52 protein-coding genes and 1 riboswitch (1 of these 53 only partly in view) are annotated in these 57,671 nt (G+C 58.9%); of the genes, 24 read left to right on the top strand and 28 right to left on the bottom strand.

All coding sequences use genetic code 11. The features are described from left to right. Positions 1–549: the 5' portion of a mycothiol synthase gene (mshD, locus tag QP981_RS03220; protein WP_284857372.1), read on the bottom strand. Its footprint begins 360 nt before the window's first position; only the first 549 of its 909 coding nucleotides appear in the window; the start codon lies at positions 547–549; the stop codon falls past the left edge of the window. A gap of 81 nt (positions 550–630) precedes the next feature. Between mshD and QP981_RS03215 the strand changes: the two genes are divergently transcribed. Beyond that, positions 631–1,488, top strand: coding sequence for an LmeA family phospholipid-binding protein (locus QP981_RS03215; protein ID WP_284857373.1), 858 nt, complete (start codon positions 631–633; stop codon positions 1,486–1,488). Between the two features lie 101 nt (positions 1,489–1,589). Further along, positions 1,590–2,270: a heme-binding beta-barrel domain-containing protein gene (locus tag QP981_RS03210; RefSeq protein WP_016421386.1), complete on the top strand. Its 681-nt coding sequence runs from the start codon at positions 1,590–1,592 to the stop codon at positions 2,268–2,270. Positions 2,271–2,347: 77 nt separating this feature from the next. On the opposite strand, the gene QP981_RS03205 is transcribed toward QP981_RS03210, so the two are convergent. After that, on the bottom strand, positions 2,348–3,235 hold the full coding sequence (locus QP981_RS03205; protein ID WP_069359331.1) for an aminodeoxychorismate lyase: 888 nt from the start codon (positions 3,233–3,235) through the stop codon (positions 2,348–2,350). Positions 3,236–3,315: 80 nt separating this feature from the next. On the opposite strand from QP981_RS03205, the gene ygfZ reads away from it, so the two are divergent. Together ygfZ and QP981_RS03195 are read left to right on the top strand one after the other, a co-directional pair. Further along, positions 3,316–4,470 (top strand): CAF17-like 4Fe-4S cluster assembly/insertion protein YgfZ, encoded by a 1,155-nt coding sequence (gene ygfZ / locus QP981_RS03200; RefSeq protein ID WP_016421388.1) that lies wholly within the window; start codon positions 3,316–3,318, stop codon positions 4,468–4,470. A gap of 260 nt (positions 4,471–4,730) precedes the next feature. Then, the gene (locus QP981_RS03195; RefSeq protein WP_005511943.1) at positions 4,731–4,913 is read left to right on the top strand and encodes a DUF3073 domain-containing protein; all 183 of its coding nucleotides are present in this window, start codon (positions 4,731–4,733) and stop codon (positions 4,911–4,913) included. A gap of 377 nt (positions 4,914–5,290) precedes the next feature. Here QP981_RS03195 and purM read toward each other — a convergent pair whose 3' ends face one another. From purM to QP981_RS03180, 3 genes are all read right to left on the bottom strand, one after another. Continuing rightward, positions 5,291–6,355 (bottom strand): phosphoribosylformylglycinamidine cyclo-ligase, encoded by a 1,065-nt coding sequence (gene purM, locus QP981_RS03190; protein WP_016421389.1) that lies wholly within the window; start codon positions 6,353–6,355, stop codon positions 5,291–5,293. 158 nt (positions 6,356–6,513) lie between these two features. Beyond that, positions 6,514–8,082, bottom strand: coding sequence for an amidophosphoribosyltransferase (gene purF, locus QP981_RS03185; protein WP_049193817.1), 1,569 nt, complete (start codon positions 8,080–8,082; stop codon positions 6,514–6,516). A 51-nt stretch (positions 8,083–8,133) separates the two neighbouring features. Next, on the bottom strand, positions 8,134–8,574 hold the full coding sequence (locus QP981_RS03180) for a sterol carrier family protein (protein WP_284857375.1): 441 nt from the start codon (positions 8,572–8,574) through the stop codon (positions 8,134–8,136). Between the two features lie 29 nt (positions 8,575–8,603). On the opposite strand from QP981_RS03180, the gene QP981_RS03175 reads away from it, so the two are divergent. After that, a complete protein-coding gene (locus QP981_RS03175; RefSeq protein WP_016421392.1) occupies positions 8,604–9,611 on the top strand; it encodes an acyl-CoA thioesterase in 1,008 nt (335 codons plus the stop codon). Here the strand turns inward: QP981_RS03175 and QP981_RS03170 are convergent. Next, the gene (locus QP981_RS03170) at positions 9,608–10,315 is read right to left on the bottom strand and encodes a hypothetical protein (RefSeq protein ID WP_049193818.1); all 708 of its coding nucleotides are present in this window, start codon (positions 10,313–10,315) and stop codon (positions 9,608–9,610) included. The genes QP981_RS03175 and QP981_RS03170 overlap by 4 nt on opposite strands. Before the next feature lie 119 nt (positions 10,316–10,434). Between QP981_RS03170 and QP981_RS03165 the strand changes: the two genes are divergently transcribed. Further along, entirely contained in the window at positions 10,435–11,373 is a 939-nt protein-coding gene (locus tag QP981_RS03165) for a hypothetical protein (RefSeq protein ID WP_224783816.1), read from the top strand. 6 nt (positions 11,374–11,379) lie between these two features. Here QP981_RS03165 and QP981_RS03160 read toward each other — a convergent pair whose 3' ends face one another. From QP981_RS03160 to QP981_RS03140, 5 genes are all read right to left on the bottom strand, one after another. Next, complete coding sequence (locus QP981_RS03160) at positions 11,380–11,871, bottom strand: glutathione peroxidase (RefSeq protein WP_284857377.1); 492 nt, start codon at positions 11,869–11,871, stop codon at positions 11,380–11,382. A gap of 46 nt (positions 11,872–11,917) precedes the next feature. Beyond that, positions 11,918–12,727 carry a polysaccharide deacetylase family protein gene (locus QP981_RS03155; protein WP_222865562.1) on the bottom strand — a complete coding sequence of 270 codons (810 nt, stop codon included), beginning with the start codon at positions 12,725–12,727 and terminating at the stop codon, positions 11,918–11,920. Between the two features lie 134 nt (positions 12,728–12,861). Continuing rightward, positions 12,862–13,533 (bottom strand): 5,6-dimethylbenzimidazole synthase, encoded by a 672-nt coding sequence (gene bluB / locus QP981_RS03150; protein WP_284857379.1) that lies wholly within the window; start codon positions 13,531–13,533, stop codon positions 12,862–12,864. Positions 13,534–13,537: 4 nt separating this feature from the next. Beyond that, a complete protein-coding gene (locus QP981_RS03145; protein ID WP_502869549.1) occupies positions 13,538–15,769 on the bottom strand; it encodes a S9 family peptidase in 2,232 nt (743 codons plus the stop codon). Positions 15,770–15,774: 5 nt separating this feature from the next. Then, positions 15,775–16,668, bottom strand: a complete 894-nt coding sequence (locus tag QP981_RS03140; RefSeq protein WP_016421399.1) for a phosphoribosylaminoimidazolesuccinocarboxamide synthase — start codon at positions 16,666–16,668, stop codon at positions 15,775–15,777. Positions 16,669–16,964: 296 nt separating this feature from the next. On the opposite strand from QP981_RS03140, the gene QP981_RS03135 reads away from it, so the two are divergent. The 7 genes from QP981_RS03135 (at position 16,965) to QP981_RS03105 (ending at position 23,954) form a co-directional block, all read left to right on the top strand. Beyond that, positions 16,965–18,287: an acetyl-CoA C-acetyltransferase gene (locus QP981_RS03135; protein WP_016421400.1), complete on the top strand. Its 1,323-nt coding sequence runs from the start codon at positions 16,965–16,967 to the stop codon at positions 18,285–18,287. A 47-nt stretch (positions 18,288–18,334) separates the two neighbouring features. Continuing rightward, on the top strand, positions 18,335–19,693 hold the full coding sequence (locus QP981_RS03130; RefSeq protein ID WP_049181156.1) for a 3-oxoacyl-ACP reductase: 1,359 nt from the start codon (positions 18,335–18,337) through the stop codon (positions 19,691–19,693). A 53-nt stretch (positions 19,694–19,746) separates the two neighbouring features. Further along, positions 19,747–20,709: a MaoC/PaaZ C-terminal domain-containing protein gene (locus QP981_RS03125; protein WP_284857381.1), complete on the top strand. Its 963-nt coding sequence runs from the start codon at positions 19,747–19,749 to the stop codon at positions 20,707–20,709. A gap of 345 nt (positions 20,710–21,054) precedes the next feature. Then, positions 21,055–21,519: a class Ib ribonucleoside-diphosphate reductase assembly flavoprotein NrdI gene (gene nrdI / locus QP981_RS03120; protein ID WP_284857382.1), complete on the top strand. Its 465-nt coding sequence runs from the start codon at positions 21,055–21,057 to the stop codon at positions 21,517–21,519. Further along, positions 21,516–22,520 (top strand): class 1b ribonucleoside-diphosphate reductase subunit beta, encoded by a 1,005-nt coding sequence (gene nrdF / locus QP981_RS03115; protein ID WP_080969595.1) that lies wholly within the window; start codon positions 21,516–21,518, stop codon positions 22,518–22,520. The genes nrdI and nrdF overlap by 4 nt, the downstream gene beginning before the upstream one ends. A gap of 42 nt (positions 22,521–22,562) precedes the next feature. Then, positions 22,563–23,138 carry an NADPH-dependent FMN reductase gene (locus QP981_RS03110; RefSeq protein WP_016421405.1) on the top strand — a complete coding sequence of 192 codons (576 nt, stop codon included), beginning with the start codon at positions 22,563–22,565 and terminating at the stop codon, positions 23,136–23,138. 120 nt (positions 23,139–23,258) lie between these two features. Continuing rightward, complete coding sequence (locus tag QP981_RS03105; RefSeq protein ID WP_187404827.1) at positions 23,259–23,954, top strand: VOC family protein; 696 nt, start codon at positions 23,259–23,261, stop codon at positions 23,952–23,954. 2 nt (positions 23,955–23,956) lie between these two features. Here the strand turns inward: QP981_RS03105 and QP981_RS03100 are convergent, their stop codons facing one another. Further along, entirely contained in the window at positions 23,957–24,691 is a 735-nt protein-coding gene (locus QP981_RS03100; RefSeq protein ID WP_187271209.1) for a hypothetical protein, read from the bottom strand. A 49-nt stretch (positions 24,692–24,740) separates the two neighbouring features. On the opposite strand from QP981_RS03100, the gene QP981_RS03095 reads away from it, so the two are divergent. Further along, positions 24,741–25,121, top strand: a complete 381-nt coding sequence (locus QP981_RS03095) for a primase C-terminal domain-containing protein (protein WP_284857384.1) — start codon at positions 24,741–24,743, stop codon at positions 25,119–25,121. A gap of 261 nt (positions 25,122–25,382) precedes the next feature. On the opposite strand, the gene QP981_RS03085 is transcribed toward QP981_RS03095, so the two are convergent. The 3 genes from QP981_RS03085 to QP981_RS03075 form a co-directional block, all read right to left on the bottom strand. Further along, positions 25,383–25,784: a hypothetical protein gene (locus QP981_RS03085; RefSeq protein ID WP_048733056.1), complete on the bottom strand. Its 402-nt coding sequence runs from the start codon at positions 25,782–25,784 to the stop codon at positions 25,383–25,385. Positions 25,785–25,902: 118 nt separating this feature from the next. Further along, positions 25,903–26,082: a hypothetical protein gene (locus tag QP981_RS03080; protein ID WP_141763291.1), complete on the bottom strand. Its 180-nt coding sequence runs from the start codon at positions 26,080–26,082 to the stop codon at positions 25,903–25,905. Positions 26,083–26,185: 103 nt separating this feature from the next. After that, on the bottom strand, positions 26,186–26,461 hold the full coding sequence (locus QP981_RS03075; RefSeq protein WP_048733057.1) for a hypothetical protein: 276 nt from the start codon (positions 26,459–26,461) through the stop codon (positions 26,186–26,188). Between the two features lie 126 nt (positions 26,462–26,587). On the opposite strand from QP981_RS03075, the gene QP981_RS03070 reads away from it, so the two are divergent. Continuing rightward, positions 26,588–27,382: a replication initiation protein gene (locus tag QP981_RS03070; RefSeq protein WP_306297278.1), complete on the top strand. Its 795-nt coding sequence runs from the start codon at positions 26,588–26,590 to the stop codon at positions 27,380–27,382. A 1,135-nt stretch (positions 27,383–28,517) separates the two neighbouring features. Here the strand turns inward: QP981_RS03070 and QP981_RS03065 are convergent. From QP981_RS03065 to QP981_RS03055, 3 genes are all read right to left on the bottom strand, one after another. Continuing rightward, positions 28,518–29,447: an alpha/beta fold hydrolase gene (locus QP981_RS03065; protein ID WP_284857385.1), complete on the bottom strand. Its 930-nt coding sequence runs from the start codon at positions 29,445–29,447 to the stop codon at positions 28,518–28,520. 190 nt (positions 29,448–29,637) lie between these two features. After that, complete coding sequence (purB, locus tag QP981_RS03060; protein WP_070767412.1) at positions 29,638–31,068, bottom strand: adenylosuccinate lyase; 1,431 nt, start codon at positions 31,066–31,068, stop codon at positions 29,638–29,640. A gap of 34 nt (positions 31,069–31,102) precedes the next feature. Further along, complete coding sequence (locus tag QP981_RS03055; protein ID WP_038626519.1) at positions 31,103–31,552, bottom strand: MarR family winged helix-turn-helix transcriptional regulator; 450 nt, start codon at positions 31,550–31,552, stop codon at positions 31,103–31,105. Positions 31,553–31,811: 259 nt separating this feature from the next. On the opposite strand from QP981_RS03055, the gene QP981_RS03050 reads away from it, so the two are divergent. The 5 genes from QP981_RS03050 to QP981_RS03030 all read left to right on the top strand — a co-directional run bounded on the left by QP981_RS03050 (position 31,812) and on the right by QP981_RS03030 (position 36,563). Further along, complete coding sequence (locus QP981_RS03050; protein WP_284857386.1) at positions 31,812–33,098, top strand: MFS transporter; 1,287 nt, start codon at positions 31,812–31,814, stop codon at positions 33,096–33,098. Between the two features lie 135 nt (positions 33,099–33,233). Continuing rightward, positions 33,234–33,962 (top strand): amino acid ABC transporter ATP-binding protein, encoded by a 729-nt coding sequence (locus tag QP981_RS03045; RefSeq protein ID WP_115598517.1) that lies wholly within the window; start codon positions 33,234–33,236, stop codon positions 33,960–33,962. 15 nt (positions 33,963–33,977) lie between these two features. After that, positions 33,978–34,919, top strand: a complete 942-nt coding sequence (locus QP981_RS03040; protein ID WP_070643340.1) for a glutamate ABC transporter substrate-binding protein — start codon at positions 33,978–33,980, stop codon at positions 34,917–34,919. A 19-nt stretch (positions 34,920–34,938) separates the two neighbouring features. Further along, positions 34,939–35,625 (top strand): amino acid ABC transporter permease, encoded by a 687-nt coding sequence (locus QP981_RS03035; protein WP_048733083.1) that lies wholly within the window; start codon positions 34,939–34,941, stop codon positions 35,623–35,625. Further along, on the top strand, positions 35,625–36,563 hold the full coding sequence (locus tag QP981_RS03030) for an amino acid ABC transporter permease (RefSeq protein WP_070858687.1): 939 nt from the start codon (positions 35,625–35,627) through the stop codon (positions 36,561–36,563). Before QP981_RS03035 ends, QP981_RS03030 begins: the two co-directional genes overlap by 1 nt. A 652-nt stretch (positions 36,564–37,215) precedes the next feature. On the opposite strand, the gene QP981_RS03025 is transcribed toward QP981_RS03030, so the two are convergent. After that, complete coding sequence (locus QP981_RS03025) at positions 37,216–42,531, bottom strand: G5 domain-containing protein (protein ID WP_284857387.1); 5,316 nt, start codon at positions 42,529–42,531, stop codon at positions 37,216–37,218. 441 nt (positions 42,532–42,972) lie between these two features. Beyond that, positions 42,973–44,775: a BCCT family transporter gene (locus QP981_RS03020; protein ID WP_284857388.1), complete on the bottom strand. Its 1,803-nt coding sequence runs from the start codon at positions 44,773–44,775 to the stop codon at positions 42,973–42,975. A 209-nt stretch (positions 44,776–44,984) separates the two neighbouring features. On the opposite strand from QP981_RS03020, the gene QP981_RS03015 reads away from it, so the two are divergent. Then, the gene (locus tag QP981_RS03015; protein WP_016421418.1) at positions 44,985–46,571 is read left to right on the top strand and encodes an alkaline phosphatase D family protein; all 1,587 of its coding nucleotides are present in this window, start codon (positions 44,985–44,987) and stop codon (positions 46,569–46,571) included. Between the two features lie 36 nt (positions 46,572–46,607). On the opposite strand, the gene QP981_RS03010 is transcribed toward QP981_RS03015, so the two are convergent. The 4 genes from QP981_RS03010 to thiO all read right to left on the bottom strand — a co-directional run bounded on the left by QP981_RS03010 (position 46,608) and on the right by thiO (position 50,125). Then, entirely contained in the window at positions 46,608–47,807 is a 1,200-nt protein-coding gene (locus QP981_RS03010; RefSeq protein ID WP_070862579.1) for a ThiF family adenylyltransferase, read from the bottom strand. Next, a complete protein-coding gene (locus QP981_RS03005) occupies positions 47,807–48,652 on the bottom strand; it encodes a thiazole synthase (RefSeq protein ID WP_049172170.1) in 846 nt (281 codons plus the stop codon). The genes QP981_RS03010 and QP981_RS03005 overlap by 1 nt, the downstream gene beginning before the upstream one ends. Positions 48,653–48,681: 29 nt before the next feature. Then, positions 48,682–48,915: a sulfur carrier protein ThiS gene (gene thiS / locus QP981_RS03000; protein ID WP_049172154.1), complete on the bottom strand. Its 234-nt coding sequence runs from the start codon at positions 48,913–48,915 to the stop codon at positions 48,682–48,684. Positions 48,916–48,928: 13 nt separating this feature from the next. After that, entirely contained in the window at positions 48,929–50,125 is a 1,197-nt protein-coding gene (gene thiO, locus QP981_RS02995; protein ID WP_425394741.1) for a glycine oxidase ThiO, read from the bottom strand. After that, a riboswitch (TPP riboswitch) is annotated at positions 50,112–50,234 on the bottom strand. Its footprint overlaps the gene before it by 14 nt. A gap of 70 nt (positions 50,235–50,304) precedes the next feature. Here thiO and QP981_RS02990 point away from each other — a divergent pair. Both QP981_RS02990 and QP981_RS02985 read left to right on the top strand, forming a co-directional pair. Next, a complete protein-coding gene (locus QP981_RS02990; protein WP_284857389.1) occupies positions 50,305–51,063 on the top strand; it encodes a thiamine phosphate synthase in 759 nt (252 codons plus the stop codon). Positions 51,064–51,067: 4 nt separating this feature from the next. After that, positions 51,068–51,409, top strand: a complete 342-nt coding sequence (locus QP981_RS02985) for a cupin domain-containing protein (protein ID WP_016421424.1) — start codon at positions 51,068–51,070, stop codon at positions 51,407–51,409. 10 nt (positions 51,410–51,419) lie between these two features. On the opposite strand, the gene QP981_RS02980 is transcribed toward QP981_RS02985, so the two are convergent. Continuing rightward, positions 51,420–52,121, bottom strand: a complete 702-nt coding sequence (locus tag QP981_RS02980; RefSeq protein WP_016421425.1) for a potassium channel family protein — start codon at positions 52,119–52,121, stop codon at positions 51,420–51,422. Further along, positions 52,114–53,544, bottom strand: coding sequence for a TrkH family potassium uptake protein (locus tag QP981_RS02975; protein ID WP_284857390.1), 1,431 nt, complete (start codon positions 53,542–53,544; stop codon positions 52,114–52,116). The genes QP981_RS02980 and QP981_RS02975 overlap by 8 nt, the downstream gene beginning before the upstream one ends. Before the next feature lie 418 nt (positions 53,545–53,962). Between QP981_RS02975 and trpB the strand changes: the two genes are divergently transcribed. Next, on the top strand, positions 53,963–55,288 hold the full coding sequence (gene trpB / locus QP981_RS02970; RefSeq protein ID WP_284857392.1) for a tryptophan synthase subunit beta: 1,326 nt from the start codon (positions 53,963–53,965) through the stop codon (positions 55,286–55,288). 66 nt (positions 55,289–55,354) lie between these two features. Here trpB and QP981_RS02965 read toward each other — a convergent pair whose 3' ends face one another. Together QP981_RS02965 and QP981_RS02960 are read right to left on the bottom strand one after the other, a co-directional pair. Then, positions 55,355–55,510, bottom strand: coding sequence for a hypothetical protein (locus tag QP981_RS02965; RefSeq protein ID WP_016421428.1), 156 nt, complete (start codon positions 55,508–55,510; stop codon positions 55,355–55,357). 815 nt (positions 55,511–56,325) lie between these two features. Next, positions 56,326–57,453: a pyridoxal phosphate-dependent aminotransferase gene (locus QP981_RS02960; protein WP_284857419.1), complete on the bottom strand. Its 1,128-nt coding sequence runs from the start codon at positions 57,451–57,453 to the stop codon at positions 56,326–56,328. Positions 57,454–57,671: the final 218 nt, after the last annotated feature.

The raw sequence follows: 57,671 nt of genomic DNA, 5'->3' as shown, positions 1-57,671 counted from the left end.
CCAACCTCCCTGCTCCGGATGCCAGTCAAACGCCTCATTATTCACAGCCAACCACGCCCGATCCACGGCCGCCTCACCCCACTTCGCGCGTGCCGCAGTCAGGGTTAGCGCTTCAACATCATCGCGCTTATCGACGGCCCCCGCAGCCTTCTCCAACGCTGAGCTCGAAATGGACATCTGCAACAGCTCGCGGATGACCTTGCGTCCCGTCAACTCTGCCAAACGACTGGCACCGGCGACATCACCGTGAGCCCAGACAGGCAGGCGCTCGCCGACCTCAGCATCGATGTGCGCAAGCAGCTTCGCCCCCACTCCTTGCTTACGAAACTCCGGGTCAACAACCATCTCCACAGCATCCGGCGCAACGGCGGCCAGGCCCAAGTAACGGTCGTTCTCAATAATCGCAAAGTGTCGATGCCCGAAAGATTCGTCGTCAAGCCCTCGGACGAAAGCCTCGCCGAACGCCTCCACGCCGTCGGCGGAGTGGGCGTGCTGCAGTAGCGTATCGGCGGCGGTGGTGTCTACGTCAAGCAGTTCGGTTACGTTCATACGCCCCACCCTATACACAGCAGCGAATTTAACACTTCCCCGATGTCGTCTGAGCCAAAAGCGATGGGGTACTAATAGAGTGTGTCCATTTCCCGACGACAGAAGAAGATCGGTGGCTCTATCCTCGCCGTTGCCGCGCTGGTGATTGCCACCGACATGGGCTTCGCCAGCCATGCGGAGTACAAGCTCTCCGAGCATATTCAGGAGACTGCTCAGCTGGAGATGACCCCATACGTCGCCATTGGTGGCAAGGCCTACTTGTCTTCCTTTGTTACGGGTAAGTGGAGCTCCGTAGCCTCGCGCATCCGCGATGTCGAGGTGCCCGACTTCGGCTTGGTATCTCTGGAGTACGGAGCTTCCAACGTAAAGATCCCGGCATCGGCAGTGCTCAGCGGTAATTTCCCAGAATCGCCGACGAAGCAGTACTTCACTAAGCTCTCGCTCGACGGAGTCTCTCTGGGAAACAAGCTGGGACTGACCGATTTGAGCATCCAGAGCCTGAAGGACTCCTCCCCCACCGGCGGCTGGGAGACCGAGGCTATCTTCGAGGCCACGCCAGCCGGATGGCAGGGAAAAACCCAGGTTACGGCGAAGTTGCGCATTGTCAGCCGCGACGTGGTCATTACGCCGATGGAGATTATTTCTGCGCCCTCGTCCCCAACGGATTCTAAGAACCACGTCAAACCTGAGCTGTCTGAGGCTGATACGCAGCACATTATGGACACCTTCGCTCTGACACTGCGGGATTCAGATATACCGATGGGCATGCCGGCGACTCGCGTGTACGTGTCGGGCGGTTCTATCACCATCGAAGGCGAACAGATTCTGTGCACCGTGTCGCCAACAAACTTCATGCCGCCGACATCCCAGCAGGATGCCGAGGCGTCAGCTCAATCCACGGAGAAGCTGCCGGAGAAGAACTGTCGGGTGCGTCGCTAAGGCCGTCGTCAAGCATCGCCGTTAAGCGTCGGTGCAGCGTTAGCACCATGCGACAACAGCCCATACATGGCCACAAGAGCTTCAGCGGTAGAGTGTGAAGCATGACCGAGAAGAATGGCAGCAACCAGACAGACGCCGCTGCACAGGAGCCTGCAGCTGCGGAAGCCCCTCGCCTCGACGGCAACGAGGCCATCAACCGCGCGGCCGAACAGGCCAAGAGCACCGCTACGCGCAACATCACTGAGCTTGAGGGGCTCCCGATCCCCGACGAGACCGCGAATCTGCGCTTCGGCCCGAATATTCACGACGGCTTGCTGGCACTACTGCCGCTGGTCGGCGTGTGGCGCGGTGAGGGACAAGCGAACACTGTCGTCGACGGTGAGTACAACTTCGGCCAGCAGCTCATTTTCAGCCACGATGGCGAGAACTACCTGAAGTATGAGTCGCGTATCTGGAAGCTGGATGAAGAAGGCAAGCCGACCGGCCCTGACCAGCGCGAAACAGGATTTTGGCGCATTAACAACGAGGACGAGATTGAGTTCATCTGCGTCCACTCCACCGGCGTCACTGAGATCTACTACGGCAAGCCGGTTTCCGAGCGTGCATGGGAACTGCAGGCAGCCTCCACAATGGTCACTGCTACCGGTCCTGCATCCCTTGGCCCGGGCAAGCGCCTCTACGGTCTGATGCCGAACAATGATCTCGGGTGGGTAGACGAGCGCCTGCGGGATGAGGAATTCGCTCCCCGCATGTCCGCGCAGCTCAAGCGCTACGCGGGCTAGGTTCTCCCCGCTTTACGACGGGCGTTGTGGGGCCCTACTGCGTCGCCCAACTGCATCAAGCCCTACTATTTGGGGCCCTACTGCGTCGCCAGCGCCTTGTCACACAGGTCGCGGAATTCCTTTTCCGCGATTGCATCCGGCTGCCGGATGGGCTCACCATCGATGGACTTAACCACGACCGCGATACGCACCGAAGACACCAGCCATACCGCATCGGCGGTGAATAGGTCCCCGGGCACCAGGACCGTCGGGGTGACTTTCCAGCCGCAGTTGGCGGCTGTTTCAAACAGCGCTGCCTGAGTTGTGCCCGGCAGCACTCCTTCACCGGGGTTGGGAGTCAGCAGTTCATTGCCGCGCTGAACGATGATGGTCGATGTTGGGCCTTCCAAGAGCTTGCCCTCTGCGGACGTGAAGATGACATCGTCAAAACCCTTGGACTTGGCATAGCGCAAAGCGGCCATATTAGCTGCGTATGACAACGTTTTCGCGCCGATGAGCGCCCACGGTGCACGGGAGCCAAGGTCGAGCGAGAAACCGCGCTCTGCAAGCATGACCGATACCGGCTTCAGACGGTTTTCCGCCACCTTTTCCGCGGAGCTAGCCAAAACGTAGCCAGTCGGCTCTCCGGTGGACTCACGACCACGCGAGTACACCCACCGCAACGTCGCATCCCCCTCAATTGACCTATCGCGCAACTCCTGTAGTGCGACCTCGGTAGCCGCCCGCCACTGCTGCAGATCTGGGGTTGGCAAATCCAGCATTAGCGCTGACGATGCGAATCGCTTCTCGTGCCGGTCGGTATTACAGGTATGACCACCCCTGACCAGGAGTGTTTCAAAAACTCCGTCGCCGCGAATAGCTCCGAGATCATCCGCGTAGAGGAACGGCTGTCCTGCCTCGACAGCAACCGGGCCGCCGTCTGCGAAGACGTCGATAAGCACTAGAGAAGAAAGCGAATCCGTCATACACACAAGCTTAATCCATGCTTAATTTGAGGATTTCTGGTTAACATGAGGGAGTGAGTGTTGAGTATGTAAGTCCTTTGATGTCTCACGTGGCTGGCGCCGCTGCCCTCGAACTGGGCGGACAGATGGAAGGTTTGGAGAAGGCCTCAGAGAACGCCCCAGACGGAAACTCAGCGAAAAACGTTGAGCAAACCGCAGGGCAAGCTAGCGTGGCATGGCACTACGGCCGTCCGCTGGTAGAGCAACGTCATCTGCAGGAGGACTGCGGCGTAGTAGATCGCTCGTACTACCGCGTTATTGAAGTCACTGGCGAGGATCGCCTGACTTACCTCAACACACTTTTTTCGCAGAAGGTCGACGAAGCCGCTCCCGGCACTGTCACTGAAGCACTGAACCTGGATGCAAACGGTCACGTTCTCCATCACATGACGTTGACTGTTTTGGACGATTCCGTGCTTATCGACGTGCCCCCTGCCGGCTTCGACTCCCTGTTGAAGTACCTGAACATGATGGTGTTCTGGTCCAAGGTGGAAATTGCTGAGGTAGAACGGGCGATTATTTCCGTCATGGGGCCGAATGCCCCTGAGGTACTGGTAGCCGCTGGCCTCGCATTCCCGCAGGTGGGCAAGGCTACGACTGTGGGACATTCCTACGTCCGGCACCTGCCGTGGCCACGCGGCGGGCGTGTGGATGTGCTCGTACGCCGACAGGATTTAGTCGGTGCTTGGGACGCGCTGGTGGCTGCTGGCGCCTCCCCAGTTGGCCTGATGGGCTGGGAGGCCGAACGTGTAGTCTCCTTGCGGCCAGAGCTGGGAATCGACGTAGACGAAAAGATGATTCCGCATGAGGCTCCGCGCTGGATTGCCTCTGAATTCGACACGGCTGCCGTGCACTTGGACAAGGGCTGCTATCGCGGCCAAGAGACGGTATCACGTGTCCACAATGTTGGTCGCTCCCCACGAGTATTGGTGATGCTGCAGCTCGACGGCTCGGCCACCCTGCCGGAAACCGGCGATCCCGTGATGATGGGCAAGCGCGCCGTGGGCCGCGTGGGCACCGTCGTGCAACATGCCGATTACGGCCCGATTGCTTTGGCTCTGCTTAAACGCTCAGCTCAGGAGCGCGAGGGCCTTGTGGTGGGTGACTGCGCCGTGGCCGTCGACCCTTCCTCCATCGACCGCGTTGAGCAGCTGCCGCCGGGCCGTGTGGCCATCAACCGCCTGCGTGGGAAATAGGTAACAGGAAATAGGTAAAGCCACCAGACAGAGTGGTGAAAAAATAACTTTTTCCATTCTTTTTCAGAAAGGACATTTCCCCAGGCCACAGCACATATTGAGTTGCCTGAGCGCGAGGACACGACCCACTATGGGCCTCCCCGCGTAACCCCTTCGTCTAAAAATCGGCTATGGTGTCTTACAGGAATTAACGCAATAAGACATAAGTGGGTCGGCCGTATCCCCGTGCCGCCCCACGGATTACACAAGGGGGTCAGGCCATGGGTCGCGGCCGTGCGAAAGCAAAGCAGGCGAAGGTTGCCCGTCAGCTCAAGTACGATTCACCAGAGATGGATTTGGAACGTCTGCAGCGGGAACTCGTCGGCAAGTCGAACGAGTCCGATCGAGACGACTATTACTCTGACTGGGAGGAATGGGCCTCAGGCGCTGGTCGCGACAGCTAGCGCAAGCTAACCGCTGTCGTATTTTCCGCAAAGCGTTTCTATTTCAATAAACCAAGCACCCACCAACGATTCCGTTGGTGGGTGCTTGCTTTTGCTTCGTCGACTGCGTTTATGTTCCGCCGATTATGTTCGGCCGCGGCGAATCAATCCGAGTTACTGACTGCGTTTATGACAAAAATCGCCCGAAAAACGGCTCGAAAGTGTCATAAACTCATACAGTTTCACATTTGCAGCCCGTGGCTTTTTTTTGGGGGGGATCCTCGTTGTGCAACCCAGAATCTAGACCGCCCCGTCGCATCAGTAGGCCGCCCTCCACGGCAGACCAGCCGGCCCAGTCCCCGGCCGCCCGTCGCAGTAAACCGACGGCCGGCCGACGCTTAGAAGCGCGGGTGGCTGCCGCGCAAAACAGCCCCGTCCTCGCCCGCCTCGCTCTTGCGGACAGTACCCAGCTCCCAAGCGTTGATGTGGCGGGCAGTCAGCAGAGCCAGGGCACGATCGCGGTCCTCTGCGGAAACAATCGCAACCATGCCAACACCCATGTTGAAGGTCTTCTCCATCTCCTCGCGGGAGACGTTGCCGAGCTCAGCAATGGTCTTGAAAATCGGACCCGGGGTCCATGTTGCGCGGCTCATGTCGGCGGTCAGGCCTTCCGGCATGATGCGAACCATGTTGCCAGCCAATCCACCACCGGTGACGTGGCAGAAAGTGCGGACCTCGGCCTCGTTCATCAGAGCCAGGCAGTCCTTCGCATAAATCTTGGTTGGCTCCAGCAGCTCCTCCCCGAGGGTGCGGCCGAAGTCCTCGACGTAACCGTCGAGCTCCAGACCGGCCTTCTCCAGGAGAACGTAGCGAGCCAGCGAGTAGCCATTGGAGTGAAGTCCAGAGGACTCCATGGCGATAATGACATCGCCCTCACGCACGCGGTCCGGGCCGAGAAGCTTGTCCTCTTCCACGACACCGACGCCGGTAGCGGAGACATCGTACTCGCCCGGTTCCATCACACCCGGGTGCTCTGCAGTCTCGCCACCCAGGAGTGCGCAACCCGCCTGGACGCAACCCTCGGCGATGCCGGAAACAATCTCGGCGACGTGCTCCGGCACGACCTTGCCAATTGCAATGTAGTCCTGCAGGAACAGCGGCTCGGCACCGCACACGACCAGGTCATCGACAACCATGGCGACCAGGTCCAGGCCAATGGTGTCGTGCTTGCCGACGGCCTGCGCCACGGCCAACTTGGTCCCCACACCATCGGAGGATGCGGCCAGCAGCGGCTTTTCGTAGTTGCCCAGTGCAAACAGGCCGGCAAAACCGCCGAGCCCACCACGGACCTCTGGGCGAGTGGCCTTCTTGGCAATCGGGGCGAATAGTTCAACGGCGCGGTCGCCGGCTTCGATGTCGACACCGGCTGCAGCGTAGGAAGCACCAGAAACGTTCTCGGTCATTAGAGGCTCTCGCTTTAAACTTTCTCCCCCGGGCGGTGTTACTGCCGTATCCGGGAGTATTGGCGGACCGGGAACAAAGCAACGGCTGCAATCCACAGCACCGCTTGCGCTTCGTTCTCGGTTCAGTTCTCGTAGTTCATTCTAAGGAGGTTTCGAGGCTAATTGCTCGTTGCGGCTTTGGCAGCCTGGGCTGCCTGCATCCTCTCCACAGCTGCCGCATTCGGATTGCCCTCCGGCAGACCCAGCGGGTACTTGCCATCGAAGCACGCACAACAGACTTCGGTCTTTGCCTGCTCGGAAGCGGCGACCATGCCATCGATGGAGACAAATCCCAGGCTGTCGGCACCAATCGCGGTTGCGATACCGGCGACAATGTCATTTTCATCGACACCGTTGGCCAACAGCTCCCCCGGGGAGGCGAAGTCAATGCCGTAGAAGCACGGCCATTTCACCGGCGGTGCGGCGATGCGCACGTGCACTTCCTTTGCACCGGCCTCACGCAGCATGCGAATCAGGGCGCGCTGGGTGTTGCCGCGGACAATGGAGTCATCGACCACGACCAAGCGCTTACCGGCGATAACTTCCTTCAGCGGGTTCAGCTTCAGTCGGATGCCCAGCTGACGAATCGTCTGCGAAGGCTGAATGAAGGTACGCCCCACGTAGCCGTTTTTGGTCAGCCCCTGTCCAAACGGGATGCCCGATTCCTGGGCGTAGCCAACAGCGGCCGGGGTACCGGATTCCGGCACTGGCATCACCAGGTCACCGTCAGCCGGGAACTCGCGGGCCAACTGGCGACCCAGCTCAAGACGCACCGCGTTGACGGAGCGGCCACGGATGTTGGAGTCCGGGCGGGCCAGGTAGACGTACTCAAAAATGCATCCAGCGTGGGTGGTCTCGGCAAAACGCTGCGAACGCACACCGGAAGCATCAATGGTCACCATCTCGCCTGGCTCGATCTCGCGGACGAACGATGCACCGACGATATCCAGCGCGCAAGTCTCGGATGCGACTACCCAGCCACCGGACAGGCGACCCAGGCACAGCGGGCGCACACCGTATGGGTCACGCGCGGCGTACAGCGTCTCGCCATCGGTGAAAGTAAGACAGAAAGCACCCTTCAAACGCGGCAGCAGTGCCATCGCGGCCGCTTCTACATTGGTGCTGCAGCCGTAATCTTCGGGGTGGTCAATCTTGCCGGTTTCGTCGGCAAGCAAAGTGGTCATGATTGCGGAGTCACTGGGCAGCTCGCCCTCTTCACGCAGCAGGCCCTTGTCGACCGCCTCATGGAACAGCGTGAGGTGATTGGTCAGGTTGCCGTTGTGCCCCAGCGCGATGTCCGTGCCGTCAGAGGCCATCTGGAACATCGGCTGTGCATTCTCCCACGCAGGAGCGCCAGCCGTGGTGTAGCGCGTGTGCCCCACCGCTACATGCCCCTTCAGAGCGTCGAGCGTCTGCTCATCAAAAACCTGGGAAACAAGGCCCAGGTCCTTGAATACGAGAATTTGGTCGCCGTCGCCGACTGCGATACCGGCGGCTTCCTGGCCGCGATGCTGCAGGGCAAACAGGCCATAGTAGGTGAGTTTGGACACGTCTTCGCCAGGTGCCCAAACGCCAAAAACGCCACATTCTTCGCGCGGGGATGTCTCTCCCAGATCGTCGTAAGGCGAAATTGGCAAAAGTTTGGTCTTTGGTGCACCTGAAATGTTGGTATCGGCCACGACATTCACACTAATAGCCCCACCCGCCTAGGCACCAATTCAGCATCCCCCCCACGGGCTTTAAGAAATGCGCGCCACCGGCAGATGATTCCCGATTTCTGCCGCGCGCGTTCCCGACATATCGATGTGCGCCTGCACCTGCTCTAACGTGATCATTCCGCACGCGAGTCCCAGCCAAATCTCCGGCGACATCTCCACGACATTGGGCGGCGTACCGCGCGTGTGCCTGGGCCCCTCAATGCACTGGACCGCGACGAAGGGCGGCACGCGCACCTCGACGCTATGCCCCGGAGCCTCTTGGGCGAGCATCCGCACGGACAGACGTACCGCTTTGGCAAGGCTCGCACGGCTTAACGACGACCCCTGCGCCCCATCCGGCCCGATGAAGGAGGCAGCCTCTTGGTCAGATAGCAATTCGCGACCGAGAAACCGTTGCGCCGCCCAGGGTGCGGCGGTGGAAAGAGCGCTGCGAACGTCGAAAGGCGAGATTTTGGATACCATAACCTCATCCTAGAGTTATGCTTTCATATATGGATACGCAGTCAACTGAAAAAGCTGAACAGGTGCATGCTCCGGCATCACCATCTCTTGTACTCCGTTTTATGGCATCGCCGACCGATGTCATTATGGCCGGAACCAATTCTGTCCACGGCGGCCGTGTGTTGCAGTGGATTGACAAGGCCGCTTACGCCTGCGCGACCGGCTGGTCGGGACGCTACTGCGTGACTGCGTACTTCGGTCACATTCACTTCACTCGCCCGATTCCCAGCGGCCACATTGTTGAGGTGCGCTCCAAGATTGCGCATACCGGCCGCAGTTCCATGCACATCGTCAACGAAGTGCTCTCGGCTGATCCGCGCGAGGGCAAGTTCACCCGCGCAGCTGACTGCCTGGTGATCTTCGTGGCCATGGATGAAAACGGTAAGTCGACTCCGGTGCCGAAGTGGGTGCCGCAAACGGAGGAAGAAGAGCGCGTTGAGAAGGCCGCTCTTTCCCGTTTTGAGCTTCGCCGCGACATCGAGGCCAGCATGCGCGCGCAGACCTACTCCGCGGACTCTTCTGCACCCGAGCTGACCACTCGTTTCCTGGCAAAGCCGACCGATGTTAACTGGGGCGGAAACGTCCACGGTGGCACCGCTATGGAGTGGATCGACGAGGCTGCGACGGCAGTTACCACCAACTGGGCAGGGCGCCAGACCATTTCTGTCTACGCAGGTGGTATTCGCTTCTACAGCCCGATCCACATTGGCGACCTGGTTGAGGTGCGCGCACGCATCCTGCGTACAGGCACGACCTCGATGCACCTGTCGGTGCAGGTCTACTGCTGTGAGCCCCGCAAGGGTGTCGGCGGCCTGCGCAAGGCACTGCATTCAACCATGACGTATGTCGCAATTGATGACGATTTCAACCCGCAGCCGGTACCGCACTTCCAGCCGACGACGGATGAGGACAAGCGCCTGCACGCTCACGATCTGTCACTGAAGGCGTTGCGTGACAAGTACAGCCCACTGCCGCTGATTGAGCGCGAACAGGATTAAGCCGCCTGGCTACCCGGCTTCCTGTTTTTCCACCAGATGGATAGGAACATCCAGCCAATCAGCGCGAAGGTGATGTAGGTGACGTACCGGTCAATCGTCTGCAGGGAGCCCTGGATGCTTGGGCCAAACTTCAGGCCCAAGTACAGGTAGAAGCACTTGAGCATTGCGGCACAGAAGAAGAGGTACACGCCTACTACCCAGCCGCGCACCTTCGCAATACCACCGATGGCCACGACAATCGTGGCCGGAATCGGCGAGAATGGCACAAACGATGCCAGCACACTCAGCCCGATGCGTTCATAGATGAAGTTCTCCATCTTCTTAAACCATCGCGGTGGGTGTCCGCCGAAACTCATCGTTATGAATTCCGTGCCCCACTTCTTGCCCATCCAGTAGAAGAACGGCATGAACTTGATTGTCGAAAGCGCCGCAATCACTACAACAGCGAAGAGGAAGAGCGGCCGGTCCTCGTTTTCCGACGCGAGAATCAGCACCGACAGATTCGATCCTGTCAGCCATGTGTGCAAGAACGTGTACTTGAGCAGCAAAACCGCACGGAACGGGATGATTGCAAAGCCGTACACGGCAACCAGCATCAGCGATGCATAGAGAAGCTTGTCTATTTTGTCCGGCTCACGCAGGAAGCTCGGCAGATCCTCACGAGGGTCGTGCTCGGCCTCGTTACGCATGTCGGGTGAAGTCATGAACCACAGTTTAACTGCACGCCCTCTTCTGCAGCAGGAGCCGCAGACTAGGCCATTACGTACGGCTCAGACGCACTCGCCAAGGACGAGCGCAGCGCCGCCTACTATCCTGAGAAGATATGACCACCGATTCACCCGCGCCTGTGCCCGCACAGCAGCCTCACGCAGCACGGTCTGAGTCTTCCTCACCATCGCTTGACGACGGCCAGGAGAACGCATCCTCACCGAGCATGCTGCAACGTGTTCGCGCCGCTATCCCGCCTGTTTCCATCCTGGTACTGACGGCGGTATTCCTCTTCGCCGGGTGGTTCACGCTCTTCGGTCCTATCAATGTTCTGGCGTGGCGTGGTGGCACGTTCCCCCGCACCGAGGCAGACCGCCCTTACTATCAGCAGGCTCTGAAGGATGTTGCGCGCTATCAGTACGAGGAGCAGCCCTCCCCTGAGGTTTACTTCGGCCTGGCGTGTGGCGCTACTGATGACGACATCCGCAGCGTTATCCCCAAGGTCGGCGAGCACCCGAATTCAGACGCAGACCCAACTGCTGATGCAGATGCCGTCGCCGCCGCTGCTGCCACCAGGCCGGGTTCTGCACCCACAGCTGCGAACCAGACCGCGAAGCTGAATCCAAACCTTGACGCATTCGGCAACACGGTCGACTGCTCCGGTTCCTGGACTGCGCCATTCTTGTCATTCCTGCTCGCGTCCGCGGGTGTTCCGGTCTTTGATACGCCCGAGGATTCGGCTGCCGCAGCCGAGAACCCATGGCTGGTTACGGATGTCGAACAGCTCATGGATGCCTACAAGGCACATGATGCTTTCGTCACCGACAAGGACTTCTCTCCTCAGGTGGGTGACATCATTTTCTACCGCTACCCCGCAGGCCTTGGGGTGCACGCCAACATGGTTGTCGCGGTTCAGGGTGACTGGGTCACCATCGGTGGCGATGAGCTTGGCAAGGTCGGTCTAGCTAGCATGACCCTGCGCAACCGAGGTGGCATCGTGGGCTACGGTGCCACGGGCTACTTCGAGCAGGCACCGCTGGACGCCACCAAATAGCCAAGTTTAAATAGGCAAGTTTTCCTCGATGAGGTCGCGCAGAGCATCGTCGTCAGGCGAGACCTTGGAGCGGAAACGGCCGATGACCTCACCCTCGGGCGAGACAACGAACTTTTCGAAGTTCCACTTCACATCCCCAGCCTCGCCGTCGGCGTCCGGGGTTTCCTTCAACAGCTTGTACAGTGGGTGCGCGCCATCGCCGTTGACCTTCGTCTTTTGGAAGAGCGGGAAGGTAACGCCGAATTCGCGCTGGCAGAACTGCTTGATTTCCTCGGCGTTGCCGGGCTCTTGCCCACCGAACTGATTGCAGGGGAAGCCGAGGACGAAGAAGCCACGGGGTGCGAATTCGTCAAAAAGTCCTTGCAGATCGTCGTACTGATCCGTGAAACCGCACTCCGAGGCGGTGTTGACGATAAGCAGAACGTGGCCTGCCCAGTCATTCATCGTTGCTTCGTTGCCGTCGATGGTGGCCACTGGGATGTCGAAGAGATTGCTCATAAACCCCACACTAGGGCAGTCCCCCGATAGCCGTCAGAGGTAGCGACTAGCCGACCTGCTCCATGCCTTCAAAGAGCTCGCGGCCCAGCGGCACCGAAGAGTGGTTGACCGGCTGCGCACCCCCATCGACCGCCTGGTCAATGATGCCGACAACATCCTGGCGCAGCTTGTGCTCCCGCAGTTTCGAAGCGTTGACGGAGATGCGCACTGCGCGGCCCTTCTCCAGCGAGCGCTGCACCGAGGAGCGCACCGCACGGCGCCACCAACCGGCGCCGCCGAAGCCCTCGCCGATAGCCAGCACGCGAGTTGGATCAACAGCACCAGTGGTCAGGTCGCGGACACCATTTCGGTCCGCTGCCACACGGAAGCCCAGCTCCGGCAGCACGTTCATGGTCTCTGGCGACATGGTCCACTTCGGCGGTGCAAAGACGTCCGTCTCAAAACCCATCGCACGCATCTGGCGCGTTGCGGCGGTCAGGCGCAAACGCGCTTCATGTTCGCTTAACGACGCAAATTCCGCGCCCCGGCCTCGAACTGACTGATCGAACCCCGCGAGAACAATCTCGATGCCGTCATCGCTACGACGGCGGAGCCAATCCAGCACCGCCGGAGCTTCCCGCAACGACCAGTTTTTACCCGCATGCGGAGCTACCAGCAGAGACGGTGTAATACCGCGCTGTTCCATCGCTGCCACGAAACGAGCGACATCGAGCAATGTGCCATCACGCAAACCCGACACCGACACCAAAAGCGGCGAACCGACCACACCACCGTCAACAGTTACGAGCTCTTTGCCCGCTGGACGAATGACCTGGTCGGTCGTCCGAATCTGTTCTTGCACCCCACTGCCTGCCATGGATTCAACAAAAACAGGTGTATGTAAATTTTTGGTAACAGAGAGGACAAGGCTTGGAGAATACTCAGAGGCCTTTCAAATAAGAGTTCAGATAAGCGCCATCGCAGCACATCAATGCGCGTCTGTGGCACGGCTTATCCCCAATGCACAACCTCATCGAGTGCCAGTCCCCTGCGCCAACCGAACTTCTCCAAGTCACGCTCCGCTGCCAGATGCGTTACCGGACCAATGCACAGCCAGGCCACCGGGCGCACGGGCGCCTCGACACCGACAAAGTCGGCCAGGAAATCCTCATGGTAGAAACTGACCCAGCCGACGCCGAGCCCCTCTGCTGTAGCGGCCAGCCACAGATTCTGAATAGCCAGCGCGACTGACATGAGGCCGGTGTCATCGACGGTGTCGCGGCCGAGAATGTTCTTGCCGCCACGGGTCGGGTCATAGGTGACGACGATGCCCGTTCCCGAGTCCACAATTCCTTCAATCTGAATCGGATTGAAGGTCTCACGCCGCTCGCCTTCGAGCTTGGCCGCGAATTCAGCGCGACGTCCGGCTACGTGGTCGGCAAACTGCTGCAGGCGGTCCGGGCTCTGAATGATATGAAAGTCCCACGGTTGGGACAGCCCCACCGACGGGGCGGCGTGGGCCGCCGCCAACACGCGCATCAATCGCTCCCTGTCCACCACTTCTCCGGCGAATTCGCGGCGCACATCCCGCCGCCGAAAAAGGGTGTGGTAGACGGCCAACTGATCGTCGGAAAGCGAATCGGTGTCAAAACCCTGCGCTGCCAGCAGCGTGCGCATATCCATGCCGTTACTCCACCGCACCAGCAGTGTGGACAATCCAGGCGTACTCGAAGGCAGTCTGACGCCAGCGTTCGTAACGACCGGAAACACCACCATGACCTGCGGACATCTCGGTCTTGAGCAGGAACTGCCCCGGCTGACCTCCGACAACCTCGCGCAGCTTGGCGATCCACTTTGCCGGCTCCACGTAGAGCACGCGGGTGTCGTTCAAACTAGTAATCGCGAGAATCTTCGGGTACTTCGCATCGGCCGAGATGTTCTCGTACGGCGCGTAGGAGGCCATGTAGTCGTAGACCTCCGGGTCGTGGTAGGGATCGCCCCACTCATCCCACTCCACCACGGTCAGCGGCAGCTCTGGCATCAGCATGGATGTCAGGCAGTCGACAAACGGGACCACGGCCTGAATGCCCGCGAACCTATCGCCAGCAATGTTCGCGACCACGCCCATCAGCATGCCGCCCGCCGAACCGCCGAGTGCTACCAGCTGCTCGCGTGTGGTCCACCCAGAATCCAGCAGGTAGTCAGCGACGGCGACGAAGTCAGTGAATGTGTTCTTCTTCGTGGTTGCGCGACCGTTCTCCCACCAGCCGCGGCCCATTTCGCCACCACCGCGGACGTGTGCAATGACAAAAATCATCCCACGATCCAGCAGCGACAGTCGCGCGATGGAAAAGCCAGGATCCATCGAGGCTTCATAGGAACCGTAGCCGTAGAGCAGCGTCGGATTCGGCTTGCTCAGGTCCAGGTCCGCGCGGTGGATAATCGATACCGGAATCTGGGCACCGTCGGCTGCACTCACCCATTCACGCTTGGCGACGTAATCACCGCGATTAAACTTCCCGCGAATCTTCTGCTCCTTGAGCAGCACCCGCTTGCCCGAGGCAATATCAATCTGCCAAAGCTGCGACGGCGTGGTGAAGGAGCCGTAAGCGTAGCGCAACACCGGGGTGTCCCATTCAGCATTGCCGGTAGTGCCTGCAGAGTAGAGCTCTTCGTCGAAGTCGAGCTCGACGAAGTTCACAGCGGACGCTGGCACTGGTGCAGCAGCATGGCTTGTATCAGGGGCATCACCAGCGGAGCCAGCACCATCCTCATCCTGATCCAATACCGCCAGCGCCACACGCCCAATACCGCCGCGACGGTAACCAAACGCGATGTGCCCAGCGAAGCAGTCGACGCCCTCAACGCGGACGTCATCGCGGTGCGGAACCAGCTCAGTGAGATCCGAAATGCTGTCGAAAGACCCCGCCGGCACCATGGCCAGTGCGAAGTTCGAACCAGTCATATTGTGTGTAATCAGCCACATATCCCGGCCGCTAATCACGGCGTGGTCGATGTCGTATTCAACACCGGCCTCACGCGGGCGCACGCAGGTGAACTCACCGGTCGGGTCACTGGCGTCCAGGTACCAAACCTCGGAAGTAATCTTCGAGGAGCTCTCAATAATCAGGTACTTTTCGCTGCGTACCGTCCCGACTCCAACCCAGTAGGCCTCATCGGGCTCATGGAAGACACAGACATCGTCCTCGGTGGAGGTGCCCACGCGGTGACGCCACACGGAATCCGGCCGCCAGGCTTCGTCGACCTTCTGGTAGAAGATCCACTCGGAGCCGACCCAGGTAGCACCTGCGGCGATGCCCGCAATTTCGTCGTCAAGCAGTTCGCCCGTGCGCAGATCCTTTACGCGCAGCGTGTAGCGTTCGTCGCCTGTGACGTCGGTGGAATAGGCCAGCAGATTGCCGTCCGCGGAGACGCTCGCTGCGCCGAGGGCGAAGAAATCATGGCCTTCGGCCAGCTCGTTGGCATCCAGGATGACCTGTTCTCCTGGTGCCGGGGAGTCGTCCGCAATGGTCGGTGGCGTCCACGCGGCAAGACCGTCACCGGCCTCCGCACGCACGCGACAGCTCATCCCGTAGGACTTACCCTCCTGCGTGCGCGAGTAGTACCACCAGCCATTAAGGCGAGTTGGGACCGACATATCGGTCTCCTGCACGCGCGACTTGATCGCCTTAAAAATCGCGTCCGCGGTGCCGTCAAGATCGGAGGTAAAAGCCTCCGTATAGGCATTTTCAGCCTCTAGGTAGTCGATAACCTCGGAGTTTTCCTTATCGCGGAGCCACTCGAAGTTATCGGTGAAGTCCCTTCCGTGGAAGGACCGAGTCACCGGCTTCCGTTGTGCACGGGGTGCGGGCAAATCCTCTTTTGCAGGCTTGCCGACGGATGCCGAGTCCAAGGTCACTTCGCTCACGCAGGTTCTCCAATCCAGTCCGAGAAGCGGCGGCCCGACAGTCGTTCGTAGGCCTCGACGTACCGCTCGCGAGTTGCTTCCACAACACTACCCGGCAGCGCTGGCGGCGGAGTGCCCTCGTCCTTCTTCCAGCCGGACTTGGAGCAGGTCAGCCAGTTTCGGACGTACTGCTTGTCAAAGCTCGGGTTAACCGAACCCTCCTGGTAGGAGTCGGCTGGCCAGTAGCGGGAGGAGTCCGGGGTGAGAACCTCGTCGGCCAGCACCAGATTGCCGTCGGAGTCGAGACCGAACTCGAACTTGGTGTCGGCCAGGATGATGCCGCGCTCAGCAGCCAGTTCAGCAGCCTGGGTGTAGATACGCAGGGTGGCATCGCGCAGCTCTTCGGCGCGCTTCTGCCCCAGGGACTCCACAACGGCGTCGAAAGAGACATTCTCGTCGTGCTCGCCCAGCTCAGCCTTGGTGGCCGGGGTGAAAATCGGTTCCGGCAACTTGGAGCCCTCGACGAGGCCCTCTGGCAGCTCAATGCCACAGACAGTGCCGTTTTCCTTGTACTCGACCAGGCCAGAGCCTGTCAGGTAGCCACGTGCGACGCACTCGAATGGCAGCATGTCCAGCTTCTTGCACACCAGCGCACGACCTAGGCACTCCTCCGGAATGCGCTCATCGTCAGCCGGGCCAGCCATGTGGTTCGGGAAGTCAATCTCATCGAAGAAGAACACGCTCATCGCGGTGAGCACTCGACCCTTGTCAGGAATCGGGGTCTCCAGAATGTGGTCGAAGGCAGAAATACGGTCACTGACCACAAGCAGCAGAGTCTCAGGGTCAATCTCGTAGATTTCCCGGACCTTGCCCGCGGAAAGATGGTTATACGAGGAAAGTTCAGGTCGCATGGCGATAAAGTCTAAACCCCTATACGCTTTTGCACTCTATTGATACCTCCGGCCACCACCCCAACTAGTGGGGAATGACGCAATTACCGTCGTCAAGCGGGAAAACTTTTGAGATTCCGGAGTGCTGCCCATCGAATTTTTCACAGGTGGACGACGGTGTTTACCCCTCACCTCCCCCGCTCGGTAGATGACCGGGCAAAAATATTTCTAAAAACGTGACAGAAAACACCGATACCAGTATTGTCTAAATTTAGTAATTCACGTCACACTTCAAGGATTTTGAAGGGAACAATCACATGGCAGCTCAGGCCAACAATAACTCTCTGCGCCGCGCAGTCGTCGTCGGTGGTAACCGCATTCCGTTCGCTCGTTCTAATAAGGAATACGCTAACGAGTCGAACCAGGACATGCTGACCGCCGCAATCGACGGTCTCGTCGCCCGCTTCGGTATCGGCGGCGAGCGCCTCGGCGCAGTCTCCGCCGGCGCTGTGCTGAAGCACTCCCGTGACTTTAACCTCACCCGTGAGTGTGTCCTCGGCTCCGCACTGGCGCCGGACACCCCGGCTTTCGACATTCAGATGGCATGTGCCACCGGCATGGAAGCCCTCAACTCTGTCTCCAACATGATCAAGCTGGGCCAGATTGACTCCGCCATCGCCGGCGGCGTGGACACCACCTCCGACGCTCCGATTGCTGTCAACGACCGTCTGCGCAAGATCCTGCTGGAGGCCAGCCGCCAGAAGTCCACTCTGGACATGGCAAAGGTCTTCCTGAAGGCTCGTCCGTCCGACCTGGCTCCAGACACTCCGTCGACCGGCGAGCCACGCACTGGCCTGTCCATGGGTGAGCACCAGGCAATCACCACCGCAAAGTGGGGCGTCACCCGCGCTGAGCAGGACGAGCTCGCCGCCGCTTCCCACCAGAACATGGCAAACGCTTACGACGAGGGCTTCTTCACTGACCTCGTCACCCCGTACAAGGGCGTTTCCCGCGACACCAACATGCGCCCGGACTCCACCCCGGAGAAGCTGGCCAAGCTCAAGCCAGTCTTCGGCCGCGGCCTGGAAGCAGAGCCGACCATGACCGCCGGTAACTCCACTCCGCTTACCGACGGCGCCTCCGCCGTCCTCGTCTCCACCCCGGAGTGGGCCGCTGAGCGCGGTCTGCCGGTGCTTGCCGACGTCGTCGATTCCGAGGCAGCCGCAGTTGACTTTGTCCACGGCGACGAGGGTCTGCTGATGGCTCCGGCTTACGCCACCCCGCGCCTGCTGGCCCGCAACGGCTGGACCTTCGACGACTTCGACTTCTTCGAGATCCACGAGGCTTTCGCCGGCACCGTCCTGTCCACTATGAAGGCATGGGAGGACGAGGAGTTCTGCCGTACCAAGCTCGGACTGGAAGGCCCGCTGGGCTCGATTCCGCGCGAGAAGCTCAACGTCAAGGGCTCTTCCCTGGCAGCCGGCCACCCATTCGCCGCTACCGGCGGCCGCATTGTGGCAGCCCTCGCCAAGATGCTGCGCCAGAAGGCAGACGAGACCGGCAAGACCACTCGCGGCCTGATTTCTGTCTGTGCCGCAGGCGGCCAGGGTGTTGTCGCAGTTCTCGAGGCTCGCGTCTAAAAGCGCACCACCGATAAAGACACTTTTACTTTCAAGGAGAATTTTCCATGACCGATAAGTACCAGGAACTCGTCAACGGTGGTCCGCTCACTGGACTGGCTAAGGCCGCTGGCCTGCCACAGCCACCGTTCCTGCGCCGCTACAAGCCGGGCGGTCCGCTGCTGAACAACGACAAGGTGCTCGTCACCGGCGAGGGTGCAGATGCAGACGCAGTTGTAGCTCAGCTGACAGAGTGGGGCCTGCAAGTTCGTCGTGGCAACGCCGCTGACGACAAGATTGGTGCCATTGTCCTCGTCGCCACCGAGGCTAAGCGCCCGGCAGAGCTGCAGGGCCCAGTGCTCGCTGCTGCAAAGCACATGCGCAAGCTGGACAAGGGTGGCCGCATCGTCACCGTCTCCCGCGCCAAGGATGCTCACCACAACGCAACTCCGGCCGAGATTGCTGAGAACGCTGTCGCCGGTGGTATCGAGGGCCTGATCCGCTCCCTCGGCCACGAGGTTCGTGGCGGCTCCACCGCTAACGGCATCCTCGTTGCTCCGGGTGTCTCGGTCACCGCACCGTCCGTGATTTCCTCCCTGCACTTCTTCCTCTCCGGCCGCTCGGCCTTCATCGACGGCCAGTTCCTCCGCGTCTCCTCCGACGCTGGTGAGATCCCAGCTGACTGGGATAAGCCGCTGGCTGGCAAGGTTGCCGCTGTCACCGGTTCCGCCCGTGGTATCGGTGCCGCTATCGCTCGTCAGCTCAAGGCTGACGGCGCAGAGGTCATCGTCATCGACGTTCCGCAGGCTGGCGAGGCGCTGTCCAAGGTTGCCAACGAGCTCGGTGGCCTGGCTCTGCAGCAGGACATCACTGCCGACGACGCCGGCAACGCCATTGCCGATGCTGCTGTGGCCCGCTACGGCCGCCTGGACATCGTCATCCACAACGCAGGTATCACCCGCGACAAGATGTTCGCCAACATGGACGACGCCAAGTGGGGCTCGGTCATCGCCGTCAACATCGAGGCTCAGCTGAAGATGAACGAGCAGCTGCTGAACCACAAGGCCTTCGAGAAGGCTCCGCGTATTGCCACCATGGCTTCCACCTCCGGTATCGCAGGTAACCGCGGTCAGACCAACTACGCCACCTCCAAGGCCGGTGTTATCGCAATGGTCGAGGCTTACGCTGAGGAGTTCGCTAAGCGCGGCGGCAACATCAACGCTGTTGCTCCGGGCTTCATCGAGACCGACATGACCGCTGCTATTCCGTTCGTCAACCGCCAGGTTGCTCGACGCGTGAACTCGCTGCAGCAGGGCGGCCAGCCGGGCGATGTCGCCCAGGCAATCGCCTTCCTGGTCTCCGACCGCGCGCTCGGTGTCAATGGCCACGTCCTGCGCGTCTGTGGTCAGAACATCGTCGGCGCCTAAGCGAAGTCGTGACTTCCGCATAGGCTCCCGATAAGGAGGAAAGAGGAAAACTTATGGCTAAGACCCTGGACGCCATTCCCAATCTGGTTCCGCTCTACGCCAAGGCAGCTGCTGGTTCGGCAAAGAAGCGCCCGAACTCCACCGAAATCAAGGTCGATGAACTAGTGGTCAAGGGTGTCACTGTCGATGCCGACCGCGACCAGGACTTCCGCGACGTCGTTGGCGCCCCGAAGTCTGAGCAGGCTTTCTTCGGCCACATCCACGCCCTGATTATGCCCATTCAGATGGAACTGATGGCTGCGGATGACTTCCCGCTGCCGATGATGGGCCTGGTCCACACCGAGAACACCTACCGCGAAATCTCGCCTGTCACACTCGGTGGCAAGGTTGATATCTCGGTGAAGGTTGCCGCGTTCCGCGCTCACCGCTCGGGCACTGAGGTTGTTCTGGAGTCGACCGTTACGTCGTCCACATCCGGCGCTACCTTGGTCGAGGAGCAGTCGGTGTACCTGGCCAAGGGCGTTCGCCTGAAGGATGCCGAGGGCTTCGAAGAGGTCCAGGCACAGCGCGAGGCCATCAAGTCCGGCGCCGAGACCATCAAGCGCGAGCAGTTTAAGGTTCCTTTCCCCACTGCTCAGTGGAAGCTAGCTGGCAACACTGGCCGCCAGTGGGCCAAGGTTTCTGGCGACTGGAATCCGATTCACATCACCTCTGTCTCCGCCAAGGCCCTGGGTATGCCGGCAGCAATTGCACACGGCATGTACACCGCCTCCCGCGCGCTGGCTGAGGCGCAGGTTCTGCCGGGTCAGCCATACGAGTTCCAGATTTCCTTCGGGGCACCAGTCGTTCTGCCGACCACGATCAATGTCGCCCTCACCCACACCGGTGACGGCGCGGGTGCCGCACACGACCTGACTGATGGCAGCTCCAACATTGGCCGTGCAGTCAACATTGTCGCGTGGGATCGCAAGAAGAAGCGTCCGCACTTCACCGGAAGTGTTCGTCCGCTGAAGTAGTTGACGCGAAAGCGCTGTAGAAAACGCCGCGTTTTGGAAAACCAGTCTCCTCATCGACTGGGTCTTTCCAAGGCGCGGCGTTTTTGTTTTCCCAGTTGTGCTTTTGCCCAGGGCACGACTGGAGCCCCTCCGAGAGACACCGCCTCTCCCCCCCCGGCCGGCAACCCCGCCACTTTCCCGCCTTGATAGTCAGCTGCTGGATTTTTCCGCCGTTAATGCAGAGTCGCGGCTTTACTTCACAATTGCGTGACTAAGCACTTTCAGCCGCACGTAGGCAACGCCTTGTTGACACCCCATTCACTCCCCTATTCTATGTTCAATCCATTGAACATAGGAGGTAATCGAGTGTCTTCATCATCGAAGACGCCGCTGACTTTCACGGAACTCCCACCGGAGGAGTCACCCCGAATCGTGTACTTCTCCAGTGCTTCTGAAAACACTCACCGGTTCGTCCAAAAGCTGGCTCAACCAGCAGCACGCATCCCGTTACATCCGCGAAAAGACGGAATGATTCGCGTCTGCAGCCCATTTGTCCTGATTACACCGACTTATGGTGGCGGATGTCGTCGCCGCGCAGTACCCAAGCAAGTCATCGCTTTTCTCAACGACGAAACCAATAGGAGTTTCATCCGCGGTGTCATCACCTCGGGAAACACGAATTTCGGCACCGACTATTGCATAGCCGGAGCCATCATTTCTGCAAAATGCCAGGTCCCGGAGCTGTATCACTACGAGCTACTGGGGACAGACCACGATGTGGAGAACGTCCGAGAGGGCCTGGAAAAATTCTGGAGGAGTGCTACTTCTTGAACATCTACAGCTATTCAACTACGCCACCGTCTTTTCGGAAAGACCCATCTGCACGCCTTCGGCCAATCAACTGGAACCGAGTGCAAGATGACAAAGATCTCGAAGTGTGGAATCGCCTAACAGCAAATTTTTGGCTGCCTGAGAAAGTCCCGCTGTCCAATGACCTTGCAGACTGGCGGCGTCTCACCGATCTAGAACGCGAGCTGACTATGAAGGTCTTCACAGGACTGACCATGCTCGACACAGTGCAGGCGTCTGTCGGAGAGATTTCCCAAATTCAAGATGCCCGCACTGAACATGAAGAGGCGGTCTATACCAACATCGCTTTCATGCAAGCAGTGCATGCAAAGTCCTATTCTTCAGTTTTTTCAACGCTGTCCAATACCCCTGACATCGACGCTGCCTACCAATGGGCAGTCGGCAATGACATCCTGCAGGCACGTTCAAAAGCTGTGCTCAAACACTATTACGGTGCCGTTCCACTCAAGCGAAAGGCGGCAGCAACGCTTCTTTCGTCTTTCTCGCTTTACGCCGGTTTCTACCTCCCGCTGCACTTCGCATCACGAGGCATCCTGACCAACACCGCCGACATGGTGCGCCTGATCCTGCGTGACAAAGCTGTGCACGGCTATTACTCCGGCTACAAATTCCAGCGCGGCGTAGAAACCTACGACGCCACCACGCAAACGCAGATGAAGGCTTTCGTCTTCGAGCTTCTCGACGAGCTATACCAGCTCGAACTGAGGTACTCCGAAGCTCTATACGAGCCACTCGGGCTTTACGACGACGTTGCCAACTTCATTCGATACAACGCCAACAAAGCGCTTATGAACTTGGGATATCCGCAGCGGTTTAACCATGATGAGACCGCTTTCAAACCCGAGATTCTCGCCGCCCTCACCCCGGGATCAGATGAAAACCACGACTTTTTCTCCGGTTCCGGCTCCGCATATGTCATCGGAAAAGCCGAAGACACCGCAGACGAAGACTGGGATTTCTAAACCCGCGTCTTTCCCCATACATCCTAAGAAAGGAACATTCGCATGACTGCACAGATTTCTATCCTGGTAGGAAGCTTGCGTCGAGCCTCCTATGCACGAAAGATTGCACTCAAGGCAGCCACGTACTTCCCCGATGACTTCAAAGTCGACATCGTCGAGATTCGTGACCTCCCTCTCTACAACTTCGACTACGACGACCCCGCAGTGTCCGATATTGCGACTCCCGCGGAATACACCAGTTTCCGGGAAACCATTAAAGCCAGCGATGGCATCCTATTTGTCACCCCAGAAAACAACCGCACAATTCCTGCAGCTCTGAAGAATGCCGTTGACATCGGATCTAAGCCCAACGGTGATGTGGCATGGAAGAACCTGCCCGCGGGAATTATCAGCCACTCCGTCGGCCGTATGGGAGGTTATAGCTCTCAGAAGAACTTGCGACTCGCGCTGTCGTACTTCGACATGCCGATGCTCGGTCAGCCAGAGGTCTTCCTGGGACAATCGCCAACACTCATTGACGAACAAGGAGAATTCACGTCGTCAAGCACTGAGGACTTTGTTCGCGACTACATCAACAGATTTGCAGACCTAGTTCGCGAGCAGAGCCCACGCCACTAACTGAAATCCCCTAATCAGCGCAGCGTTACTGGGGATATCACCGTATGAAGATTCTTCACTGACTAGGATCAAACGCTGCGTTCTCTGCGCGGTTAAGCGCTCGTCGTTAGGCTCATTTTCATGACTGTTTCTATTTCGGCCGTGATCGCGCTTAACGACGACCCTCGCGCCGCTGCGCGGTTTTACGCCGAAGGTTTTCACTCCAACATCAAGCCCAACTCCACCACGCTCACCATCGGTGGGATGGACTTCGAGCTCATTGAGGACGGGAACCGCCGATTAACCCCCGCTGTGTCTTTTTTGGTGCGATTTGCCCCTGGTCAGGAAAACCAGCTGCGCAGACTGTGGGAGCATCTGATGGCGGGTGATGAAACCATCAGCGGTGGTGCTGCACTCATGCCCCTGACCAGCTACGATTTCTCGCCGCTCTTTGGCTGGTTGGTAGACGGCAATGGGGTCAACTGGCAACTGATGATTAATTCCTTAACCAGCGGGGCTGCAAGCACGGACGCTGCCGCAAAGACAGCGAATCCCGCCGTTATTCCCTACTTCATGTGGACAGGCGACGAACCACAGGCTGCCGCCGCCACCGAGGTATACAACCAACTTTTCGGGTCAGAGAATTTCATGACGCTCGACTCGCCGGGCATGCACAATTTCACCTTCGGCGACGGTGTGGCGATGCGTCTCTCCAGCGATTCTGCCGAAGAGGTCGAAAGCGCCTGCCAAGCGCTTGGCCTTACAGGCGCTGAGGTTGCCGAGGGCACGGAAACCGTCGTCAAGCCTGACCGATTCGGCGTGTACTGGACGCTCTAGAGTTACTTACGGGTCAACGCGATTGTCGCGCCGACGACCAAGACCAGAAGCACCGCCCCCATAGAGAACCACATCATCTTCGAGGAGCCGTCATCCTCGTTTTCTTCGGTGGTCTTCGGATTCTGCTGGCTACTAGTCGGGGTTTCGCTACTTGGCGACTTGTGCGCGACCTGTTCAAAAGCTGGGCCCGGAATCTTCTCGCCGACCAACTCCGTGGTTAGCTGATAAGTCACCGGGACATTTTGAACATCCGCGACATCGTGGGATTTACCGGCGCCCCAACTGTTGTTGAAGAAGACAACGATGTACTGGTCACCATCCAGCCACGCTCTTTCAGCCTCGTAATCGCCCGACTTTTCACTATCTTCGCCGATCCGATTGCGGTAGTTAATCCGGGCCGAGTTACCAAATGTTGTCTCTTCGCCGATCTGGTGTTCATTTACAGGACGGGTTTCCTCGCTACCGGCGAGTTGGCGTGCCGAATTCAGCGTCTTGATATCCAGGCCGGAGATCTGTGCAAGCTTGTCCGCTTCTGGGGCGTCAATGAGTTTGACGGCGCCGCGGAGCTGCTGCCCATACTCGGACTTGATCTTGTACACGTGCGTCTCACCAGGAACAATGTCGGCCGTGACGCTGCTGATGTTGTCGACAGTAAGTTCCGTGGCGTCATCGAACCACGAACCTGGGGTGACCTTCTTAGCCTGATCTGCTTCCGGTGTCGCGGGCGGAGGGTTCAAGCTCTACACACTCGACGAGCTGAACTTCTGGCTAACCGAAACCGGCTTCATGCCGCCACCATCGTGGAAGCGCACCCGCCGCAACAACCCCGTCGGACTAGGGCGCAACTGCGCCCTATTCGAATCAGCACGCACCTGGGCATACCGCGAAATCCGCCACCACTTCGGCAACCCCGACGGACTCGGCCGCGCAATCCAAACCACCGCACAAGCCATGAACCAACAACTCTTCAGCGAACCACTGTCTACACGCGAAGTCGACCAAATCGCCCGCTCCATCCACCGATGGATCACCACCAAATCCCGCATGTGGGCAGACGGCCCCGCCGTCTACGAAGCAACCTTCAGCACCATCCAAAGCGCACGAGGCCGCAAAAGCGGAGCGGTTAGGCGTAAAGCTGCTCAAGAGAACTGGAGAAGTGCCCTATGAGTGAGGTTTATGCTCGCTATCCGCGTAACGGAAAAACAGCTCGCGCTCTTGCCGAGAAAATGGGCGCGTCTGTTAGAACCGCTCAACGATGGACTAGTGAATCGCGCGAAGACTACCTCGCACGCGCTAACGAGAAGCGTCGCCGCGTCCGAGAGTTACGTGCTCGTGGGCTAAGCATCAGGGCGATAGCAAAACAAACTGGGTACTCCGTGGGAACAGTCCACCGCTACGTATCAGAGTAAAGCCAGATGCTACGTTCTTCTACTCATCATCAGAGTGATTCTCCTTGAGAAAACCCATGAAACTGAAGTATGGGACATCTTCTGTAGCTCGTTGAACGGCTTCGAAAACAGCATCACTAATAGGGTCAATTATCTTGTCACTTAGGTTTAAGACTTCCAGGAAGAAATGCTGAGTAATCATGTACGGACGAAAATTTTCCTGATTACTACCAGGGTCTAATTCTTCAGCAAGCTGATACTCGTCTTCATCGCACTCATCAACTGTGAAATCAGGAAGATCGTCAATTTCGGGAAAAGAAACTTTGAGTTCCTTCTTGAAACGCTCGGCAACCTGGTAAGAGTCTTTTTCAGAGCAATAAACGTAAAGGTCTTCGTAAAAGCCTTGCAGCTCACCATTTGACAAGGAAGAAGGATTGGTCATGCGAAAGTCACTCCGTTCATTAGTAGTCGGGATAGTAAGCCTAGCTTTAACGGGGGCAGCGTTCTCTGTTGCGCCGAGTGCTAGTGCGTATGCACCGAAGCCAGCATCGGAAGTCTTCCTAGCGAAGAAAAAGCCCCCACGAGGAAAAGGCGTCACGCTGAAGTGCGCTGTCGTAAATCTTCGGAATGAAGCAACTGGGCAATACATCTTTGGCAAAGGCAAGGACAGGGGCGCCGCTCAGCGAGATGCAAATAATAAACTGGGGAGGATGAAAGGAAAAGGATTCAAGCTCAAGCACTGCCGAGCAATCTAGCGCTCAACCTACGTTCCGCTTTCATCGAAAGAATCCGGCGCTTCGTTCCATGTGTTACCTCGCCGGCGACATCGCGCGAGCCAACGGCTTAACCGTCGCGCTTGCGCTCTGGCCGCGGCGCACCGCGCTTCCTGCGCGGGCGCACACCAAAAACAACTCCCGCGCTGTCAGCGACAGCCTCAGCCCCAAGCACACGACGAGGATGCGACTGCACCGAGCCTTGATCGCGATCAGCGCCCCGTAGAGCGTTCAAAGCATCCTCCACGCCTTGGAGTGCCAACTCGCGCTGTGAGGCGCTCAGCGTCGCGTCTGAGGCGATTTCTGAGCCAATTTCACGCAACCGCTCGATGTACGAACCACTCACACGCCCAAACCTCCCAAAAACCGGTCAATAGCCCCATCCTGCACGCCGCCCGCGCCACACACGCACCCAGTCCCGACCCTGCCAAGTAACGAAAGTGACCCGCCAGGGTCGACACACCTCTTGCAGATGAGCATCTGCGACTTTTTAGGGACTGCCGCGGTGGTGGGACCGCCTTGCCGAGGGGCCGGTTTAGTGGTCGATGAAGTCGGGGTGCGTAGTGCGCGTTGGGGGCCTCTCGGGGCGCCCAGGGGGAGGAACTCGCTTCGCTCGTGCAGTGAGAAAAGCTCTCCAGGGGATCCCCCCCTGGAACCCCGGAAATATCTGACTTGGTTCGCGACGTACTTTGAACACGCTGGGGAGAAATCCCCGAGCACAAAACACCCCTGTGCAAGGATGAGCACCATGACAGCTCCCACCGACCGGCCAGACGGCAAATTCGAGCAGCTATGGCTGCCACTATGGCCGCTAGCGTCGGATAATCTGCGCGACGGAATCTACCGCACCAGCAGGCAAAAAGCACTCGGGAAACGATTCATCGAAGCCAACCCCGATGCGATTTCCAACCTGCTTGTCGTCGACATCGACCACGACGACGCACTCATCCGCGCCATGTGGGATCGCGAACAGTGGCGATCCAACGCAGTCGTCGAAAACCCCACCAACGGCCACGCACACGCCGTATGGGCGCTAGAAGCCCCATTCGCACGCACCGAGTACGCCCACCGCGCACCACTGGCCTACGCTGCCGCAGTCACCGAAGGACTACGCCGCAGCGTCGACGGCGACACCGCCTACTCCGGGCTGATGACCAAAACCCCGAGCACACCTGCTGGACAAGCCACTGGGTCACCAACCACCTCTCCTTGTCGGACGGGAACGCCTCCGGCACATCAGTCAGGTTTTCGTTGGCGAAACGCTTGATGGTCACTTCTGCAGGAATGTCCTGACCTTCGAAGGGGCCTCCTTTTCGGGCCACGGAGAACACCATATTGCCCGACTTACAGTCCCCCTCCGCTCCTCCGGACTGCTTGGTTGTTATCGATGCGAAAAGGGGGCCATTGGAGTCGATGATGCCATTGCCGAAATCATTGGCAAGGAAGCAACTGCTGTCGTCCAAATGCATAGTGAGCGAGAAGTTGCGGACATCTAGGTCCATCAAAGTCGCGCCTGACGACGCTCCCGGCACCGTGGCCGCACTAATTGCAAGCCGCTCTCCCTCAGCGACCGGGACGGAGAAGTACTCAGCACCGTCGCCTTCCTGATTACTGATGCTGCGCTCGGACTCAGGAGTCTTTTCCCGCAGCTTGGTCGAGAACGTTTCCACGTCGGCAGGCACCTGGGGAGCGCTCGTAGGAGCGTCGCCGCCCTGTATCTCTTGCGCGCTGGACTTCGCGGTGCGTGCGGTGCGGGTCGCCAGCGTCTTCATGGACTCAGCCAGCGAATCGGAGTCCTGGGCATCTAGGTACTCGCAGCCTATTGCGCCTGTGCACGCCCTGCTTTGATTCCCGCAAAAGAGCCTACGAGCACCAGCAACATGGAAATAGTGGGCACGACCGCCGAGAGTTGTCTTGTTCTGATCATGTGGTCGGTTCCTTTTCTTCCAGCGTGAAAAGAACGTTACCCGACAAAAGCATCCGCGCAATGGAAACTTATTAGAAGTGCGGTGGCTTTCTAGGGCTCACACAAGCAGCGCCACTCGTGGCGCACTCCGAGCTAGCGCACACGTTCTTCCAGCACCTCTGGATCGACAGACAAAAAGTGTGTCTGATTCTCAAGATAATGACTGGGCAGACACCAAAAATTACGGACTCCACACGTGAATACGGGCTGCAAATGTGAAACTGTGCGAGTTTATGACACTTTCAGGCCATTTTTCGGGCCATTTCTGACATAAACGCAGTCAGTAACTCGGATTGACCCGCCGTCGCTGGCATAAACGCGGTCAGTAACTCGCATTGGGATAAGTAGCAAAAAGGTGCCCACCCGCCGACGCGCCGGTCAACACGCCGGTCGACACGCCGAGCGGGCACACTTTTCGCCTATTAACCAGCTCCCCTTAGCGGGACTCCAACCACGCCAAAATGTCGGCGTAGACCTCTTCTTTATTCAACTCGTTGAGAATTTCATGGCGACCATCCGGGTAGACCTTAAAGCGCACGTCCTTCTTCCCCGCGTTCAGGTATTTACCCACGACCTCAGTCACACAGCCAGCGCCACCCGCCGGATCAATGGCACCGGAAACCACGAAAAGTGGCAGATCATCAGGCGCTTTCTCATAGGCTTCAGACGAATTCGCGTAGTGCGTGCCGACGAGAAGGTCGCGGAAAAAGGCATTGGTGGGAACGAAACCACACTTGTCGTCCGCAATATAAGCATCGACAATCTTGTGGTCGCGGGTGAGCCAATCAAACTTAGTGCGGCGCTCAAAGCCCTTGTTGTAATCAGCAAAGGTGAGGGTGTTGAGCAGCTTGCCCGGCGCGGTAGGAAGAATCTTAGCCAGCAGGTTTGCAACCTTCATTCCCGCATCGCCCTTAGCTCCTGGCCACGACACGGTGCCCATGATAATGACGCCGGTAAGCCCCTCGCCGTACTTGGCGATGTAGTTACGAGTCAGAAGCGACCCCATAGAGTGGCCGAGAATATAGTGCTTGCCGCCTGGGAATTCTGCATCAACGTACTGGCGCACTGCGTGGAGGTCTTCGAGAATTAGATTCCAGCCACCGTAGTCAGCGAAGTAGCCCGGGATGCCAGCATCCGTCTTGGTCATACCGTGGCCGCGATGGTCGTGCGCGACGACGGCATAGCCCTGGGATACGAGGTACTCGGCGAATTTAGCGTAGCGGTTGGCGTACTCGACCATGCCGTGGACAATCTGCACCACTCCCTTAGGAGTAATGGGCGCGCCCTTGTCATTTTCTGGGACCCAGCGCAGCACATTCAATGTGGCACCTGGGCGAGAAAGCGAAGTCCTAACAGCCGATGTCACGTCGGGCACCTTTCGCGTAGAGGTTTCGATACTTATCGCTCATCGTACCGAGGAACTTGGCTGCTCACTGGTGGTTTCGCCAACAAACGAAGAAAAACTCTGCCACCAACGTGACAGAGTTTTTCAAAGGTCCTTACGTTTGCGCGTTTCGCGTTTCACGTTTCGCGATTCGCGCGTGACGCACGTGGAGCTACAGAATCTCGCCCGGCTTGTAAGCCGCGGCCTCTGGGTACTTGTCCACGACAGCCTGCACACGTGCAACTACACGGTCAACCTGCGATTCTGCGGCACCGATGAACGCGTGACGGTCTGCCAGAGCGTCGGCAAGCCCTGCGGCATCCAGCGGGAAACGCTCATCTGCAGCGAGACGTTCAGTGAGATTCTGCTCGGCGCCCTTTTCGCGCATATCCAATGCGGTGGCGACGGCGTGCTCCTTGATAATCTCGTGGGCTTCCTCGCGGCCCATACCAGCGCGGACAGCTGCCATGAGGATCTTGGTGGAGGCGAGGAACGGCAGGTAGCGCTCCAGCTCACGGTCGATCATGGCCGGGAATGCACCGAACTCGGACAGGACGGTGAGGAAGGTTTCGAACATGCCGTCCATGGCGAAGAAGGCATCCGGCAGCGCAACGCGGCGGACCACGGAGCAGGAAACGTCGCCTTCGTTCCACTGAGTACCGGCGTATTCGGAGAGCATAGTCATGTAGCCACGCAGAATGACCTGGAAACCGTGGACGCGCTCACAGGAGCGGGCGTTCATCTTGTGCGGCATGGCGGAAGAGCCAACCTGGCCTTCCTTGAAGCCCTCGGTGACGGTCTCATTACCGGCCATCAGGCGGATGGTGGTGGCCAGCGATGCCGGCCCTGCACCGAGCTCGACCAGCGCGGACAGAGCGTCGAAGTCGAGGGTGCGCGGGTAAACCTGACCGACGGAGTCAAAGACGCGGTCGAAGCCGAGGCCTTCAGCGATTTCGTTTTCCAGGGAGGCCAGCGCGGACTCGTCACCGTCAAGCAGATCCAGCATGTCCTGGGCGGTGCCCATCGGGCCCTTGATGCCGCGCAGCGGGTAGCGGGAGATCAGGTCTTCTACGCGCTCGATACCCAGCAGCATCTCGTCCGCAGCGGAGGCGAAGCGCTTGCCCAAAGTAGTTGCCTGCGCGGCGACGTTGTGGGAACGACCCGCCATGACCAGCGACTGGTACTCGGAGGCCTTCTCAGCAGTGCGGGCGGCAACGGCAACGGCCTTGTCACGCACGACCTTCAGCGACTGCAGAACCTGCAGCTGCTCGACGTTTTCAGTCAGGTCTCGTGAGGTCATTCCCTTGTGAATGTGCTCGGTGCCAGCCAGGTCGCAGAACTCTTCAATGCGAGCCTTCACATCGTGGCGAGTAATACGCTCACGGGCGGCAATGGAGTCGAGGTCAACTTGGTCGATGACCTTCTCATACGCCTCGATAGTGCCCTCCGGAACCTCAATTCCGCGGGCGACCTGGGCCTTCAAAACTGCAATCCAGAGCTTGCGCTCGAGGATGATCTTGTACTCAGGGCTCCACAACTCCGCCAGAGTCGCAGAGGCGTATCGGTTAGCAAGGACGTTTGCAATCTTCTTTTTCTCAGCCACGCCCTCAAGTATTCCATGACCCCGGCATCCGCGGTTATCTAGGCCATGGGTGACCACGCATTTCTTCCACGCCTTCGTTGAATTTGCGCATCAATCGCACGAACTCCACGAGCTCCGAGTCCTCCCAGTCATGCGTAATGTCATCGACGGTTTTCTTACGCGCCTCGATTTCCCGGTGCAGCAGCTCTAGCCCCTTGTCGGTCGCGCTATGCACCTTCGCGCTTGACGACGGCGCGGGTCTCTTCGCGATATACCCCTGCCGCATGGCGGCGGCCAGCTGGCGGTGCACCGTAGAAATGTCCAGCCCCAGCGCATCGGAAAGCTCGGCGACTGTCATATCCGGCTGCGCTTCCAGTCGTGCCAGTAGTGCTGCGGCGGAGCGATCCAACAGGATGTCCTTGCGATGTGGTCGGTAGCCGCTGGAGCTCACCCGGGATAGCAGCATGTTCTCGTAAACGAGCGCGGCTAGGTCGTCGTTTCGCACGATGGCAGTCAATCCTCTTGTCGCCTATTTGTCGGCCCTTTAATGGGCCTGCGAGATGTATCTGTTTGCTGAACAGCTCCTATTCTAGCGCGCCGCGGATGGGGTTAAGGCCAAAAAAGCGCGTTTGCATCATACAAACCGATTGTTATAATTCGAGCCCTAACTGCATTTTTGCACGATACAAATACCGGAAAGCAGTTTTGCCAAAGCACTAATTCCACGATCGTTTTCAAACGAGAAAAGAGACCGTATCTTCAGCATGACAACGCATACGACCACACAGAACAGGCACAAACAGAACGAGCAGGACGAACAGCACGGGCAAGACAAGCTCTTCTCCCCCGCGTTCATCATCAGCTGGCTGATTAACTTCAGCATGTACCTGGTGTTCTACCTTTCAATCACGGTCATGGCGCTCTACGCCGTCCAGCGCTTCTCCGCCTCCGATGCCGCCGGTGGCTTCGCCGCCAGTTCTTTCGTGGTCGGTGCCACCATCGCTCGCCTCTTTTCCGGCTACTTGGTGGACACCTTCGGTGGTCGCCGAATCATGCTTGGCTCGCTTGCTGTCATCGTGGCAGCCTGTGCCGCCTACATATGGGCCGCATCCCTGCCGGTCCTGATTGCAATCCGCATCATCCACGGCCTGACCTACGCTTTCGCTTCCACCGCCGTGATGGCCGCCGCCCAGACCGCTATTCCGGCTTCGCGCCGCGCCGAGGGAACTGGCTACATCTCGCTCGGCACCACCCTGGCTACAGCGATTGGCCCAGCTCTCGGCCTGGCCCTTATTGGTTCGGTCGGATACAGCGTCCTCTTTGCCACAGCCCTCGGCCTGTCCATTGTCGGACTGGTGCTGGCGCTCGTTCTGCCACAACACAACGAGCCCGCCACTGCGGCAACCAAGGACGAGGCCACCGAGGATTCGTCGGCAAGCGAGACGAAGCGCACATTTTCCTTCGATGACATCATGACGCCGAGAGTGGTGCCGATCGGCCTGTTCATGCTGCTCATCGGCCTGGCGTATGCGGGCGTGATTACGTTTTTGAACCGATACTCTCAGCTGAGCGGCCTGGCTAGGGGCGCCAGCTTCTTCTTCATCGCCTATGCGGTGGCGATGATGGCAGCACGCTTCTCGCTGGGACGCCTACAGGATCGCCGCGGCGACAACCCGGTAATTGCCATCGGCCTGGTGTGCTTCACCGTCTCACTGCTTGTTCTGGCTTTCGCAACCGCTGACTGGCACGTCATCGCCGCTGGCGCGCTCTGCGGCCTGGGCTACGGCACGCTGATGCCGGCGTGCCAGACCATCTCCGTACACCTGGCGCCGGCGCACAAGTTGGGCACGGGTATCTCGACGCTGCTCTTGCTTGTCGACGCAGGCATCGGCCTCGGCCCAATCGTGTTGGGCTCGGTAGCTGCCACGATTGGCTTTGACAAGATGTACGCAGGCCTGGCGGTTGTGGTGGTTCTCGCGGCCGTTTTCTACTGGTTCGTACATGGCCGCAAGCCTGTTGCGCAGCGCCATCACGTAAATATTCAGAACTAATTGGTGTGTAGTCACTATTAATAGGTGTGCCGTCACTTTTTACAGGTGAATATCGGGCAAGGAACACCGATAACTGTTATGTGTGGTGCATCACCTATACTTTCTCCCATGACTGAATCATCCACACCACAGAGCATGATTTCGATCGCCGGGGTGAATAAGTACTACGGCGACTACCACGCTTTGCGCGACATCAACCTGGAAATCCCAGCTGGTCAGGTCGTAGTTATCCTCGGCCCCTCCGGCTCCGGTAAGTCCACACTGTGTCGAACCATCAACCGCCTGGAAACCATTGACAGCGGCGAAATTCGCATCAACGGCAAGCTCCTTCCCGAAGAAGGTAAGGAACTCACCCGTCTGCGGGCTGAGGTTGGCATGGTCTTCCAGCAGTTCAACCTCTTCAGCCACATGACCATTCGGGACAACGTCACGCTGGCCCCGCTGAAGGTCCGCAAGATCTCCAAAGCCGAGGCCCGCGAGCGTGCGGACAAGCTGCTCGCCCGTGTCGGCATTGCGGAACAGGCCGACAAGTACCCGGCACAGCTCTCCGGCGGCCAGCAGCAGCGCGTCGCCATCGCCCGCGCCCTGGCCATGGACCCGAAGGTCATGCTTTTCGACGAGCCCACCTCGGCGCTCGACCCGGAAATGATTAACGAGGTCCTCGATGTCATGACCGACCTGGCCAAGGGCGGCATGACCATGGTCTGCGTCACCCACGAGATGAGCTTCGCCCGCCGCGTAGCCGACCGCATCCTGTTCATGGCCGACGGTGCGATTGTCGAAGACACCGACCCGGAGACCTTCTTCACCAACCCACAGAGCGATCGCGCCACGGACTTCTTGGCCAAGATCGTCGGGCACTAGGCGAGGCTGGTAACCATGAAGTTTTCACTATTACGAGGAGGCCAGGGACGCAGTCGTAACCAGGGCCGCCGAGGTGTCGTCGGCAAGCGAGTTGCGGCGGCTGTTGTAGCTGTTGCCACGACAATGAGCCTCGCGGCCTGCGGTAGCGGCGGACCCCGAAACCTGCTGGCCGATATCGAGGCCGGACACGTGACGCTGGGTACGAAGTATGACCAGCCGGGTCTCGGTGAGCGCACCCCGGATCGCGAGTTCGCGGGCGTCGATACTGATGTCTCCCGCTACGTCATCGAGTACATCGCCAACAAGAACGGTTGGGATGTGCCCGAGATGGAGTGGCGCGAGACCCCGTCCGCTCAGCGCGAGACGCTAATTAACAACGGCGAGGTCAATATGATCGCCGCCACCTACTCCATCAACGCTGGCCGCCTGGCTGCCGTCGACTTCGCCGGCCCGTACCTGGTCACGCACCAGGCACTGTTGGTGCGCGGTTCCGAGGGCATCCAGGGGCTTGACGACGTCGCCCCGGGCACTCGCCTGTGTTCTGTTTCCGGTTCCACCCCAGCGCAGAAGGTCAAGGACGCTCTGCCGGAGGTGCAGCTGCAGGAGTTCGATACCTACGCCGCATGCGCCGAAGGTGTGAAGCAGGGCGTCGTCGATGCCCTGACCACCGATGCGACTATTCTCGCGGGCTTCGCTCAGCGCTACAAGGAACGCTTCGGCGATGACTTCCGCGTGGTCGAGCTGCGTAACCCCGATGGCTCCTACTGGACCAACGAGTACTACGGCATCGGTCTACCCAAGGGCGATGATGCTAGCCGTGAGGCCATCAATGAGGCGCTGGAGTCGCTGTACGACACTGGTGAACTTCAGAAGATTGTCAAGAAGCATTTGGGCGACAAGTTCGAGCTCGATGACAAGCCGGCAATCGGCGATTTGTCGTTCGTAGAGAAGAAGTAGGAAGGGGTGCGAGCAAACAATGAATCCAGAACTATGGAGTGAAATGGGGCCGGAACTGCTTCCGGCTTTCTGGGTAACCATCAAACTGACGATTGCCTCGGCGATTGGTTCCCTGATTTTTGGCACGCTTCTCACCGCTATGCGCGTGAGCCCCGTGGGAATCCTGCGCACCCTGTCGACCTGGTACATCAACATCGTCCGCAATACCCCGCTGACGTTGATTGTGCTGTTGGCTTCGATGGGTCTCTACTACAACTTGGGTCTGCTGCTGGCTGCGGAGAATGACTCCTTCATTGTCAAGCAGAACTTCCGCCTGGCGGTGCTGGCGTTTGTTGCCTACACCTCGTGCTTCGTTGCGGAGTCCCTGCGCGCCGGTATTAATACTGTGCCGTTCGGTCAGGCCGAAGCCGCCCGCTCCCTGGGGCTTAGCTTCGGCCAGAGCTTCCGCTACATCATCTTCCCGCAGGCGTTCCGTGGCGCTATCGTGCCGCTCGGCAACACCCTGATCGCGCTGACCAAGAACACCACGATTGCCTCGGTAATCGGTGTGGCTGAAGCGTCGCTGCTGATGAAGACCATGACCGAAAACTACGCCAGCGATATCCTGATTATCTTCGGCATCATCGCTGTCGGCTTTATTATTCTGACTCTGCCGACCGGCCTGTTCTTCGGCTGGGCTGGCAAGCGATGGGCGGTGAAGCGCTAATGGCTACTCGCGCAACAGTTCTTTACGACGCGCCGGGCCCCAAGGCTCAGCGCTTCAACCGAACCCTCACCTGGATCGTGGCTGCAATCACCGTTGCGATCCTCGCCTGGGTCGGAATGAAACTGGCCGACAAGGGCCAGTTCGAGGCGAATAAGTGGTCGTTCTTCCTCGACTCCACAACCTGGACCACGTACATTCTGCCCGGCTTGGTCAGCACCATTATCGCGGCTGTGGTCTCTATTGTGTTGGCACTGGTTATTGGCGCTCTCCTGGGCGTCGGCAGGCTGAGCCCGGTCGCACCGGTGCGCTGGGGGTGCTCGGTGATTGTCGAGTTTTTCCGCGCCATTCCGGTGCTGGTGCTCATGCTGTTCGCCTACTCGGTGTTCGCGCTTTGGCAGCTGTTTCCGTCGAACTACCTCGGCTTTGCCGCCGTTGTGTTTGGCCTGACCATGTACAACGGATCCGTCATTGGCGAGACGCTGCGCTCCGGCATCGAATCGCTGCCGAAGGGCCAGCGTGAGGCCGCGATTGCGCTGGGTCTCTCCCACCGCCAGACGATGGTCACCATTTTGCTGCCGCAGGCAGTCGCCGCCATGTTGCCGGCGATTATCTCGCAGATGGTCATTGCGCTGAAGGACTCCGCACTGGGCTACATGATTGGTTACGTCGAAGTTGTCCGCTCCGGCCGCCAGCTTGGCGAGTACTACGGCGCCATGATTCCATCGCTGGTCGTCGTGGCAATCATTCTCATCGCCATCAACTTCGGCCTTGCCAACCTTGCTGAGCGCATCGAAAGCCAGCTCCGCGCCGGCCGCGCCCGCCGCAACATCATTGCGAAGGTCCCGCATCAGCCTGATGTCGGTGTCACCACCAAGGACCAGGCCAACGTGGATTGGCACGATGAGGACTACAAGGACCTCCGAGGCACCTACGAGTAAAGCTAATCACGGCTTAACGCCACACTTGCTTTACGACGAACACAGCGACGCCGCCCACGGAAACTGCTTATGGTTTCCGCCGGGCGGCGTTTTTGTTTGGCTACGGCCTTTGCCTTCGCTCCTATCGATGAGCTACTCACTGATGGCCACGCTACAGCGCAACGATAGGTGAATAGCGTGGCCACAAGTGCCGGGCACCTTTTGCTGCTTACCCCAATGCGAGTTACTGACTGCGTTTATGACAGCGGCGGCGGGGCGATGCGAGTTACTGACTGCGTTTATGACGAAAATGGCCCGAAAAATGGCTTGAAAGTGTCATAAACTCATACAGTTTCACATTTGCAGCCCGTAGTTTGTCGGGTTGTCCGCTTTGCTACTTAACGCCGGGTTGTGGAGCTGCCGCAGTTGGGGATTTTACATCACCATCTAATGGTTCCTTTGGAGGGGGCGTCGTTGTTCTTCATCTGGCCTGCACATATGGAGTATCGGGGTCTGTTTCGTGTCACCTAGAAAGCAAACCAAGACCCAGTTACCACTTGCGAGTGCCATTCCGGTGGATTGAATGAAAAATGGCGGGAATACAGGAGTTCTCCTATATTCCCGCCGTCTCCTTTCTAGGAGCTAGCAATGCGACTCGAAAGCCTTGGTATCACTAGTTTTCATTCTGAGAGTGGCGCTTACGAACCGCTAGTAAAATACCACCAGCCAGCAACAGCATTGCTGCGATTCCTAGCGTGCCAGCGACCTTAGCGCCGGTGACAGCCAGAGAAGACCCGCCCTTGGAGCTGGAGCTCGAGGTGCTGCCACCCGAGCTGCTGTGGCCCGAGGTACTTCCACTGGAGGAGCTTCCACCAGAGAGGCTACCGCTGGAGGAGCTTCCGCCCTTGGAGCTGGAGCCCGAAGTGCTACCACCCTTGGAGCTAGAGCCCGAGGAACTAGAACCTGAGCTGCTTCCCCCCTTGGAGCTGGAGCCCGAAGAGCTAGAACCTGAGCTGCTTCCCCCCTTGGAGCTGGAGCCCGAAGAGGAACCGCCCTTAGAGCTGGAGCTCGAGGAACTTCCGTCCTTACCCGGCTTGCTTGGCTTGTCACCTGGCTTGCCCGGCTTGTCGGAATCACCTGGCTTGCCTGGCTTGTCGGAATCACCTGGCTTGCCTGGCTTGCCTGGCTTGCCTGGCTTGCTTGGCTTGTCCGGCTTGCTTGGCTTGTCACCTGGCTTGCCCGGCTTGGTCGGGTCAGTCGGCTTGGTCGGGTCAGTCGGCTCGCTCGGGTCCGTCGGCTCGCTCGGGTCCGTCGGCTCAGTCGGCTCGCAGTCGAGCTTGGTGCCCACGCGAATCACACGATCCTGCTTCTCCTTGAGAACCTCTTCAGAAGTTTCCGGCTCGCCCACAAACTCACCGTCCTCGAGATTCCAGGTGTTGGTGATCTCCTTCTCACCAGTGACACCAGGCTGATCCTCAATAACCTTGCCGGCTTCGAGGGTCTCGTCGTACTCGATGATGGTATCGAACGGAATCGGTGCAGTGTGCTTATCCGTCAGCTGGGCCTCACCCTCAGCAGGACCGACCTCGACAATGCGGTCGACAGGATCGCTGATTGTCTCAGACGAATCCTCCTTGACCACATTGCCGTCGCTGTCAACCGTAATCGTGACAGTGTGCTTGACCTCGCCTGGAGTTCCCTCCTGAACAACCTTGGTTTCGCCAGGCTCCAGATCCGGGTTAACGCGAACCAAGGTGTCGAACGGAGTCTTTTCAATCCACGAGTCAGACGTGGTCACCGGCTCACACTTTTCAGTCGGCTCACTCGGGTCCGTCGGCTCAGTCGGCTCAGTCGGGTCAGTCGGCTCGCTCGGGTCAACAGGAGGCGTCGGCTCGCACTTGCACTTAGTGCCCACGCGAATCTTTCGATCCTGCTTGTCCTTAGTAACGGTCTCCGAAATCTCCGGATCGCCTACTGGCTCACCGTTCTCGAGCTTCCAGGTCTTGGTGATTTCCTTCTCACCGAACTCACCGGCCTGTTCCTCGACAACCCTGCCGACTTCCAGGTTCGGGTCGTACTCAATGAGGGTGTCGTACGGAATCTTCTCCGTGTGCTTATCCGTTAATGCGGTCTCGTGGCCCTTGGCCGGGCCAACCTCGATGATCTGGTTTACCGGGTCGCTGATTTTCTCAGAGGACTCATCCGTGGAGATTTCCCCGTTGTCAGCATTCACCTTAACGGTGTGCTTGATTTCGCCCTGCTTACCTTCCTGGACGACCTTGGTCTCACCAGGCTTCAGCTCAGGGTTGACCCGAACCTCGACCTCGAACGGAGTCTTTTCAGTCCACTCGATGGTCGTGGATGCAGGCTTGCCCTTGGTACCGACCTTGATGATCTTCTTGACCGGCTCAGCCACTCGCACGGTTTCGGTCTTGGAATCCACAACCGTCGAGTTTTCGATGGTCTGGGTCGTTGTGACCTTGTCCTTGCCTAGCTTGCCTTCCTGGACAGTCTCCTGCGTGCCGGCTTCCAGATTCTCGTCGAAGATGATCTCAGTCTCAAACGGGACGTCTACCTCGTACTCAGTAGTGTGAGTGCCCACGGTCTTCGTGCCAACACGGATAACCTGCTTGACCGGCTCCTTGGTGCGCTCAGTGGTCACCTTAGGGTCGCCGGACGGCTTGCCGTCCACAATCTTCTGAGTCGAAGTTTCGACCTCAGTTCCGAGCTGACCCTCCTGATCGACGACCTGAGTACCCTTTTCCAGGGTGTCGTCGAAAACAATTTCAGTCTCAAACGGAATCGGCTTCTCGGTCTTGGTCACCAGTTCCGATGGCTCCACGCCGGGACCATACTCAACAATGCGAGTAACAGGTTCCTTCGTGGTCTTCTCCTCGGTTACCTCAGCCTTGTCGCCCTTCGCGGTGAAGTTAGCAGTAAAGGTCTTCTCACCGTTCTCGCCTTCCTGGACAACCCTGATTTCACCAGGTGCCAGGTCCGGGTTCTCGCGAACCTCGGTCGGGTACGGAATCGGAACCGTCCAAGTTACAGTCTCGGCGCTTTCGCTTTCAGTAACCTTGGTTCCGATGACGACGACCTCATTAACCGGTGCCTCGGTCTGCTCCCACTGGCCGTCCTTGGTCATCTTTTCCTTGCCAGGAACGCCCTTGGTTTCAACCTTGTACTCGCCGGCAGGAATGGTGTCGTCGTACTTGTACTCGACCTTGAACGGGACCTCACGCGTCGGAACGTCGACAACGTTAACCACAGCGTAAGCGGTATCCGTAGAGCCGTCCTCGTAGGTCACGGTGACCGGAATCTTGACCTGGTCACCCGGCTTCGCATCCGCAGGGGCGGTTGCGGCGATCTCGCCATTGTCGTCAATACTGACAGTCCAACCAGCCGGAACTTCGCCCAGCTCGTATGGGTTGTCCTTGGCGACGTTTACGTTATCCGGCTTGTCGAGGTTTAACGGCAGCTTTGCGGTATCCCCCGGGTACACCGTCTCTGTTGGGTAAGACGGATCTGCTTCCCAGGCATTAGTCAGCTTCACGACGGTAGTAACCGGCGTCTGAGTAGCACGACCGCCTGGGGCATTAACCGTCACGGTGACGGTATTCTTGTCGCCCGGCTTCGCATCGGCCGGCGGAGTCGAGGTAACGACACCGGTGTTCGGGTCAACCTTGTACTCCCAGCCGTCAACATTCTGAGTGAGGACCGGCTTGCCGTCTTTCTGTCCGAAGGAGAAAGTAGAGCCCTCCGGCGGACCGTCGACATGATGTTCGACGGACTGACCCGGTCCAGTGGTCTGGACATCGTAGTTTGCCTGCAGGTCACCCTTAATAACGACAATGGTGCCTACAACCGTCTGCGGCTTCTGCTTGCCCTCATCACTGTAGTGCGCGAGGACTGGGACATTAAGAATGTCTCCTTCGTGCGCGTCCCTCGGAATGGTGGTCTTAATCTCACCAGTCTTCTCATCAACGTAGACAGTCCACGTCTTGCCATCCTTGCTGGTGAGGGTGGTCTGGTTAGTGCCGTCCTCAAAGGTGTAGCGCGACGGGGCCTCATCGGTCGTGTTGCCGCTCAGCCCGCGCTCGGGGAGTTCCGGAGTGAGGCTGACGTTCGCATTTGGCTGACCAGTTACAGTGTCGTAAGTCGGGATCTTGATGTCCACGATCGCCTGGAACTGGACCTCGATCTCATCGGTGGTCTGGTCCGGATAGGTCGCCTTCACCTTCGGAGTGATGACGGTTCCCGGCGCGACAGAGTCGTCCGCCTTCGCGGTGACCTTACCTGTTTCGTCGACCTTGACGGTCCACCCTTCCGGGACAGTGGACGGGTCAATCTCAAACTTGGCCGGGGGAACCGGCTTATGGCCCTTCATGATGGACTTGGTGGTGATCTGAGAGGTGATGTCTTCATTCACCTTGCCCTTGGCAAGGCCCGGGCGCACCAGGTCAGTGACCTGGGTATTGTTCGGGTCGACCACGACGAGCAGCTCAAGTTCATCGGTGGAGCCATTCGAGTACTCGACGGTGACCTTCGGGCGTGCGAAGGTGCCCGGCTTCGGGTTCTCCGGAGCGGTGACGGTGACGTTATAGTCCTCGTCCATCTCGACGGTCCAACCCTCGTAGACGTACTTCTCGTCCAGCTCGACCTTGGCCTCGAAGCCGCCGTCACCCTTCTTCTTCACCAGATCCTTGATCTTATCTGGTACCTGCTTGAAGACGACTTTCTGCGGCTCGGTTGCCAACGGGCCGGTAGCGCTATCCACGCCCGAGATGATCGACGCGTCCTCCTTGTCGTACTTCGGGGAGTGGAACTCGGTGTCGTCCAGGGAGAACGCCTTGGAGTCGATGACGTTTGCCTTGTTGTAGCGCGTCAGCGAGTTGGAGCTGTCGAAGGCTCCGTCATGCTCGATAAACTCATTGTGGCTCTTAGCTGCAGCCTGGAGCTGGTCCACGCTACGCGGCTTTGCCAGAACGGAGAAGTTCACGTTCTTATCAGTTGCCAGGTCGGTACCGCGGTACTCAGGCCAGGTGAAGAAAATCTCGCCGGTCGCTTCGTCGATACGCAGGTTCTTGGTGCCACCGGAGGCCGCTGGGTCGGTGGTACCGATGAACTTGCCGTTGCCGTCGTAGGCCTCCACGACCATGCGGGACATCGAATCATCCGTGCCGCCGCCCGTCACAGCAGGAACGTTAATCTTACCGACCTTGGTTTCCTCACCGGGGACGATAACGTGCTTTTCGAAGCTCTCCCACGAGACCGTGATCGGGTTACATTCGATGTTCTCGCTCGGCCACGGATTTACGACAGCCGCAAAGGTTGCGGAGTCTCCCTGAGTGGCAAACGGAGCGGAAGTGCGCGCTTGCTTGTAGTTGCTCTGCCAGGCATAACGCACCGGGTTAGCGGCAGTGGCCTCAGCGAACTGCTTGACTTTCGCGTCGGTCAGTTCCGCGTTTAGGTTCAGGTTTCGCTGTCGCCCAGAAGCAGTAATATCGAGGATTTCGTCGGCCTTGTGGGTGACTACCTCGCCCGGAAGAAAGGTCTGACCGGCCCCCATAGAGGGGACCTGTCTCGCATCGAGAACCACCGACAACAACCCTGAATTGGTAAAGCTCCAATCAGCGAACGTGCGGTCCTTCGAGTTATCGAAGGAGACGCTCAAACCCCACAGTGTTTTCGAAGGGCTGTCAGCCGCAGGTTCCAAGGTGTTCCAGCTGAAACCAGCCTGGCTGCCCTGCGGAGCGTTCTCCGAGACAACACACGAACCGGCCGGGAGGTCGGAGGCCTTCTGGGCGTCCTTCTCCACCGCGCCGGACTTGTCGCGGATACCGCCGGAGAGTTCTGCAGCTACCGCCTCCGGCTGTGAAGAGACAAAATTCGGAGCAACTCCGATCGCGCTACCAACTACGGCTGCGACTGTTAGCACAGCCAAAGGAGCGCGTACGGAGCGCTTCTTTAACGCTTCCGGTAATTTCATACGCATTTTGCGTCCTTATCCAATTTTCCTATCCTTACCCACCTGGTACGGGCCCGCTGGCACCTCACCGAGTCTGTTAGCGAGACTTTGAGGATCAACACTTGGATGTTCACCACCCAGAAAGCTCGGTGACACTTAACCGCAAACCGTAAAAAAAGGGTGCACCCACAGTTTAGCATGCAAAATTAATGCCATAAATCCTGGTGACACCCCCATACACCCCTGAAATTTCGGCGAAAGCAACGCTTGGCAAACTGGCACAACGAATACAAAACGCCGCCCACCGAAACTACTTTTGGTTTCCGTGGGCGGCGTTTTTGTTTGGCTACAGCCTTTGCCTTCGCTCTTATCGATGCACTACTCACTTATGGCCACGCTACAGCGCAACGATAGGTGAATAGCGTGGCCACAAGTGCCGGGCACTACTGCGACCATGCTCTCCTACGACTCAGACTTGGTATCCGATTCCTCTGATTCCGACTTCTCGCCAGACTCAAACTCACCTTCAACGACCACATCGGACTGAATAACCAGACGTCCCTCTTCATCGTGGGTGTACTCAAAGCGCGGCAGCTCATTGCCCTCTTCGTCGTAGCCCGGCGCGGGTGCGGCTTCGTGCTTCTCCAACTTCTCTGGAGTATCGGTCTTCTCCCACTGGCGGGTAACCGGCTTGCGCACTGCCATGTGGTCATCACTCATGCCTTTGACCAAGGAGTACATCATCACAAAGTGGAGGAAGAAGAACGGTACACCGATGACGATTACCGCAGATTGCAGCGCTTCCAGTGCGGTTTCACCAGAGATCAGCAGCAGAGAAGCTGCCACAGCACCGATCATGACGCCCCACAGCACTCGGTAGAGGGTCGGAGCCTTGTTTTCCTCACCGGTGGACATCATGTCCATCACCATCGAAGCGGAGTCAATGGAGGTGACGAAGAAGATCATGATCACAAAGAGCGCAAACACACTGACAAGGGTTGCCAGTGGGTACTGCTCCAGCAGGATAAATAGAGCCGGCGAGGGATCCCCTCCTTCGACGACTGGTTCCGTCAGAATGCCCGGCTGCTCATTTTCCAGTTCGAAGCCAGCGCGGCCGAAGATAGAGAACCACATGATTGACACGATTGTCGGCAGTGCAATCACACCGGCAATGAACTGACGGACTGTACGGCCGCGGGAAATACGGGCGACGAACATGCCCACAAATGGCGACCAGCAGATTGTCCAGGCCCAGTAGAAGACCGTCCAGGCGCCCTGTTTCCAATTCGGGTTGACGTCGTAGGAGTCAGTCCAGAACATGATGCGAGGCAGCGCATCCAAGTAGACACCTGTCGTATCGACGGTCTGGCGCAGCAGCGTCAATGTCGGGCCCATGAGCAGCACGAAGACCATCAATGCCATAGCGGCCCAAATGTTCGCATTGGACAACACCTTAATACCTTTGTCCAGACCGCGGGCCACGGAAATCGAGGCAATCACAATAATGATGGCAATCAGAATGAGCTGCACCATCGAGTTTTCCGGGGTACCGATTACACGAGCAGCACCGGAGTTAATCTGCAGCGCACCCATGCCCACCGATACCGCGATACCGACGACGGTACCGATGATGGCGACGGCGTCGATAAGCTTGCCCGGCCATGAGTAGATGCGGGTACCGAGCAGCGGCGCGAAGATGGAGGAGACGCGCGGCGGCAGGTGACGCTTGTAAATGAAGTACCCCAGCGCGAGCCCCGGCAGCGCCATGATGACCCACATGTGAATACCCAGATGGTAGATGGTAAATGCCATCGCAGTGTTCTGAGCTTCGCGGCTCATCGGCTCTTGACCGAACGGCGGGTTGTAGGCATGGTTGAGCGGTTCAGCCACGCCCCAGAACATCAGCATGGAGCCAGTACCACCGGCGAAGAGCATGCCGAACCATTCGGCGATGGTGTATTCGGGCTCTTCGTCATCATCGCCAAGCTGGATGCGTCCGTAGCGGGACACAAACAAGCCGATGAGGAAGATAAAGCTTGCCGAGACACCACCGATGAACAGCCAGCCCATGTTAGACGTAACCCAATCGGAAGCGGCCGAGTAGGCATCCCGAGCGGTATCCCCCAGCGCTATGGTCACTGCCACAAAGAGGACAATGAAACCCATCGCCGTCGTGAAGATCAACGGGTCGGTCGGCAGGTTCTTAAGAAAACCGCCCGACTTCTTTTCTTGCGTTTTTACTTGTGGCGTTTGTGTAGATCCCATTATCGGGGTCAGCGCCTTTCACTTCTAGATTGTCTGTCTCAGAAAAGACAGCTCGGAAGACACATTCCTCCCAAGTCGGTTATCTACGTTACAAAAGGAAGCCCAGTCATTCTCAATAACTAAGCCTTTGTGCTGTAATTGCGACTTTTTCCTTCGAGTTCACGCTGGTTTAACTGAACGTCAAAGTGGAAAACCTATCGTTCGACTCCATGCAGCTTTCCCGTCGCAGCGCTCTACGTTTAGGCGCATCCACCGCACTTGCCACTTCAGTCACGCTCGCTCATGCCTCTAGAGCTGCGGCTTCAGCTACACCGGGTTCGCCGTCACTGGCCTCCCCAGGGTTACTGCGTTCTCGGCCACAGCTCACCCACGGCGTTGCAAGTGGCGATATCCGCGGCGACGGCGCATTGATTTGGGCTCGCTCAGACCGCCCCGCCCATATGGTGGTTGAAACTGCTGCAACTGAGAGCTTCCAGAATGCCAAGGTATTCCGCAGCAACTCTCTGTTAACTCCAGATACTGACGGCACCGGACGTTTACGTGTCGTCGGTCTCGAGCCAGGACAGGAAATCTTTTACCGCGTCACGCTCGAAGAGGCAGATACTGGAATCTGCTCTGATCCCGTTATCGGCACCTTCCGTACTGCCCCCAACCGCGCATCCAACATCCGCCTGCACTGGTCCGGCGATGTCGCAGGTCAGGGTTGGGGAATTAACGACGAAATCGGTGGATACACCGGCTTTTCCACCATGATGGAGCGCAATCCAGACCTATTCATTCACTCAGGCGATACCTGCTATGCCGACGGTCCGCTGGATGAATCCGTCACGCTTTCCGACGGCACTGTGTGGCGCAACCATGTCACTCCGGCCAAATCCAAGGTTGCTGAAACCCTCGAAGAGTATCGTGGCCAGTACTCCTACAACCTCATGGACAAGAACTACTTGGCCTTCAATGCGCAGGTTCCGCAGCTAGTCCAGTGGGATGACCACGAAACAGTCAACAACTGGTACCCCAACGAAGTCCTAGACGACGATCGCTATACCGAGCGCGATGTCAACACCCTGGCCAAGCGTGCCTACCAGGCCTTCCATGAGTGGCAGCCAATTGATCAACAAATGGCTGTAGATGGGCGCGTCTACCGCAAGGTTTCCTACGGCCCGTTGCTAGACATATTCATTCTGGATATGCGCAGTTACAAGGGAGAAAACACTTCCAATAATCCGCGCTCGACAACCGAAGAACCAATCCTTGGCGAAAAGCAGACCAACTGGTTAATCGACTCCCTCAAGGACTCCCGCGCGACGTGGAAGATTGTTGCTAATGACCTACCGCTTGGAATCATCGTCCCCGACGGCGACGATGGTGACCAAGAAAGCGTATCCAATGGTGCCGCCGGTGCACCTGCAGGACGTGAACGTGAAATCGCCCGCCTGCTCAGCGCCATTAAAGATGTTTCAAATGTCGTCTGGCTCACCGCCGATGTGCACTACACCGCGGCTCACCACTACAGCCCAGAGCGCGCACAGTTCACCGACTTCGCACCCTTCTGGGAATTCGTCTCCGGTCCTCTCCACGCGGGCGCATTCGGCCCCAACGAAATGGATTCGACCTTCGGGCCGAAGGTGGAGTACGTCCACGCACCGGGTAAAGACAATGCCAACGCCGACCCCACACAGGACTTCCAGCACTTCGGCGAAGTCGATATCGACGGCGACTCACGCGAGATGACCGTCCGTCTGCTCACCACTCGTGGCACCGAGTTGTGGTCGACAACGCTGAAGCCGCAGGCGTAGGCACACTGTTCAACAGCGCGTGGCGGTAGCCACTAATTAGTGCGTTCCGCCACGCTTTACGACGGTCTCCTGCCCCGCAGCCTGCCAGGCCACAATGCCCCCGTCCAGATTGATGAGCTCCGGTATGGCGCCATCAGCCTCAATCTCGCTGGCCAACAGCTCAATTGCCTGTTGCGAGCGGGCACCCGAGTGGCAGTGAATCAGAACTCGTGGGTAGTTCGACTGGAGGTTCCGCTCAGCCCACGCTTCGCGAATCGCAGCCCACCCACGGCTGCGAATGTTGCCGAGTGGCACAAGCACAGATCCGGCAATGGCAGCCTCCGCGTGTTCTTCAGGCTCGCGTACATCGATGAGAGGCACACCCTCGGCAAGAAGCTCGTGCGCCGTGTTGGGGCCAATGCTGCGCATGCTCTGCGCCGGGGCCTCCTCATCCTCGGTCCACGAAGCTGCGCACACCTGCGCAATTTCGGTCAAGTCGGAAACGGGTTCGCGCTCCGGGTCGGCTGCAAAGGACAGTGGGCGGGTGGTTGCCTCCAGGGCGTCGATAAGCACGAGTTTGCCGACGGCGACCTTGCCGACACCAGTGAGCACCTTGATAGCTTCGACGACCATCATGGAGCCGATCTGTCCGACCATTGCGCCGAGGACACCGCCTGCGGCGCACGACGGCACGGAGCCGGGATCGGGGATGTCGGGGTAAAGATCGCGAAGCATGGGGCCGTGGCCAGGCCAGAAGACGGACAGTTGCCCTGCGAACTGCAGAATCGTGGCCCAGACCAGCGGCGTTCCGGTCAGCTCCGCGGCATCGGAGGACAGGTAGCGCGTGGCGAAGTTGTCCGCGCCGTCGAGCACTACATCGTGAGTGGCGAAGAGCTCCTCAGCATTGTCGACGCTTAACCTGCCGACGATTGCGGTCACCGATGCCTCGGAGTCAAGGCGCCGCACGGCATCCGCGGCAGATTCGGCCTTCGGGCGACCAATATCGGACTCACGGTGAATGACCTGGCGCTGAAGATTGGACTCGTCGACCACGTCATCGTCAATGATGGTGATGTGCCCGACCCCTGCCCCGGCCAGGTACAACAGCGCAGGCGATCCCAAGCCACCAGCTCCGATGACGAGGACGCGGGAGGCTCGCAAAGTTCGCTGCCCCTCGGCACCAAAGCCCGGAAGTGTTAGGTGCCGGGCGTACCGGCGCAGGTCGCGGTCCGAAAGATTGACCCCCTGCTCAGCCATTACAGAGAATCCTGCTCGCGTGCGCCGCTGACGCGCTCAGTGATGATGCCCTCAAACGACGAGCTCGCCTGGGCCAGTCGACGCCGTGGAATGCGGCCGGACTCGCGAGCAGTCAGTCCTGCCTCAACGCCGAAGCGCATCGCCGTGGCCATGCCCACCGGATCATGTGCACGGGTCACTGCGGATGCCAACAGCACTGCATCGCAGCCAAGCTCCATCGCCTGAGCTGCCTCAGACGCGGTACCGATGCCCGCATCCAGGATGATGGGCACATTCGCGCGGTCCACAATCAGCTCGATGTTGTGTGGGTTAAGAATGCCCAGACCAGTGCCAATCGGCGAGCCCGCCGGCATGACAGCTGCACAGCCCAGATCTTCCAGCCGCTTGGCCAGCGCCGGATCGTCGTTGGTGTAGGCGAAAACGACGAAGTCGTCAGCTACCAACTGCTCCGCTGCCGCAACCAGCTCGACCGGGTCCGGCAGCAGCGTGTCCTCGTCGGCGATGACCTCGAGCTTTAGCAGATTGGTCTCCAGCGCCTCGCGGGCCAACTGCGCAGTCAGCACCGCGTCACGAGCGGTATAGCACCCCGCAGTATTCGGCAGCGCCGCAATATTGTTGCGCTGCAGAATCTCAAAAACGTTCTGCTTCGTGCCGGGCGTAAAGCGGCGCATCGCCACCGTAGTCAGCTCGGTGCCCGAAGCCACCAGCGCGCGCTCCAGCGTATCCATGCTGGTCGCACCGCCAGTTCCCATAATCAGACGGGAGTTCAACTCCAGCCCGCCAATGCGCAGCGGTTCGCGTGTAAGTCCGCTCGCCGCCCCAGTTTCATTTTCCTGCGCGGACATGTTTGCTTGTGCGGAATTCGCGGTCATCTCTAGCCTCCCTGAACTGCTGTCACGATGTCGATTGCACCTGTCACGGGCGTGCTCGCCCACTTGGCTCGCGGGATTACCGCACCATCCACGGCTACCGCGATTCCCAGGCGGGTGCCGTCCGCGGCAGTGCCGTCGTCGTTAAGCGCGTGCCCCGTGTGCTTTGCGACGAGATCTGCGACCATCTCCCCCGCAGCCGGTGTGTAGCCTTCGCCATTGAGTGTTGTGGTGGACATAAGCGAGCCTCCTCTAATCGCTGAAGCGGAATGGATTGACGGCGGAAAGAAGCGCCGGGTCGTTGTCAGTTTCCCGACCTGCGACGACATCGGCCGTGAGCTTGGAGCCGATGGCCGTAAGCAGAATGCCGTGACGGAAGTAGCCGGTGGACACGGTCAGTCCTGGAGCCACGCGACCAATCATGGGGACATCGTCTGGGGAACCAGGCCGGGCGCGGGCGGTCATCTCGTAGATTTCGCAGTCGAGAATGCCGGGCACCAGGCGGTATGCGTCGCGGAGTAGCTGGTGGACTCCTTCGGCGGAGACGCCGGTCAGGTCATCTTCACGCGAGGTTGCGCCGAGCACGACGGTGCCGTCGGCACGCGGGACGATATAAACCGGACGCCCCTGAACCACACCGCGAATAGTGCGAGTGACCAGTGGCTGCAGGCGCTCCGGTACACGCAGACGCAGCACATCTCCATAGACCGGGCGCAGCGGCAGATTCAGATTCTCCGGCAGACCGGCCATATCGGCGGTGTTCAGCCCCGCAGCCAGAACGACCTCATCGGCGAGGTAGTCATTTCCGTCCGTGCCGCGCAGCCCAATGGCTTGGCGGGGGTCGGCATCGGAAGCGTAAATAACCTCTTCCGCGCGGGTGCGGATGACGCGGTCTCCCAGAATGGTCAGCAACGCTTCGGCGAGCAGACGCGGATTGACCTGGTGATCTCCCGGAATATCCACCGCACCAACACAGCCCGGCCCCAGTGCCGGTTCTGCCCGGCGCGCCTCGGTGGCGGTGATGCGGTTGATCTCCATGCCCATGTCATGCTGCAGCTCAACGAGCTCGCTGAGTGTCTGCCGGTCAGCGGCATCGCCCGCACAAACAAACGTGGAATTCTCGATATAGCCAACATCGTGGCCCGATTCCTCGGCGATGGCCTGGGCAAAGTCGCGGTAGAGCTTGCCCGATTCCACCATCAGCGGATACAGCGTCGGCTGATCCCACACGACTTCGGCAACCGGCGCCAGCATGCCAGCCGCGGCGAAGGTTGCGCCGGAAACGGGCTCGGCATCGAGGACGGTCACATCGAATCCCTGGCGGAGTAGTCTCCATGCCGTCGCCAAGCCGATAATGCCCGCGCCTGCGATAACAACGCTTGACGACGTATTCCCTGTGCCGCCCTCACTTGTCGAGGCGGCACCCATAGCGGCAGCATTCACTGCCATTCCTCCCTCCGGCGGCATAACCCGCATCAGGTAAAAGCGGTCGGCGTTACTCGCCCTCTCAGCCAGCGGCATCTCATCGATACCGAGTACGGCTCCCGCGGAACGTGGTACTCCCCCATCATATGACTTCGGACTCACCGCCACGACACCGCATCCCCAACCTCGCCTAACATGGGGACATGAACGCCTCATCAGCCGCCACTCGCACAACACGACGCGCCCTGCTTGCCGACGCCCGCCTGTACCTCTGCACCGACTCGCGCGCATCCCGTGGTGATCTGCGCGAGTTCCTGCACGCCTGTTACGAAGGCGGCACCGACATCATCCAGCTGCGCGACAAGAAAGTCGACACCCGCGACGAGATCGCCGCCGTGGAGACCCTCGCCGAGGTCGCCGCTGAACACGGCAAGCTCTTCGCCGTCAATGACCGCGCCGACATTGCCGCACTGACCGGCGCAGACATCCTGCATGTGGGCCAGGAAGACCTCAGCACCGAGCAGGCCCGCCAGATCGTTGGCCCCGAGGTTCTCATCGGCCGCTCCAACCGAAATCTGGACATGTTCGCCGCCTCGCTTGCCGACGATGGCATCGATTACGCGGTAATCGGCCCGGTGTATGCCACCCCGACGAAGCCCGACCGTCAACCCGTCGGAGTCGAGATGGTCCGTGAAGCTGCGGCACTCGTGCGGAGGGTGCGTGCACAGGGTTCAGCGGAGTCCCACCAGGATTCCGTGGCCGATATTGTGCGCCCGCACGACCGCGGCGCAAGTGACCCGGTAAAGCCATGGTGGGCAATCGGCGGTATCAACGCCGAGACCGCCGGCGAAGTTATCGCCGCTGGCGCGGAGCGCATTGTGGTGGTTCGCGCACTGACCGAGGCAGCGAATCCGGAAGAGACAGCGCGTGCTCTGCGCGCTGTGGTTTCACCAAGGAGCTAGGACCATGAGGATTCTTTCCCACAAGGACGAACTTCTCGCTCAGGCCAAAAGCAACAGTAATGGCCGCGCTGCGGAAATTGTTGTCCACGACGGCCCGCTACGCCAGACTCTCATCGCACTGACTGAAGGAACTGAGCTTTCCGCCCATAACTCGCCGCCCGCAGCCTCGATGCTTGTGCTTGTTGGCGAAGTTGAAATCACCGGTGCCGATAAAACCACGATTTCCGAGGGCAATCTCAAAGTGCTCACCCACGTCAAGCACGGAGTGAAGGCTCTAGCGGATTCCGTCTTCCTACTGACAACGGTCACGGGAGTCGAAGGAATCGACAGCCACGGCGACAAGTAGCAATCAACGCCTACTCTCCGGCGAACGTCTCCAACTGCCGAATGGCGCCCGAGACAATCAACAGGTCACCTGCGGTAATGCGGTCGTCGGCAAGCGCAGGGCGGAAGCGCTGACCGCGCTTTTGCACGGCGACAACCGTAATCGGTGCGCTCTGGTTAATCTCCGCCACCGTCTTATCCAGGCAATGGATTGGTGGGGCGACCTTACCGACTGCGTAGTCGCGATCGAACTCCAGGAAGTCCTGGACCTTGCCGCCGATTAGGTGCGCAATACGACGGCCGGTGTCGGCCTCCGGGCGAATGACATGGTGCACACCGATCTGGCCCAGAATCTTGGCGTGAGCCTGGTTATCGGCCTTTGCCCAAATCAGCGGCACATCCATGTCCACCAGTGCGGACGCGGTCAGCAACGACGCCTCGATATCACTGCCGATGGCAATGACCACACGTTCGGCTTCATCGACGCCGAGCTGCTTCAGTACTTCCGGCATGGTGGTGTCGGCGGTGACCACGTGGTCGAAGGTCGAGGACAGCTCCTGAACCACCTTTTCGCGATGGTCTACGCAGAGAACCTCGATACCGCCAGCGACCAGCTCCTCGCCGAGCGCCTGTCCGAAACGCCCCATGCCAAGGATTACAACAGGAGAAGAGCTGACTTGGTCGGCGAAATGCTCTGCAAAACCAGCAAACGGATTGAATTTCGAGTTAGCCAATGAAGGGCCTTTCTTCTGGATATTCGTAGATGCGCTGGCGTGGGCGGGCGGCCAAGGCCGTCGCCAAGGCGATTGGACCAACACGTCCGGCGAACATCAGCACGATGAAGATTGCCTGTGCTGCCACCGGCAGATTAGCGGTTATGCCTGTGGATAGGCCTACCGTGGCGAAGGCACTGACTACTTCAAAAAGGATTTGATCAGTAGAAAACTGTGGCGCTAGGAAACTGACGGCGATCACTGCCAGAAAAACCTGGCCAATACCGAATGCAAGAACGACGAGGGCCTGACGCAGCACCTTTGGATTGAGGCGCCGCCGAGCCACGGACACGGAGGTGTCACCGCGAATCTCCGCGAGAACGGCGGCGAGAATGACTGCCGACGTCGTGATTTTCACGCCACCTGCAGTACCACCGGTGCCGCCGCCAATGAACATGAGGAAGTCAGTGCCCAGCAGTGTCGATGGGTGGAAGTCCGCGTAATCGAGCGCGTTGAACCCCGCGGTACGCGGGCTCACACTAGCGAAGAATGAGTTGAGTATCTTCTCCCCTGTAGTGAATCCAGACATGGCATTGGACCACTCACCAAATGCCACCATGATTGTGCCCAAAGCAATCAGCAGGATGGTGCCTTTGATAGTGAAGCGAGTAGTCAGAGACCAGCGTTTAGGCAACTGCCCTCGCGTGCGGACACTAAGCCACGCTTTCAGGTGTCGCCAAGCCTCGAGCAGAACAGAAAAACCCAGACCACCAACGATAAGAGAGAAGGCCAACGGCAAAAGTATCCAGGCATCACTGCGGAACCCAATGACGTTGTCCGTATACAGAGCAAAACCGGCATTGTTGAAGCTTGAGATGGCATGGAACAAGCCCTCCCACGCAGCTCTCCCCCAGCCGTACCCATAACCTAGGTGGAACCGCAGCATAAGTGCCACTGCCACAACAAACTCCACCAACAGCGTGAAGCTAACGGCAGCACGGACAACCCACGAGATCTCGCCCATGTCCATACCGCGGCCCTCAACGCGCGCACCGGCACGGCGGTTCAGGCCGAGCCTTCCTGCTACGAAGAGGCCAAAAAGAGAAGCCAAGGTCATGAACCCGAGGCCACCCAGCTGAATCAACAACATGATGACGACTTTGCCGAAGGTTGACCAATGGGTAGCCGTATCTACGGTGATCAATCCGGTCAGGCTCGTTGCCGAGGTGGCTGTGAACAGCGCATCAGACAGCGCCGTGGGCAGGCACATATCCCCAGGGCTCGGGGCACACTGCCCCGTGGGGTGGCTATTGGCTGCCGAAATCGGCAGCATTAACAAAACCGTGCCAACGGTTATGAGGGCGACATAGCACCACACCACCAACGTCGTGGGACGAACTCCCCGACGTGATTTAGTGGTCTGCCGCGACAGCGTAATCACCATCGGAACGTTAGTCCTCGTGGCCAGCGGTGTCGAGGGGATCCGAGAATTCTGCCCCTTACGCGTACCCGACTAATAGGGGAACTGCCCTACACCCCAGGCACAGTTGCGATATCCCGTACACATTTCGCGCCCAATCCCCGCCCCCACACCCCACCCGCTTTGGCTACTGCGGAAACCTTGAGTTATGGTCAGATTCATGATGACACCCCTGATGAACACACCCGCGCCGTGCGGCGCACAGTGGTGGTGGCTCGCTTAAGTCCGCGAGCAACGTCACGTCATCTCATTAATGTCGACGGCAAACCCGTCAAGTACGAGCTCGCAAGAAGATAAATCTGGCGGGCTCTTTTCTTTTGTCGGCTCGACGAAGAGAACCAGGGCCCGCTGAAATAAACAACAGCAACGAAAGGCCCCCTCAATGACTGATTACAACCCCAGCGCGGATGCCATCGCCAAGGCTTCAGCACCGACTGCAACTAGGGTGCCGTCGGCAAGCGTTAACGGCGCGGGCGAGGTGCGCGAAACCCTCTTACCTGCATTTTTCGGTCGCTTCGGCGGACAGGAAGTGCCAGAGTTCCTGCTGCCAGCACTCGATGAGCTGGAAGCGGCTTACATCGAGGCGATGAGCGATCCGGAGTTCCAGCGCGAGCTGGAAGAGCTGCGTCGTGATTTCCTCGGCCGCGCAACCCCGCTGTTCGAATGCCGTCGTCTATCCACGCCGAACACGACGATTGTGCTGAAACGCGAGGATTTGAACCACGGCGGCGCGCACAAGGGCAACAACGTGGTCGGCCAGGCGCTGCTGGCAAAGCGCATGGGAAAAACCCGCCTCATTGCTGAGACGGGTGCAGGCCAGCACGGCACGGCCACCGCGATGGCCGCAGCGCTGCTGGGACTTGAGTGCGAAATCTACATGGGCGCGCACGATGTCGCCCGCCAGCACCCCAATGTCGAGCGCATGGAGCTCATGGGCGCGAAGGTCGTTCCCGTCACCACCGGCGAGGCCGGTTTGAAAGATGCTATTGACGAGGCACTGGTCGAGTGGAGCAAGACTCTCGACTCCACTTTCTACCTGCTGGGCACCGCCGCCGGTCCGCACCCATTCCCCACTATCGTGCGTGAATTCCAGCAGGTCATCTCGGAGGAATCACGCGGTCAGATGGTCGAGCGTTACGGCAAGCTTCCCGACGCTGTGATCGCAGCCGTCGGTGGCGGCTCCAACGCCATCGGCGCATTTGCTAACTACATCGACGACTCCGATGTCGCCCTCATTGGTGTCGAGCCCGCAGGTGAGGGACTCGACACCGATCGTCACGGCGCGCCCATCAACGCGGGTAAGACTGGCGTCCTTCACGGCATGCGCTCATTTGTCATGCTTTCCGACGACGGCGAGGTGTTGCCATCGCACTCCATCTCGGCGGGCTTGGATTACCCGTCTGTTGGCCCGGAGCACGGCATGCTGAAGGAGAATGGCCGCGCCAGCTATGTCGGGATTACCGACGAGGAGGCGCTGGAAGCGTTCCAGCTGCTCAGCCGCATGGAGGGCATTATTCCGGCGATGGAATCCTCGCATGCGCTGGCGCAGGCCATTAAAATTGCGCGACTCCGTGAAACCGACCCTGCCGCTGGTAGCGAGCTCGGGCTGCCGGTTCACGAAGGCGATGAGCCTTTGCTGTTGCTCGTGAACCTGTCGGGTCGCGGTGATAAGGATATGGAGCAGGTCCGGGAGTTCCTGAACCAGTAGGAATAACCAGTAGGGATTGTTTCCCCACTAGCTGCCTAGCAGGAATCGGACCAAAGCTAATTCTTGTTAGGCAGCGCGGCGGTCGTCGGCGGCGATGCCCTGGTTCGGGTTCGCCTCCACGATGGCTTCGGCAAGCAGCGATGCCAGCGCATCCTGCTTAGATTCCTTGCCGTCCCGGAAAATCGGGGACACAGTATCCATAATCTCGTTGAATGCGTTCATCAGAGGTCACCTCTCTTAAGATCTCTTTGATCTTTATTGTTGGACTTCTCCAACCGATTCTTTGCGATTCCGCAGTTGAAACAATGTTTCATCGAACCGTTTGGAACTTATGACTTGCAACCGTAGACCACAACACGCAACCTGGCAAGCACTAAACTTTATTTTTAGTTAACCTTTTGTTAACTTTTGGACGTTTTTTAGCTCAATCACTGCACCACAAACAGCACCCCTCGGCGCCACCCCAAGCCTCGCTTCACCGCTCCCGACAGCGGCTTCAAAAATCGCGCTTTTACACAGCCAAAAACAGGGCGCGGAAGCATCTTTCGGTCGGACATAAACTATCCCCACTAAAAGCGCTTGCAACCATCGTTGAACATGAGTTACACACCGCGCTCAATCGTCACCCCGTGCGGGGATAGCCGTCAACTCCTCAGAGGTCAACCCCATCGGCAATTAAAGAAAAAGGGTCCCCCTGCCAGCGGAAATAGACCACCGACAGAGCTGCCGGCTGTCAAAGATGCTGCCACGAAGCCCACCCCACTCCACTATCGCCCCAACCCCAGCCTCACTTGATGTGACTGCAGCCACAGAGCCCTCAATCTGAGGCAGTTTTTCCGCCTTTAGAGCGAACGGGCGATCAAGAAAACAGAGGCCCAACGGCTCCTTCCAGGAATGCCCCAACATCGGCTCTACCAGTGGCCGCCGGTAGAGGATTTAAAGCAGCGATTCGCCCGTCGAGCTCCCTATCTCGACCGGCTGAAAAACACCCCTGAAAGGGTGAGGTAAATCACACCGTGAGCGCCACTAAAGCCGCTTTAACGACGACCAGTAAATACCCCAATACGCCGAACAGCCTCTTCCATCTCGGAAGTCTCACCGGCGAAGCAGAGGCGAACCCACTCATGGCCGTTCTCTGTGTCGAAGTCGATTCCAGGGGCAACGGCCACGCCCGTTGCAGCCAACAGTTCCCGTGCCCATGTCATGGAGTCGACGGAGTTCGGGTCGTCGTAAAGCCCTGCGATATTGGCATAGATATAGAAACCGCCGTCGGGCGGGGCGATATTGCCAAGACCGACGCGGGGCAGCCCCTCGAGCAAAACGTCGCGGTTGCGCGCGTAACGCGTCACGTGCGAATTGAGCTCGACAATGGACTCGGCGCTGAACGCCTCTACCGCGGCTTCCTGCGAAATTGCCGGCGGGCAGACAGTGAGGTTGGCTTCGAGGCGATCAAGCGGCGCACGCAGCCACTTGGGAACGATTAGCCAGCCGACGCGCCAGCCGGTCATCGAGAAGTACTTACTGACACTGCCGACCACGACCGCCGCGTCGGAGAACTCGCGTGCAGACGCACACTGTCGGCCATAAGTAATGCCGTGATAAATCTCGTCGGAAATGAGCAGGCAATCGTGCTGCTCACACCACTTCGCAATGGCACGCAGCTCGTCGGCATCGATAATGGTGCCAGTGGGATTATCCGGGCTGGTGACAATCACGGCCTTGGGCACGCGCGGAAGTGCCGCCAGGTGTTGGGCGGTGAGTTGGAAACGAGTCTCAGGACCACAGTCAATCTCGACAATGTTGGCGCCGAGCGCCTGCAGCGTATTGCGGTATGCGGGATAGCCCGGGCGCGCGAGCACGATGTCGTCGCCAACATCGAGGGCTGCGAGGAAGAGCGCTACGAAACCGCCGGAAGAACCGGTAGTGATGACAACATCAGCGACTTCCGTGGCCGTGCCGTAGTTTTCACGATGCCAGGCGGCGATGGTTTCACGCAGCTCAGGCGTGCCGACGGCCGCTGTGTAGCCCAGAACCTGATTTTCTAAATCAGCACGCGCACGGGCAATCGCGGCAGCCGGGGCCGCGGTCGCGGGCTGTCCCACGCAGAGGAATAGAGCATCACCGTGAGTACGCTGACGCTCCTGTGCGAGCGCGAGAACATCCATCACATGGAAGGGTGCGACCTCACAGCGGCGGGATGCTAGGTCGCGCTGGGGCTGGGATGCCTGCGGTGACTGCGAGGAGTTTAACGGCTGCGGTGACTGCGACGACTTTGGCGACTGCGGAGATTCGGCGTGCATACCTTCATCTTTGCAGCCACCGAGGCCACCCGGGAAATCTAGTTCAACCCGGGTGGGTGCACCAGTGAGGTATCCGAGTGCAG

Source organism: Corynebacterium sp. MSK047, assembly GCF_030232285.1.
Classification (GTDB): domain Bacteria; phylum Actinomycetota; class Actinomycetes; order Mycobacteriales; family Mycobacteriaceae; genus Corynebacterium; species Corynebacterium jeikeium_D.
This window is presented reverse-complemented; position numbering and strand designations above follow the sequence as displayed.

Bases quoted from the DNA above. Each gene is read 5' to 3' on its own strand.
- QP981_RS03210 (WP_016421386.1), top strand. From the start codon at position 1,590: ATGACCGAGAAGAATGGCAGCAACCAGACAGACGCCGCTGCACAGGAG.
- QP981_RS03205 (WP_069359331.1), bottom strand. From the start codon at position 3,235: ATGACGGATTCGCTTTCTTCTCTAGTGCTTATCGACGTCTTCGCAGAC.
- ygfZ (WP_016421388.1), top strand. From the start codon at position 3,316: ATGTCTCACGTGGCTGGCGCCGCTGCCCTCGAACTGGGCGGACAGATG.
- QP981_RS03195 (WP_005511943.1), top strand. From the start codon at position 4,731: ATGGGTCGCGGCCGTGCGAAAGCAAAGCAGGCGAAGGTTGCCCGTCAG.
- purM (WP_016421389.1), bottom strand. From the start codon at position 6,355: ATGACCGAGAACGTTTCTGGTGCTTCCTACGCTGCAGCCGGTGTCGAC.
- QP981_RS03180 (WP_284857375.1), bottom strand. From the start codon at position 8,574: ATGGTATCCAAAATCTCGCCTTTCGACGTTCGCAGCGCTCTTTCCACC.
- QP981_RS03175 (WP_016421392.1), top strand. From the start codon at position 8,604: ATGGATACGCAGTCAACTGAAAAAGCTGAACAGGTGCATGCTCCGGCA.
- QP981_RS03170 (WP_049193818.1), bottom strand. From the start codon at position 10,315: ATGACTTCACCCGACATGCGTAACGAGGCCGAGCACGACCCTCGTGAG.
- QP981_RS03165 (WP_224783816.1), top strand. From the start codon at position 10,435: ATGACCACCGATTCACCCGCGCCTGTGCCCGCACAGCAGCCTCACGCA.
- QP981_RS03160 (WP_284857377.1), bottom strand. From the start codon at position 11,871: ATGAGCAATCTCTTCGACATCCCAGTGGCCACCATCGACGGCAACGAA.
- QP981_RS03155 (WP_222865562.1), bottom strand. From the start codon at position 12,727: ATGGCAGGCAGTGGGGTGCAAGAACAGATTCGGACGACCGACCAGGTC.
- bluB (WP_284857379.1), bottom strand. From the start codon at position 13,533: ATGGATATGCGCACGCTGCTGGCAGCGCAGGGTTTTGACACCGATTCG.
- QP981_RS03140 (WP_016421399.1), bottom strand. From the start codon at position 16,668: ATGCGACCTGAACTTTCCTCGTATAACCATCTTTCCGCGGGCAAGGTC.
- QP981_RS03135 (WP_016421400.1), top strand. From the start codon at position 16,965: ATGGCAGCTCAGGCCAACAATAACTCTCTGCGCCGCGCAGTCGTCGTC.
- QP981_RS03130 (WP_049181156.1), top strand. From the start codon at position 18,335: ATGACCGATAAGTACCAGGAACTCGTCAACGGTGGTCCGCTCACTGGA.
- QP981_RS03125 (WP_284857381.1), top strand. From the start codon at position 19,747: ATGGCTAAGACCCTGGACGCCATTCCCAATCTGGTTCCGCTCTACGCC.
- QP981_RS03110 (WP_016421405.1), top strand. From the start codon at position 22,563: ATGACTGCACAGATTTCTATCCTGGTAGGAAGCTTGCGTCGAGCCTCC.
- QP981_RS03105 (WP_187404827.1), top strand. From the start codon at position 23,259: ATGACTGTTTCTATTTCGGCCGTGATCGCGCTTAACGACGACCCTCGC.
- QP981_RS03095 (WP_284857384.1), top strand. From the start codon at position 24,741: ATGCCGCCACCATCGTGGAAGCGCACCCGCCGCAACAACCCCGTCGGA.
- QP981_RS03085 (WP_048733056.1), bottom strand. From the start codon at position 25,784: ATGACCAATCCTTCTTCCTTGTCAAATGGTGAGCTGCAAGGCTTTTAC.
- QP981_RS03070 (WP_306297278.1), top strand. From the start codon at position 26,588: ATGAGCATCTGCGACTTTTTAGGGACTGCCGCGGTGGTGGGACCGCCT.
- QP981_RS03050 (WP_284857386.1), top strand. From the start codon at position 31,812: ATGACAACGCATACGACCACACAGAACAGGCACAAACAGAACGAGCAG.
- QP981_RS03045 (WP_115598517.1), top strand. From the start codon at position 33,234: ATGATTTCGATCGCCGGGGTGAATAAGTACTACGGCGACTACCACGCT.
- QP981_RS03040 (WP_070643340.1), top strand. From the start codon at position 33,978: ATGAAGTTTTCACTATTACGAGGAGGCCAGGGACGCAGTCGTAACCAG.
- QP981_RS03035 (WP_048733083.1), top strand. From the start codon at position 34,939: ATGAATCCAGAACTATGGAGTGAAATGGGGCCGGAACTGCTTCCGGCT.
- QP981_RS03030 (WP_070858687.1), top strand. From the start codon at position 35,625: ATGGCTACTCGCGCAACAGTTCTTTACGACGCGCCGGGCCCCAAGGCT.
- QP981_RS03025 (WP_284857387.1), bottom strand. From the start codon at position 42,531: ATGAAATTACCGGAAGCGTTAAAGAAGCGCTCCGTACGCGCTCCTTTG.
- QP981_RS03020 (WP_284857388.1), bottom strand. From the start codon at position 44,775: ATGGGATCTACACAAACGCCACAAGTAAAAACGCAAGAAAAGAAGTCG.
- QP981_RS03015 (WP_016421418.1), top strand. From the start codon at position 44,985: ATGCAGCTTTCCCGTCGCAGCGCTCTACGTTTAGGCGCATCCACCGCA.
- QP981_RS03010 (WP_070862579.1), bottom strand. From the start codon at position 47,807: ATGGCTGAGCAGGGGGTCAATCTTTCGGACCGCGACCTGCGCCGGTAC.
- QP981_RS03005 (WP_049172170.1), bottom strand. From the start codon at position 48,652: ATGTCCGCGCAGGAAAATGAAACTGGGGCGGCGAGCGGACTTACACGC.
- thiS (WP_049172154.1), bottom strand. From the start codon at position 48,915: ATGTCCACCACAACACTCAATGGCGAAGGCTACACACCGGCTGCGGGG.
- thiO (WP_425394741.1), bottom strand. From the start codon at position 50,125: ATGGCAGTGAATGCTGCCGCTATGGGTGCCGCCTCGACAAGTGAGGGC.
- QP981_RS02990 (WP_284857389.1), top strand. From the start codon at position 50,305: ATGAACGCCTCATCAGCCGCCACTCGCACAACACGACGCGCCCTGCTT.
- QP981_RS02985 (WP_016421424.1), top strand. From the start codon at position 51,068: ATGAGGATTCTTTCCCACAAGGACGAACTTCTCGCTCAGGCCAAAAGC.
- QP981_RS02975 (WP_284857390.1), bottom strand. From the start codon at position 53,544: ATGGTGATTACGCTGTCGCGGCAGACCACTAAATCACGTCGGGGAGTT.
- trpB (WP_284857392.1), top strand. From the start codon at position 53,963: ATGACTGATTACAACCCCAGCGCGGATGCCATCGCCAAGGCTTCAGCA.
- QP981_RS02965 (WP_016421428.1), bottom strand. From the start codon at position 55,510: ATGAACGCATTCAACGAGATTATGGATACTGTGTCCCCGATTTTCCGG.
- QP981_RS02960 (WP_284857419.1), bottom strand. From the start codon at position 57,453: ATGGATGTTCTCGCGCTCGCACAGGAGCGTCAGCGTACTCACGGTGAT.